The 57,671-nt window shown below is 48.6% G+C and carries 45 protein-coding genes and 1 pseudogene (2 of these 46 only partly in view); 10 read left to right on the plus strand and 36 right to left on the minus strand.

The genetic code is table 11. The annotated features are described in order from the left end of the window. The 3 genes in view from trbB to H142_RS0103150 are tightly spaced (at most 2 nt apart) and all read right to left on the minus strand, a layout consistent with a single transcriptional unit that may run on beyond the window. Window positions 1-818 carry the 5' portion of a P-type conjugative transfer ATPase TrbB gene (gene trbB / locus H142_RS0103140; RefSeq protein ID WP_017930646.1) on the minus strand. It extends 184 nt beyond the left edge of the window, so the window shows 818 of its 1,002 coding nt (coding positions 1-818); the start codon lies at window positions 816-818; the stop codon falls past the left edge of the window. Next, window positions 805-1,317, minus strand: a complete 513-nt coding sequence (locus tag H142_RS0103145; protein ID WP_017930647.1) for a hypothetical protein — start codon at window positions 1,315-1,317, stop codon at window positions 805-807. Before H142_RS0103145 ends, trbB begins: the two co-directional genes overlap by 14 nt. A gap of 2 nt (window positions 1,318-1,319) precedes the next feature. Continuing rightward, window positions 1,320-3,353, minus strand: coding sequence for a conjugal transfer protein TraG (locus H142_RS0103150; RefSeq protein WP_017930648.1), 2,034 nt, complete (start codon window positions 3,351-3,353; stop codon window positions 1,320-1,322). 604 nt (window positions 3,354-3,957) lie between these two features. On the opposite strand from H142_RS0103150, the gene H142_RS16055 reads away from it, so the two are divergent. Together H142_RS16055 and H142_RS0103165 are read left to right on the plus strand one after the other, a co-directional pair. Continuing rightward, the gene (locus H142_RS16055) at window positions 3,958-4,266 is read left to right on the plus strand and encodes a thermonuclease family protein (RefSeq protein WP_169331794.1); all 309 of its coding nucleotides are present in this window, start codon (window positions 3,958-3,960) and stop codon (window positions 4,264-4,266) included. 496 nt (window positions 4,267-4,762) lie between these two features. Continuing rightward, on the plus strand, window positions 4,763-5,440 hold the full coding sequence (locus tag H142_RS0103165) for a hypothetical protein (protein WP_017930651.1): 678 nt from the start codon (window positions 4,763-4,765) through the stop codon (window positions 5,438-5,440). Between the two features lie 168 nt (window positions 5,441-5,608). Here the strand turns inward: H142_RS0103165 and H142_RS16630 are convergent, their stop codons facing one another. The 13 genes and pseudogenes from H142_RS16630 to H142_RS0103220 form a co-directional block, all read right to left on the minus strand. Next, window positions 5,609-6,133, minus strand: a complete 525-nt coding sequence (locus H142_RS16630) for an MAPEG family protein (RefSeq protein ID WP_083898919.1) — start codon at window positions 6,131-6,133, stop codon at window positions 5,609-5,611. A 111-nt stretch (window positions 6,134-6,244) separates the two neighbouring features. Beyond that, window positions 6,245-6,952, minus strand: coding sequence for a hypothetical protein (locus H142_RS0103170; protein WP_156811864.1), 708 nt, complete (start codon window positions 6,950-6,952; stop codon window positions 6,245-6,247). 296 nt (window positions 6,953-7,248) lie between these two features. Continuing rightward, window positions 7,249-8,526 carry a hypothetical protein gene (locus H142_RS0103175; RefSeq protein WP_017930653.1) on the minus strand — a complete coding sequence of 426 codons (1,278 nt, stop codon included), beginning with the start codon at window positions 8,524-8,526 and terminating at the stop codon, window positions 7,249-7,251. 185 nt (window positions 8,527-8,711) lie between these two features. After that, window positions 8,712-10,814, minus strand: coding sequence for a toll/interleukin-1 receptor domain-containing protein (locus tag H142_RS0103180; RefSeq protein ID WP_324602978.1), 2,103 nt, complete (start codon window positions 10,812-10,814; stop codon window positions 8,712-8,714). A gap of 182 nt (window positions 10,815-10,996) precedes the next feature. Further along, window positions 10,997-11,524 (minus strand): hypothetical protein, encoded by a 528-nt coding sequence (locus H142_RS16990; protein WP_233341557.1) that lies wholly within the window; start codon window positions 11,522-11,524, stop codon window positions 10,997-10,999. Between the two features lie 3 nt (window positions 11,525-11,527). Continuing rightward, window positions 11,528-11,824, minus strand: a pseudogene (locus H142_RS17235) (ORF6N domain-containing protein); the annotation flags it as partial. Further along, a complete protein-coding gene (locus H142_RS0103190; protein WP_156811865.1) occupies window positions 11,811-12,443 on the minus strand; it encodes a hypothetical protein in 633 nt (210 codons plus the stop codon). The pseudogene H142_RS17235 and the gene H142_RS0103190, both read right to left, overlap by 14 nt. 54 nt (window positions 12,444-12,497) lie before the next feature. Beyond that, window positions 12,498-14,252, minus strand: a complete 1,755-nt coding sequence (locus H142_RS14125) for a DUF3363 domain-containing protein (RefSeq protein ID WP_017930657.1) — start codon at window positions 14,250-14,252, stop codon at window positions 12,498-12,500. A gap of 361 nt (window positions 14,253-14,613) precedes the next feature. Beyond that, on the minus strand, window positions 14,614-15,159 hold the full coding sequence (locus H142_RS0103200; protein WP_017930659.1) for a S26 family signal peptidase: 546 nt from the start codon (window positions 15,157-15,159) through the stop codon (window positions 14,614-14,616). Continuing rightward, window positions 15,152-15,598: a DUF2840 domain-containing protein gene (locus tag H142_RS16065; protein ID WP_017930660.1), complete on the minus strand. Its 447-nt coding sequence runs from the start codon at window positions 15,596-15,598 to the stop codon at window positions 15,152-15,154. Before H142_RS16065 ends, H142_RS0103200 begins: the two co-directional genes overlap by 8 nt. Continuing rightward, complete coding sequence (locus H142_RS0103210) at window positions 15,591-15,815, minus strand: helix-turn-helix domain-containing protein (protein ID WP_017930661.1); 225 nt, start codon at window positions 15,813-15,815, stop codon at window positions 15,591-15,593. The genes H142_RS16065 and H142_RS0103210 overlap by 8 nt, the downstream gene beginning before the upstream one ends. Before the next feature lie 155 nt (window positions 15,816-15,970). Beyond that, the gene (locus H142_RS0103215) at window positions 15,971-16,693 is read right to left on the minus strand and encodes a hypothetical protein (protein WP_017930662.1); all 723 of its coding nucleotides are present in this window, start codon (window positions 16,691-16,693) and stop codon (window positions 15,971-15,973) included. A 197-nt stretch (window positions 16,694-16,890) separates the two neighbouring features. Next, window positions 16,891-17,217, minus strand: coding sequence for a DUF736 domain-containing protein (locus tag H142_RS0103220; protein ID WP_017930663.1), 327 nt, complete (start codon window positions 17,215-17,217; stop codon window positions 16,891-16,893). Window positions 17,218-17,618: 401 nt separating this feature from the next. Here H142_RS0103220 and H142_RS0103230 point away from each other — a divergent pair, with 401 nt between their 5' ends. Continuing rightward, window positions 17,619-17,954: a hypothetical protein gene (locus H142_RS0103230; RefSeq protein ID WP_156811866.1), complete on the plus strand. Its 336-nt coding sequence runs from the start codon at window positions 17,619-17,621 to the stop codon at window positions 17,952-17,954. 3 nt (window positions 17,955-17,957) lie between these two features. Then, entirely contained in the window at window positions 17,958-18,485 is a 528-nt protein-coding gene (locus tag H142_RS0103235; RefSeq protein ID WP_017930666.1) for a hypothetical protein, read from the plus strand. 73 nt (window positions 18,486-18,558) lie between these two features. Here the strand turns inward: H142_RS0103235 and H142_RS14135 are convergent, their stop codons facing one another. The 4 genes from H142_RS14135 to H142_RS0103260 form a co-directional block, all read right to left on the minus strand. After that, the gene (locus H142_RS14135; protein ID WP_017930667.1) at window positions 18,559-20,352 is read right to left on the minus strand and encodes a ParB/RepB/Spo0J family partition protein; all 1,794 of its coding nucleotides are present in this window, start codon (window positions 20,350-20,352) and stop codon (window positions 18,559-18,561) included. Then, window positions 20,349-20,588 carry a hypothetical protein gene (locus H142_RS0103245; RefSeq protein WP_017930668.1) on the minus strand — a complete coding sequence of 80 codons (240 nt, stop codon included), beginning with the start codon at window positions 20,586-20,588 and terminating at the stop codon, window positions 20,349-20,351. The genes H142_RS14135 and H142_RS0103245 overlap by 4 nt, the downstream gene beginning before the upstream one ends. After that, complete coding sequence (locus H142_RS0103250; RefSeq protein WP_017930669.1) at window positions 20,585-21,055, minus strand: hypothetical protein; 471 nt, start codon at window positions 21,053-21,055, stop codon at window positions 20,585-20,587. The genes H142_RS0103245 and H142_RS0103250 overlap by 4 nt, the downstream gene beginning before the upstream one ends. A 199-nt stretch (window positions 21,056-21,254) precedes the next feature. After that, on the minus strand, window positions 21,255-21,848 hold the full coding sequence (locus H142_RS0103260) for an antirestriction protein ArdA (protein ID WP_017930671.1): 594 nt from the start codon (window positions 21,846-21,848) through the stop codon (window positions 21,255-21,257). Window positions 21,849-22,438: 590 nt separating this feature from the next. Here H142_RS0103260 and H142_RS0103270 point away from each other — a divergent pair. Beyond that, the gene (locus tag H142_RS0103270; protein WP_169331795.1) at window positions 22,439-23,239 is read left to right on the plus strand and encodes a formylglycine-generating enzyme family protein; all 801 of its coding nucleotides are present in this window, start codon (window positions 22,439-22,441) and stop codon (window positions 23,237-23,239) included. Window positions 23,240-23,320: 81 nt separating this feature from the next. Here the strand turns inward: H142_RS0103270 and H142_RS0103275 are convergent, their stop codons facing one another. From H142_RS0103275 to H142_RS0103350, 16 genes are all read right to left on the minus strand, one after another. Continuing rightward, the gene (locus H142_RS0103275; RefSeq protein WP_017930674.1) at window positions 23,321-26,080 is read right to left on the minus strand and encodes a phosphoenolpyruvate carboxylase; all 2,760 of its coding nucleotides are present in this window, start codon (window positions 26,078-26,080) and stop codon (window positions 23,321-23,323) included. Window positions 26,081-26,225: 145 nt separating this feature from the next. Continuing rightward, window positions 26,226-27,776 carry a sulfatase family protein gene (locus H142_RS0103280; RefSeq protein WP_156811868.1) on the minus strand — a complete coding sequence of 517 codons (1,551 nt, stop codon included), beginning with the start codon at window positions 27,774-27,776 and terminating at the stop codon, window positions 26,226-26,228. A gap of 11 nt (window positions 27,777-27,787) precedes the next feature. Further along, a complete protein-coding gene (locus tag H142_RS0103285; RefSeq protein WP_233341559.1) occupies window positions 27,788-29,674 on the minus strand; it encodes an alpha-1,3-galactosidase-related protein in 1,887 nt (628 codons plus the stop codon). A gap of 104 nt (window positions 29,675-29,778) precedes the next feature. After that, window positions 29,779-30,708 (minus strand): sialate O-acetylesterase, encoded by a 930-nt coding sequence (locus H142_RS0103290; RefSeq protein WP_017930677.1) that lies wholly within the window; start codon window positions 30,706-30,708, stop codon window positions 29,779-29,781. Between the two features lie 16 nt (window positions 30,709-30,724). Further along, window positions 30,725-31,618 (minus strand): aldose 1-epimerase, encoded by an 894-nt coding sequence (locus H142_RS0103295; protein WP_017930678.1) that lies wholly within the window; start codon window positions 31,616-31,618, stop codon window positions 30,725-30,727. Further along, on the minus strand, window positions 31,618-34,149 hold the full coding sequence (locus H142_RS0103300; RefSeq protein ID WP_017930679.1) for a glycoside hydrolase family 2 TIM barrel-domain containing protein: 2,532 nt from the start codon (window positions 34,147-34,149) through the stop codon (window positions 31,618-31,620). Before H142_RS0103300 ends, H142_RS0103295 begins: the two co-directional genes overlap by 1 nt. Beyond that, window positions 34,149-35,678 carry an arylsulfatase gene (locus tag H142_RS0103305; protein ID WP_026147753.1) on the minus strand — a complete coding sequence of 510 codons (1,530 nt, stop codon included), beginning with the start codon at window positions 35,676-35,678 and terminating at the stop codon, window positions 34,149-34,151. Before H142_RS0103305 ends, H142_RS0103300 begins: the two co-directional genes overlap by 1 nt. A gap of 132 nt (window positions 35,679-35,810) precedes the next feature. Next, entirely contained in the window at window positions 35,811-38,972 is a 3,162-nt protein-coding gene (locus tag H142_RS0103310; protein WP_017930681.1) for a TonB-dependent receptor, read from the minus strand. A gap of 236 nt (window positions 38,973-39,208) precedes the next feature. Next, window positions 39,209-40,120 (minus strand): SMP-30/gluconolactonase/LRE family protein, encoded by a 912-nt coding sequence (locus H142_RS0103315; protein WP_026147754.1) that lies wholly within the window; start codon window positions 40,118-40,120, stop codon window positions 39,209-39,211. A 15-nt stretch (window positions 40,121-40,135) separates the two neighbouring features. Further along, window positions 40,136-41,707 (minus strand): sulfatase family protein, encoded by a 1,572-nt coding sequence (locus H142_RS0103320; RefSeq protein ID WP_017930683.1) that lies wholly within the window; start codon window positions 41,705-41,707, stop codon window positions 40,136-40,138. A 168-nt stretch (window positions 41,708-41,875) separates the two neighbouring features. Beyond that, window positions 41,876-42,577 carry a FadR/GntR family transcriptional regulator gene (locus H142_RS0103325; protein WP_017930684.1) on the minus strand — a complete coding sequence of 234 codons (702 nt, stop codon included), beginning with the start codon at window positions 42,575-42,577 and terminating at the stop codon, window positions 41,876-41,878. Window positions 42,578-42,662: 85 nt separating this feature from the next. After that, a complete protein-coding gene (locus H142_RS14140) occupies window positions 42,663-44,000 on the minus strand; it encodes a glycosyl hydrolase family 28-related protein (RefSeq protein ID WP_156811870.1) in 1,338 nt (445 codons plus the stop codon). Window positions 44,001-44,063: 63 nt separating this feature from the next. Beyond that, window positions 44,064-45,629, minus strand: a complete 1,566-nt coding sequence (locus tag H142_RS0103335; RefSeq protein WP_026147756.1) for a sodium/sugar symporter — start codon at window positions 45,627-45,629, stop codon at window positions 44,064-44,066. Window positions 45,630-45,659: 30 nt separating this feature from the next. Beyond that, window positions 45,660-46,271, minus strand: a complete 612-nt coding sequence (locus H142_RS0103340; protein ID WP_017930687.1) for a 2-dehydro-3-deoxy-6-phosphogalactonate aldolase — start codon at window positions 46,269-46,271, stop codon at window positions 45,660-45,662. Then, on the minus strand, window positions 46,268-47,230 hold the full coding sequence (locus tag H142_RS16070) for a 2-dehydro-3-deoxygalactonokinase (RefSeq protein WP_017930688.1): 963 nt from the start codon (window positions 47,228-47,230) through the stop codon (window positions 46,268-46,270). Before H142_RS16070 ends, H142_RS0103340 begins: the two co-directional genes overlap by 4 nt. After that, window positions 47,230-48,966 carry an IlvD/Edd family dehydratase gene (locus H142_RS0103350; protein ID WP_017930689.1) on the minus strand — a complete coding sequence of 579 codons (1,737 nt, stop codon included), beginning with the start codon at window positions 48,964-48,966 and terminating at the stop codon, window positions 47,230-47,232. Before H142_RS0103350 ends, H142_RS16070 begins: the two co-directional genes overlap by 1 nt. Before the next feature lie 271 nt (window positions 48,967-49,237). Here H142_RS0103350 and H142_RS0103355 point away from each other — a divergent pair, with 271 nt between their 5' ends. The 5 genes from H142_RS0103355 to H142_RS0103380 all read left to right on the plus strand — a co-directional run. Then, window positions 49,238-49,996 carry an SDR family NAD(P)-dependent oxidoreductase gene (locus H142_RS0103355; protein WP_017930690.1) on the plus strand — a complete coding sequence of 253 codons (759 nt, stop codon included), beginning with the start codon at window positions 49,238-49,240 and terminating at the stop codon, window positions 49,994-49,996. Between the two features lie 46 nt (window positions 49,997-50,042). Continuing rightward, on the plus strand, window positions 50,043-51,050 hold the full coding sequence (gene gap / locus H142_RS0103360) for a type I glyceraldehyde-3-phosphate dehydrogenase (protein ID WP_017930691.1): 1,008 nt from the start codon (window positions 50,043-50,045) through the stop codon (window positions 51,048-51,050). Window positions 51,051-51,061: 11 nt separating this feature from the next. Beyond that, window positions 51,062-53,731 carry an MtrB/PioB family outer membrane beta-barrel protein gene (locus tag H142_RS0103370; protein WP_156811871.1) on the plus strand — a complete coding sequence of 890 codons (2,670 nt, stop codon included), beginning with the start codon at window positions 51,062-51,064 and terminating at the stop codon, window positions 53,729-53,731. Between the two features lie 109 nt (window positions 53,732-53,840). After that, window positions 53,841-55,253: a sulfatase-like hydrolase/transferase gene (locus H142_RS14150; protein WP_051048538.1), complete on the plus strand. Its 1,413-nt coding sequence runs from the start codon at window positions 53,841-53,843 to the stop codon at window positions 55,251-55,253. 39 nt (window positions 55,254-55,292) lie between these two features. Beyond that, window positions 55,293-57,671, plus strand: the 5' portion of a protein-coding gene (locus H142_RS0103380) for a sugar-binding domain-containing protein (protein WP_017930695.1). 222 nt of this gene lie beyond the right edge of the window; 2,379 of the gene's 2,601 nt are visible here — the first part of the coding sequence; its start codon is at window positions 55,293-55,295; its stop codon lies off the right edge, out of view.

The following is a 57,671-nucleotide window of genomic DNA, read 5'->3' on the forward strand; positions in this document are numbered from 1 at the left end:
GCCGCTTCCAAGGTTAGCTGCTCTATTCTGAGCAGCCCGGCCTCAGCGGAATTAGCGTGGACTGTGGCTATCCCGCCGGGATGGCCTGTGTTCCAAACCTTGAGCATGTCGAGGGCTTCTGGGCCGCGGACCTCGCCGACAATCACGCGGTCTGGCCTAAGACGGAGCGTTGACCGCACAAGGCGTGCCAGCGTGACATTGAGCCCGTGGGTTCTAAGCGCTACAACATCGTCAGCCTCGCATTGCAGCTCGCGCGTATCTTCCAAGATAACGACGCGGTCATTGGTCTGCGCCACTTCAAAGAGCAGCGCATTGGCGAGCGTTGTTTTACCGCTGGACGTTCCGCCCACAATTAAGATGTTTTTACGGTCAATCACCGCTTCGCCCAGCGCGACCGATTGATCCGGCGTCATTGTCCCTGCCTCGACATAGTCCCCGAGCGTAAACACGGCGACGGCCTTTTTACGGATAGCGAAACTCGGCGCGGCAACGACGGGCGGCAGAATGCCCTCAAAGCGTTCCCCGCCGCCGCCCTCGTGGCTTGGAAGCTCCGCGCTCACAATTGGATTTGAGGGCGTCACGTCCTGATTAATGTGACTGCCAACAAGCCTGACAATACGTTCAGCTGCTTGCGGCGTGACGGCGGTTTCTGACTTGGTGCAGCCCTGCCCGAGACGGTCAAACCAAAGCGCTCCGTCAGGGTTGACCATAATCTCGATGATGTCTGGATCGTCCAAAGCAGCGGTCATTATTGGCCCCATGGCGGAGCGTAGCATGTCGAGCGTGCGGGCAGCGGTGACGGGGTTATTCGGCGGCATCGACAACCTCCGCCCCGTCATTGACGGCAATAGTCTGGTGTTTCTTCATCCGCGAAATTTCTTCGCGGGTGAAAAAATCATTGTCCGTCGTCAGCACGTCTTTGAGAGCGTTTTTAAATGTATATCCCCCGCCCTTCATTTGATCGGCAAGACGGTCGACAAAGACATTGAAATGCTGCGTCCCCTCAGACGCTCTTGATCCCCGGTCGGCGTCGTTCACGCGGGGCATAACGGTTAGAAAATAGCGCATGAAAAGCGTGAACCCTTCCGTGAGCACGCGTAGGTCCTGGGAATGGCGCAAATCATGCCGGGTCATGAGATCGAGGCGGCGCAGAAACGCCTCATCGCGCACATCATCCTCATTGCTGCGAAAATAATGCGTCAGAGCTTTATCGACTATTTGCGCCTGAGAATGCCGGCTCTGCCGCGTGAGCAATGTGAGGCGGTTATGGTTATACGGCGAGATACGGGCGCGAATACGGGGTTTGACACTGGGCATCGTTATATTCCTAACTCTGGGTCTATGGCGGTGTTCATGGCGTGGGCGCGCTGCAGGGGATTGAGAATTTGCGGTAGGTGACCGATCTGCAAGACCGCGAGTTCTGCCGGGCTTAATTCGGTGCCTATCTCGTTTTCGCGTTCCGCTTCTGGCCCGCTTTTGCTTGGGACGCCTGGCAATTCAGGCGTGCGCTCTTTTCCGGCCCTGACACTCGTATTCTTGAGCGCTTTCTTCTCCGCCGCTGTAATAAGGCGGCCATCCACAAACCGTGTCATGGGGGCGCCGTTCTCTGTCCAGTCTGTTGCCGCGCTGTTAGGGGAAAACGGGTACGGACCTTCTGGAGAAAGCAAGGGCGGGGGAATGACGCGGCCTGTGAAATTCTTATCAGTGTAATATTTGAGTTTCTTGGTTTTGATGGGCGAGAAGCCGGAGAGAAGAATAATCTCCTCGTCTTGAGGCAATTGCATGACCTCACCCGGCGTTATGAGCTGGCGCGCCGTTTCTTGGCGCGAAACCATGACATGCGAGAGCCAAGGCGCGAGGCGGTGACCGGCATAGTTCCGCATGGCCCGCATCTCTGTTGTGCTGCCGACCGCGTCGGAAATCCGCTTTGCGGTCCGATCATCATTAGTGGCAAAGACAACGCGGACATGGCAATTATCGAGAATGGAGTTATTGGGGCCATAAGCCTTCTCAATCTGGTTGAGAGACTGGGCAATGAGAAAAGCCCGCAGGCCGTAACCCGCCATGAACGCTAGCGCGCTTTCAAAGAAATCAAGACGGCCTAACGCCGGAAATTCGTCAAGCATGAAGAGCACGCGGCGACGTTTTTGAACCACGCCAACATCGAGGCTTTCCGTGAGGCGGCGGCCAATTTGGTTTAGGATCAGCCGAATGAGAGGCTTCGTGCGCGAGATGTCTGATGGGGGCACGACCAGATATAGTGAAACCGGCTTCTCTCCATTGACCAAATCATCAATCCGCCAGTCACAGTCAGAGGTCACTTTGGCGACCGTGGGGTCACGGTAGAGCGCGAGAAAGCTGATCGCCGTTGACAATACGCCTGAACGCTCATTATCGGATTTATTGAGAAGCTCGCGGGCGGCTTGCGCAACAACGGGATGAGCCTTGGCGAAGTCTTGATTTCCAAGATGATTGGTTTTCATCATCACATAGAGCGTGTCTTCAAACGGGCGGTTCGGATCAGAGAGAAAAGTTGCGACTTGGGCGAGCGTTTTTTCGGGCTCAGCGTAGAGAACATGTAAGATAGCGCCGACGAGCAATGAATGGGCTGTCTTTTCCCAGTGATTGCGGCGCTCAAGAATACCTTCTGGGTCTACCAAAATGTCGGCAATATTTTGGACGTCGCGGACTTCACATTCGTCCCTGCGGACTTCGAGCAAGGGATTGTACCGCGCGCTGGCCGGGTTCGTCGGATCAAACAATAACACGTTTGAGAATTTTGAACGCCATCCGGATGTGAGTTTCCAGTTCTCGCCTTTAATGTCGTGAATGATGGCGCTGTCGGTCCAAGACAGTAATGTGGGAACGACTAGGCCAACACCCTTCCCTGACCGTGTCGGCGCAATGGTAATGACATGCTCTGCCCCGTCATGCCGGATATAATCTTTCTTCTCCCGGCCCAAGAACACGCCGTGATCTTCAAAGAGACCAGCGGACTTCATTTGCCTATGGCTCGCCCAGCGTGATGACCCAAATGTATTGAGCTTGTCGTTTTGCCGTCCGCGCCAAACGGAACCGATAATAGCAAATACAATTCCTATGAAACCACCGGCGGTCGCGATTTGACCGCCCTTGGCAAAGACGTGCGGGGCATAGGCATCGAATGAATACCACCACGGAAATAACATCCACGGCGCGTAGACGCCATGTTCGCCAATAACAAACCAGGGCGCTCCGAGGTAAGCATCATAGTCAAACTGAAAGGCGACCCACTGCGTTGCATACCATGTGGTCAGAATGATCGTGGTGAACACGATAATGATCTGACCGATGAGTATGGATTGTGGCGACATAGCCTAAGTTCCTTTTGCTGTTGGAACTCAAGCTGGCTTAACCGAACTATATTTGACAATGGGGTGTTTGACAGGGTTTGACAGGCCAAACCGAGTGAAACCTAGCGAATACGAGTCAACACGAGTGAAACCGGTTGAACCTAGGTGAAAAAGGCCGAATGGAGGCCAATGCGAGTGAAAACGGGCCAATCCGAGTCAACGCGGGTGAAACCGAATGAATACGAGTGAAATCTAGTGAAAGCGAGTGAATACGAGTCAAACCGAGTGAAAATAAGATACAATTCCTAAATTGGCTGGCTTTATGATCAGAGGGGTATCCGGTAACAGGTATCCCGCCATTATCTGAAACAGGTCGGCGCGACATGATATACTCGCAAGAAATCATCCCCAAGTTCTGATACTTTGATAGAATTGATAGTGTCTTCACATTTTAAAGTGTAGTTCCTTGGCTATGAAACATACTCTGCTCACCTTTGCCTTAATTACTCCATTTTTGTTTGTCAGCTGTGCTCTAGCGGAAGATTCGACAAGTGCAAAAGATCCGTCCTCGCTGTCCTTTAAATCAATATATTGGTCTGACGGCGATAGCGGCAGATTAGATGGTTTGAAATTTCGTCTTGCCAATATTGACGCCCCTGAAACCGGCAGCTTGAAACAACGCGGCGGCGCGAAATGTGAAGCCGAGCGCGAGATTGGCTATGAAGCCAAAGCGTTTTTGGTGGAGTTTACACGCGGTAAGGAAATCAAGATCGTCCGTGATTACGGTGAAGACCGTTATGACCGCCTCGTTGTTGATTTGACGGCAAATGACGTTGATGTGGCGAAAGCTGGCATTGATGCTGGCCAATTGTTGGCTTGGCCTCACAAAAAAGGACGCGCTCTAGCACCTAAGCCGGATTGGTGCGCTCGTTGACAACCAATGAACTTGCTTCCTCCCCTGAACTCGCGGCCGAATTAAATGCTCTTGAATACGATCACGGGATGAGTGCAGAGCTGATTGGATCCCTGAAAGTATCCAAAGAAGAAGCGCGCGCCCATATTAGCTTTTTCTAGCGGATGATGTTTGTAACTAACGGGGGAGTGATGACCGGTGGGCTCGCCCTGTTAGGATTTGGCGTCCAACAGCTTACGGGTGGGATTTCTGCAGTAGGCGTTATTTGCTTGGTAGCGGGGCTATTGTTATTTTTGAGTTCACCTCTGTGTTTGCAAGCATGACGCGGGCTATAAGTGAAACCGAAGCAGCGGCGCAAAAATTTGACCCAATTTAACCGCCTTCGTAAAGGAAGTTTACCCCCAAACCAGATCTTAGTTCAGAGGCTTAGTTGGAGCGATTTTAAGACGCTCGGTTATGGCCTATCGGGGGGTGAAGTGTAAATATGTTTTAAGAGATATGAGCTAATCAAGATTACATGATTTCCAGAAACATAAATGAACCGATTATTCTCAGTTCAAAGCCTAATAAAATCCGTTTTTACTTTTCTCTGCTTTTGCCAATTTTGATGATAGGGTTAGGCCTCCATGAGTTTATCGAGGATGGGCAAGTCTTGTTTTTTCTTGCTGGCATAGCCTTGTTCACCGCAAGTTGGTTTTTTAGGTTCAAAAATGAAACTTACATAACTCATAAAGCTGTTTATCAGCGCGTAAGTTCCAAGAAGTACGAAACTTTTCGACTCTCCGATTTAAGCTATGCCTGTTTTGAAGACGACGTAGTATATTGTATTTTTGGAGAGCAAGGCGACGAATGTTATTCAATTTCAAATGACGCGAACAATTTTGAGGAAATTAGAGCGCACCTGGAGCAGCTAAGCCAAAAACATCTTCCATATCATAGATACGAATTTGCTTTACGTTCAGAGATGTCTTTTGCTGATAAGCTAGGTTGTTTAGATTGTGCGAGCATATTCGGGTTTTCGGGTGTCATCAATTGGACAACTGAAAGGACCAGGTGGTCATTTTTTAGCCGACAATTGCCTGAAATTGCGGTATGCCCATCTTGCAAAAAAGAAGGGCGCGTCATTGTTTCACGGACAGGGCTGGTAACGCCGCACGGACTCAAATCTATGAATCGCCTTTATAAAAACTCCTAGGTTGTTTTTATAGCCCATGTAACGTCGGTTTTAACCGATTGTAGAAATCAGCGAGCGGCCTTCTTTGAGCGTTTATGGCCTCTGAGAAAACGTAGCTCGATCCCCCAAACCAGACATTAGCCCAGAGGCTTACGTTAGGCGATTTAAAGCCACTCGGTTTTGGCGGCGTCAGGGATTAAACAGAATGATTAAAGTAGCGACTATCAGCATTATAACCGTAGGATGAAATGTGGATGCAAAACCTATCGCACGAAATAACGGCGACTTTTTATACCCAATCCAAAATAGCACTCGGGCGATTAAGAACCAACCACCTAATATAGGCAAGATAGAAGCAGCTTCTTTTGGAGCAGAGGCTGCCAAACAAATTGATGCCAGCGTAAAAATAATTACTTGCTCTGTTGTGTTTCGAATGTATCTCAAGGTGATATCTAATGGCGTGCCATTTATTGGTGCAGATCCATCAATATTTTGTTCAAAATGACGTGTTCGTGCAGCCCATGCTATACCTGCAACAAGTGAAAAACTTGGAGGAATAAGTGTAATCGCTATAACTTGGTATAATGAATAAGTAGAGAACCAATCTTGCGAAAATGACAACCAAAACCCAAATCCAATAAATGCCGCACTCAAGATCCAAGCGGTGAAAATCCCCTTGAGAACTTTGATTTTATCACTTGATGTATTCGCCATAGGTACTTTTATAACACTAAGTTTGTGATTTCCAATGTCCTGAAATTGGAATTAGTAGAAGTTCTGGGCTACTTACATTAGGCGATTTTAGGACGCTCTGGTTTATGTTTGCTATCCGTTATTGGACGTCGTTGAACGACCAAGGATGAATTGAAGGATAATTGAGCATAAGAAGTAGGCTACAATTAGACAGAATACCCCAAACATGGCGAGTATTCGTAACAAGGCTGCAACGGGGCTAAGTGTAATTAATGCTGCATCATCAGTAAACCGCACGTCCTTTAGCGCTAGTCTGGCAATCATACCTGTCTTTCCAGAGCGCTTGAGGTTATAAATTGGTATAGTTTCAAAAAACTTCTTTGTTCCTGAAAGAATCAGTCCCTCAAGGACTTTTTCATCCGTTAGTAAAATCCTAGCATCTGTTGGGTTCTTCTCCTCAAGGCTTTTACGCTTACGCCGTAATACGTTTCGCGCTGCGTCCCTTAACTCACTTAACTCCGATTTGGTTTCGTTATCTGTTAGAAATCCACCTTCAATCAACTCTATTTCATCAAGATATAACCGAGGAATGCGATAAGTTATGCCTGTTGAAAACTTACCATCAAACTGACCAGAATAACCGTGGCCTTCTAACGTCATTTCGCTTTTGATATGAGCGCTATTATCCGCCTTAAAATCAATCGAAATGGACTTTGGGGAAATATTAACGCCGAAGCGATGATAGTTGTCAGATACTAAATAATCATCGATTGCCGATTGGGCCTCAGTTTCACTCACACTTATTTCAATGTCTGTTGCAAATAAGAAAATAGCGGCCATTAGGAGTAAAATGGTAGCCGAGATTATAAGTGCAGCCTTCTTGAACATATATTCAAACTAAAGAGGATATGCCTACGGAGCAAGAGACTTGAGCGAACGGCTTATTTTGAGCGATTTAAGCCTCTCCCAGACGTCCGCAATGCCCCCTTTGTTGAAGTCGCAACGATCCCCAAACCAGACATTAGCCCAGAGGCTTACGTTGGGCGATTTTAGGACGCTCAGTTTTTGATTAACTCTGTGATGAAAAATGAACTTGTGGTCACGAAATTGATAAACTTCTGAAGGCGCTAAATTTCTCAATAGGTGCCGCTTCCAATTGCTGAGAGCTGCACTTCGAAGCAGTGCTGACCCGGTTCATTGAAAGACCGCTGTAGTTCAGGTAAACTTCTTGGCCAATCTGCCAATGCGCTACTGCTATATACTAATGCCAACGGATGCTTCCATGCATTCTGAAATTCCGCACAAACTCGAACTTTTCCGTCGTCAATGGATGTATAAGTGGCGACCGGAGTATTATTAGTGGGGTGATAATAGCTTGGTGCCCACCCGCAACTATATCTTCGGGCAACAGAAGGATTGGACACGATTGTTTGGATTGCATCATCTATACTCGCAGGTGGCGCGCCTTTAATTGAATGCGCACATCTCGCAAGCCTAAGAATATTAACGACATCACCGATCGCGCGTTTATCTTTAATGACTTCATCCCGTTGTTTCTCCGGAACGCTCTCTTCACCAAATGGTTCGTTCGTTGTAAATGTAGGAATAGTCGCAGGAGGATCAGGGAAGAGCATTTTTATCAGGTAGCAAAATTTTCCGGCATTCGGACGCTTTTGCGCCAACACAGAAAATCGCGCATCCGTTTTTGGATCAAAAATTCGAGCTGGCTCGCGGGATGGGTCATACGTCCCTGCAAACTCCGCACATAACTTCACGGTCGAACTGTCTAATTTCGAGAACTGTAGAGTTTGGTCGGGTTGCCATAAGAAACTAAGCGCGGGACTACAAGAAGGGTCGGCTCTGTTTTGAGCGCTAAGCTCCCGAGCGTGTTGTATATCTCTTGGAATGTCTCCTGCTACCCCAAACGCACACTCAATCGCTGTAGCTCTGGCGTCCATTTCTCTGTACAATAATGCATCGTGTCGAATGACACCCTCAGTCATTTCTAGATTCATATCATAGCAGTGTCGGCCTTTTACGGGACGCGGAGTAGTCAATTCTTCATCCAACTCCCAACTCACATCAAAATATGGATGAGCCGTTTTTTGACCCCCAGAACGTTTTTCAAAATCGCCACAAAGGCTTATCGTGGACGGACCAAGACGTTCATAGGATACTCCAATTTCATCTTGCTCGGGTCTCCCGAGTATTTTTAGCAACTCCTTTAGGGAATCAGGAATTTGACCCGTTTCATCAAGAGCTTTTTGCGCATCAAGAGCAATATATTGCATTGTTGTGAGTAGCCGATCATCAGGAGTGCCGTCACGCAGCATCAGATGGCTTGTATTCAGGAATAAACTGACAAGCCCTACCAGCAGGATAAGTGCAGTGGTTATAATCAAAGGTCGTTTCATGGCGAGCAGTTTCAAGGGCTATATCGATTAAGACCTCATATAATGGCTCTTTATAATAATTAAACCAGTGTCCTTTTTTGAGCGGTTATGGACTCTGAGAAAATGTAGCAAAATCCCCATTGCAGACATTAGCTTAAGTACAATCACTCTCATTTACACGAATATCCTACTATTAATATAGCTTCTTATTTCGAGAATATTCGGTTTAATTCTTCTTTGGAGTAATGGAGAGCGCATATGTCATAGCCATAAGGTGATTGCACCCAAGCTTGCGTATTATGGCCCGTTCGGGCATTTATATAACGAGAATATTGGCTGCACAGATCTTCATTAACTTTACTACTTAAAACTCCCCCTAAAAATGTAACTTGTGTTTCTAGGGGAACACAAGCTTTTATCGAACTTCCAACATGAGTTTTGTAATCCTTCTCAGAGCAAATACCATCAGCATAACATTGAGATAACAGGCCAGAATTCAAACACGTTGAAACGCCGTGAACATCTGCCCCCTCATGAAACAAATAATTAGAATCTTTTTCGACACTAATTTTAAAAGAGTATGTTACGCCCATTTGTTTATCGGTGTTTATAAATATTGAGGGTGGATTTGCTATTCTTGGATCAAAACTTATTCCCAGTTTCTCTTGCGCTGTTTTTTTGTTGTTAATACGAAAATCTGTTTTTTCTAGCCTTGCCCTGTTGCCCTCTACATACTCTACATAATCACCAATCAAATAGTTATATAAGTCGATTGCTTTACTGCTTCTAACGGCTTTGTCCCAAGCTTCCTTATCAGACTCCAGCATTCTTTCGTAAAAAGTTTCTGAAAGCGGATTGTAATCAGACTGATATTCTCGTTTGGATTTATCCATTCGATCAATCAACGCTTGAGAATATTTATCACTCACCATTTTTGAATATTGTTTTAGCGATAAATCTTTAAACGCATTACAAATTTCGAAGCTAGTTGAATTTTTTGTCAAAGATAATTCTTTTAAAATTGGAGATTTTTTCAAGAACATGTCAATTGCTAGATTAGTATAAGGCCCAGAAATTCCATCAATAAAATCGTCATAATACCCATATTCTGACATCTTTTTTTGTACGCAAACAACGTCATCGTAATCTTTACGAAACCTTCTATAAACTGAAGCCCTATTGGTTTTGATAACGCTTCCTTTTTCGAGAGTAATGTAGCGGGTAACGCCGTCAATTTCGCCAGCAATTTTTACGTAATCATTTTTATCAATATTTGGTGGTAAATCCGCCATTGTGACAAATATTGAAATATTATCAGGTATTGATGATAAAAATACCCGAGATTCATTTTCGGAAAGAATCGTGACACCATTGACTTTTCCGAACCAGCTATTTTCGGGGACGCGCCAGCCTTTGTATCTCGCATCTGAACTGGTGGCATCGAGAACTTTTTTTGGCGACACGCTCGTTGGTAATACCTTGTCCGTTTTCGATTGGCTTTCTTTCTTTTTTTCTAGTGCTTCACGTTCTACCGGCTTTGGGTCTGACGGATTAGATTCGACATTTTCCGCTTCAGTTGAACTATTCAGCTTCTCAATTAATTTGGGTGTATTCAGGTATAGCGCGATTAAAGCACCGGGCACAATTAAGACCCAAAAGAGTAACCGTTTTAACGACCCGGTTTTTTTGTTTTGATGTTCGGAAATTCTGTTGTGAGCCACGACTGAGAGGGGCGTATTGTGACCATATTTTTCTAGGAAGTTTTCATATGAAGACTTATCATACTTCTTACTTTCAATTTTCTTCCACGCTTGGATTTGATTAGGTGGTCCCGCTTCTAATTCTAAATTTTCTGTCTCTGTTGGTTCATGTTCGCCCGGGCTTTCGCTGCCCACTTTTTTTTCTATTGCTTGTATGATGTCGTCTGGTAGCGAGAATTTTGGAGCATCAAAAGCCGGCTTTATGTCTAAGGTCTGTGTTTGTTTAAAACCAAGAGGAATTTCATCGATTTCGATATCATACGATGTCGATATTAATTTCTTTAACTTTAGAGCGAGTGTCGCCTCGTCCCTGACAAAATGGCTGTCAACGGCTTTTGATGTCCATAAAACGATAACAGTCTTTGCATTCTCAATAACTGAAGTTATTTCGGATTGAAAATCATCACCAGGCAGCAGGTCTACATCCCACCATACAGAATAGCCCATATCCAATAGCGCTTTGGATAGCGTTTCGGCTAAACGCCTATCCTCGTTTTGATATGATAAAAAAACGTCAATCAAGAATAAAACCCCATCCCAGTGGAACAAATGTAGAATATAAAAGAGATTCGTTGTTTATTCCAGACTGCAACCTGCATTGTCCACAACTGAATATTCAGTACAGTCCATTGATTACGATGTCGTTTTCCTTTTGCTTTAAGTCAATTCTGATGTCTCCTTTGCCCCCACAGTACGCATTAGGACAAAATTTGCGATGCCCGTATGAGAGTTCATGATTTATCGAATCCAGCGTGATCTAGACTTCCAAAACCCTCATCAAAAACCTCAATCCAATCATCGCGCTCCAATTGCTGTGCCATTTCACGTAAGTCTCGAATGAACTCCAACCGGGCACGATAATTTTGCAAGATAAGGGTATCGGTTTCGACATTGAGTTTACGCGTTTCTGCATAGAGTTTTTCGGCTTCAGCTAGTATTTTTGTAACCTCGGCGGATATCTTCTCATTGTTTTTAGCGGGGCCCTCCAGAACGGCTTTAATGTGGTCCAGTGATTTCGTCGCAATAGTGCCGAGCTCTTCCCGTACCGTGTGCCCCTCGGACGTTGGCAGCTTCACATCAAGCAATTGCTCCATCTGCTTGTAGATTTTTTGCTGCAATGATCGCCTATGCTTAAATTTGTTCTCGCCGGAGATGACTGGATTGGCGGGGATAGTTCCGCGCCTATAATCAACGAAGGTATCAATGATGACTTTTGATAGCCGGACTGCGCTTTCGGACTTCATGCCCATCGACATCATGGCAACTCCATGTTCCGTGTATGCCCACGGCAGAACTCTCGCCCCGCCTCTCCCAGTGTTTGAAGTCACATTTTGTGACCTCAAAACCTTTACTTCTTCATTTGTAAGCTGAAAGGCGTAATCTATGGTGAACCTATCCGCATTACGCGAGCGGTACTGATTTACGGCTTTCGTAGTCGTTTCGTAGAATTGTGCCAGGTCATTCGCCAAAATGACAGGCTTCCCTCGGACCAACACAATAACCTGTTTGATACTATCGGATTGATCCGGGCTCCCAATATTTGCCTTACTTGAACTCATCGGTATGCACCCATCCTTTATCGCTCAAAACCAAATCATCGCTATCTTCTGATACCCCTGCGATTGCGGCAGGCCCGAGAGCAAGCCGCGGCGCTAATTCAGGCATGATCGCCCACTCAGGGACTTCGGCTAATCGGTAGCGATATTTGACATGGCTTGTCGCCGCGCTGCTCTGCACGACAGGCGCGGTAAAATTCATGATCTCAACAATGTCCCGGCGTCCGTAACAAAGCTGCAACATGTCTTTGTCAGGCCCCCTGTTTAGCGCCTTAGGCTGGATAGCGGCCTCCCCGGCTTTTGTGAGCCGAAAACCCTTTGCGGGAACCTGTTCCGTCTTGCTAAAATTCTTCAGCTCAAGCGTCGTGTCGTGCACGCTCATAATTCCGGCTCTTGCCAGCGCTAAGAACGGCTTTAAGTCTCGCGCATTGCGTTTCGCCCCGAGGACCTTGCCATCGTCTGCCACCTCCACGACAAACAAAAAGGTCTGCCCAGCCTCCATTTTGCCAATTGGAAAGCACTCATGGTATTTAGTGTAATGTGCGTTCAGGACTTGGATGAAGTTTTCATTCGTGGCTTCATTATCAGGCGCGCCGCACGCCGCCAGTAAAAGCGCTATCATGCCGACCGCTCTGCATATATTCCGATTCATTATCGTTCCTCCATTACGTAGCATTCAAGAAATCTCCCGCCCCTTTGTGAGCGTCCAGGAAATACTGTGCCCGCTAATATCCCCTGTGACAGAGCGGCCTGGATTGCGCTCCAGCGTCTCGCGCCACGGCACGAGGGTAAAATCTTTTGACCGCTCGATAACACCGTAACGCCCGCTCGGCCGGTTAACCGCTTTGACATATGTTCCGGAGATTTTGCCGCTGGCTGGCATCTCTGCGAACGGCTTACCCATATCGCTTGATATGTCACTCGCGGCGTCCGCCACATCGCGGGCTTCTAGGGTTTGTAAATGCTCGGACGTGATAGGCTCGCTGAGCGCGCTGATGACCGCCTCATCCAATAGGAATTTACGGCGCAGGGTTTTGGCGGTTTCTACGTCTTGGCCGAACCCCTCAGGCGCGTCAGACCCGCTTGGAAGCACTAACTGCTCATCCAGCCATGTCCGGCCCATCATTTCGGCTAGTTTTTTAAGCGGGCTGCCGCTCACTATGCGAACGTCCACTGGACCCGCCAAGGCTTTTGACTTTTCAAAGCGCGCGGCCCGTTTCAAATAGTCTGGCGGCACAGTCCAGGTTCCGTCCTTTTCGCGCTCGGCATGGCCCGCGCGCCGCATGGCTTCAAGCCGTCTTATATGAGCTTCGATGAACTGAGGCCGCGCTTCTTTATCCGTCTCCATATGCGCGGCCACGCTGTAACGCCCGCCGCTTCTGTGAGCGATGGTATCGATCGTATAATCGGACGGCCTGGGCGTGATCGATTTTGGTTTTGCCTGAACAGTCATCCCCGGCGCAACGCCCTCGATATTAGACGCCCCGCCTGTATCCACATAAAGCGCCTCGCCACTAGTGCAATCGAGCACCATATAGCTGCGGTCACTCACATCATCGCGGAGGCCGGTTTTCACCACCCTGCCAGTCACGGTCTGCGCCTTGGCATCAAAGGGATCGTAAATTTCATCGCTGTGAACTTGGCGGGTAAGTTTAGCCTCCGTCATGGCGCGCTGATACGTCCGGATAATATCGCCGCGCTCGCCCATGCGCCGCAAGGTGCGCTCAAACCCCTCATCTAGCTTCCAAATGCGCCGCCCGGTTTTCTCTACCAGCCCCATTTCTCCAAGCCGTTTGAGCCGTCCCATATCCAGACGCCAAATGGCCTCTGACCCGGCGTCCGGCCCTGCCGACAAATCAAGGACGTTATCTTTGGCTTGGGTCACAAAACTCTTGTCCAATAATGTGAACCGCTTTTCAGGAACCATAGCGGCCAATTTCATGGCGGCGTCCATTTGCCGAATATAGCCGAGCTCTTTTGTTACGAGTTCGGCAGCAAGTTCCCGCATCCCCCGCGAGATATAAGCCCGCGGGATGACGAGATCTTTCCCGTCCGCCGTCTTGCCTCTTAAAACAATATGGGTATGCGGCACCGAAGTGTCGTAATGATCAGCGGCGACCCATTCTAGCCGCGTTTCAAGATCGCTCTCCATGTGGCGCATAAAATCACGGGTGAACCCGGTGAGGCTGAGCATGTCCTTACTGTCCTCGGGCGAGACGATAATTTTGAAGTAATGACGGTCGTCTTTCAGGGTCTCTGCAAAGCCTGATTTATCCGGGGATATGCCGTCGTCGCCATAGAGAATGCCCTTGCTCTCATCCCGCCCAGCGCCGTCTCTCTCAATATAGTCCAGGTGATGATTAAGACTGGCAGTTTGCGCGGCGCCGTTTTTGACTAGGCTGACTTTCACAACAATGCGCCTGACAAACATTTCTTCAGCTCTTGGCGCGAACCTCGAGCGGCTTCCGCCCCCGCGCTTTTTGGACGAACTCCTTGCCGCGTGCCTGACGCGCCCGGCCAGACTTAAGAACTGTCCAGTGCCATTCGGCGCAAAAATTTTTCCAAGCTTCACATTGAAGGGATCATCGCCGCGCCCGCTCATTGACCTGTAATCCTGCTAAATCTGCGAATTTTCGCAGGTGGCCCGCCCGTAATCCCCGCTGCTATAGGGGTTCTTAAGCAACAGCCTGGGTCACCACTCAAAACGGTGGCCCCTAAAAAACGATGTGCAGACAATGGCTTAGGGCTGACAGGCCCAGCCCTTTTATCTTGCAATATCCACCAATCTAACCTCACCCCCCTAATTCCCCCATTTTACCGGACTTAGCGGATATTGATGTCCCGAGATATTCCACTTCTCCGAGGATATTCTCGAGCGTAACAGGCCCAAAATAACGGCTATCAAACCCGGTCTGCACATCCGGCGAGACAAGAAAATATTCGCCCAATTTTAAGGTAATACACCCCGACTGAGCCGGCATGTCGCGCCCCAAAGCATCCTGCGACTGCCGGGAGATATCAGCATGCTTTGGGACGCTCACCCCGTTTTTATGATAGCAAATCTCATCCCCTTCGACGGCCCAAACCGTCTTTATGAGGGGGTAATCATAGGGCAAATATCCGCGCTCATCGGCCAGTTTGCGCGCCCATTCCGGCGCGTAAGCCGCGACCTGAGAATTAAGACCGGGCATATTATTCTTGCGCAATCTATAAAACCCAATGGGCGCACTGGGACTAGGATTGTAGAGCAAAAAAGGTTTAGGCGGAAAAGCAATTTGAGCTGTTGTCACGACAATTGCGCCCGTAATAATCATGGCAATAAGCGAATTTCTAAGCATTGTTCTGTGCCAAATATTGACTTATCTGGGGCGGGTCATCCCTGCAAATTTCCGTATGATGATACTGCCGCCAATAGCTGGCCGGGACGACGGCGAGGTCACTACCCACTCGCTTTTCCAGCTTCGTCAAACGCGCCAGCAAGCGGCGCGTGGCCTTCGTGCCGCGTGATCGCAGCAGCAGTTCAGCGCCGGGATAGACGCCAGGCATTTCAGTCAGTCGCCCCGTTTTTTGGGTTTCACAAATATATAGATTCCAGAGAATTGTACCGTGATCGTTGCGCGTCCACCGCACCATTCCAAATGTCGCAAAAGGCCGAAAGCTGTGTATTTTAATTCCGCTTGGACGCTCAATTATTGTTTGGCCACCGCCAAACCTGAGCCGGTGATTGCAAACACCGCGAACAAAATGCTCGGTGACTATGGTGCAAGCATCAGACATTTTGGGAGGCTTTTTTACCGCGCGGCTGCGTTTCTTCTTCGCGGCGCAATGACCACTGCTTCAATTCATCCCGGTGATAGACGACTTTGCGCCCATGTTTTCTGTATTTTGGCCCCTGCCCGTTCCATCTCATATTCTGCAGTGTGTTTTGTTTCAGATGAAGAAATTTTGCAGCCTCCTTAACATCCACAAATGGGCATTTCAAAACACGGCCCATGTCCACCTCCCAGTCAGTTTCTGTCTTTGCAGGGGCCTGATATCCCTGCCATTAAGTGATTCGGGGCATATTTTTACGGGGTTGTATATGGTTAAACTTGCACCCTCAAAAATAACCGCTCATCTAAAATAAGCTCATTTGGAGTGTGAACGGGCTTATCTAGTCTGGTTTAAAATCTTTAAAAATTGCCCGCGTAACTGGGATTCGGCACGCAAATAATGATTGCGAACAATGGTTCGCGCATACTCAAATTTATCGGGATTTTTAATCAAGTATTTTTTCCCAAAATGGGCCTCTATGGCGTCTTTCCATGACCCGCCAGAGCTGCGAATATCGTAAACCAGCGCCGCGCTTCGGTGCAAATCGGCCCGTTTTGGCGTGTGAATATTCGTGCGGGCGGGCAGTGATCCATCAAGAATTCCAAAGATTAGAGCGGCGGTTTTAAGCCGCTTTTCACGGCCCTTGGCATGATTAAACTCAAGCCCGATATAGACATCCTCACTTCCTAAATCCAAATCATCACAATGCAGCTGAAACCAAAACCCTGCGCCTAGAAACCGGGCATGATAAGAGCCGTCTGCGCCCTTAAAATAGGAGCGTTTGGCTGGATAATCCGACAGCTTGATGGGCCTCGCTTCAGGCCGAACGGATGCTACCTCAAGAACATGGAACCTCACCGCGGAACTAAAATGATCAGGGTGCCAAAACACATTGGCATCAACAGCGGAAAGCTCCGGGTTTGCCGGAAATAAAAGCCCGTATTTTTCAAATTCTGGGTAGAGTTTGAGCGCTGTTAATTGCACGGCGTCATCTGATAATTGGGCGGCCAGCAAGTCTATAGGCGCTGTTTTTGCGTAAAGTTTCTTATAAGACTCCACGCGCCGCACGACCTCCCAGGAAGAGGATGGAAACGTATTCCACGGTGAAATTTTATAAGGCAAAACACTCCTTTACACCAAAAACTAGCATCAAAACAGTGCCTCTACCATGATAATCTGCAAGATATGCGCCATGGATATAACCACAAAAAACCCGCCCGATAGTGCATCGGGCGGGGGTATTTAAGAGAAACCGCTTAGGCGCGGGGGTTCCAGACCATCGCGAATTTCTTCTCTTTAGTGCCTTTGACCCGGCCCAGATTAGCATAGACCCTGCGGTCGCTGATATTGGGGTGTTCAAAGGTCAGGGAGATATAATCTTTCCCTGAGGTTTCACCGACGCGGTTCCAGCCTGCGCCGACTTCGTTTAAACGCTCTCCGAAGATCCGGTAATCCGGCTCCTGGGACTTCGGCGTTTTGGACTCATTGGCGACGATTTTGATGCGTTCATTGACGCCCATCGCTAACAGGCCTTCGAAGTTTCCGGTGTCAGTTTTTGTGATATATCCGATTGCTTTGGACATAGTTTAGTCTCCATTTGTTTGCCGCGTCGGGGCCAATCCCCTTGCTGACAACCAAATGGAAGCGGGCGGCCCGCCGCCTATCACGCCTTCAATAGAATCAAATCATAAAGCAGGCCGAACGCGCACTGCGCGTTCGCACCCGTAAGAGACGCTAATTTGTGTCGCGATGAATTGGGCCTTCTCTTTTTAGGCCCAAGAGGAAATTAGTGTGTCTGGAGCGGTTGAAAGGCGGCGAGCCGCCTGCTCATTTAAGGGTGACAGCAAGGGGATTGGGCGCGGCGCATCTGACAAATGGAACCGACGATTAAAACTACATGCCCAAAGGGATTGGATGTATTACGCGGACTGACACCGGCAACTTTGACGCTTTTTTTCGCTATGGGCGGCCATGATCGCCTCAAATGCCTCTCCGGCGCGTCCGAAACTTCCTGATGTCCCAAGAGCTGGATTTCTATATCTTTAGAGGGGGTTTGAATGATGACGGCAAAGGCTGGGGCCGTGCCTGCGGCACATCAGGGAAAGACGGTATCTCCCGAGCCTTTGAGCGCCTCAATATCTGCGGCCGCAGGGTCTATGCCCATCTGGGCCGTATCAAAGGTATAAAAGTGCCGATATTGGCTATGGCCTTGAACCCGCTGCGCCTAAGCTGTTTCTCTTACATGCCGGCCCGCCTGATACACAATCGGGCGGGTTTATTTGCGGCTATCTCTATTGCTCTCATTCTCAAACGCGCTTAGTCAATGATCGCGCGTAGCAAAATCTGCGCGTGGGGATCGTCAACCCCTCTGAAAACCGTAGACGGCCTGCCCGGCGCGTCTTGGGACATCAATGCACATTCGGCTCTGGCCGGATGGTGCGTAATGTCCAATGGTCTTTGCCTGAAAAGGTGCGGCCTAAATACCGCGCACAGAGTCCTACGGTTCTCTGTTTTGACGACATCCGGCTTTTCGGATGCGTTTAAACGAACCGGAGGCCTTATGGTAAGCCAAGCTGATTATAGTCAGACACTCTATTTAAGTCTGCTACCGAGCGGCGGCATAACGCTCGACAAAGACTACTGCGAGGCCGGAACCGATACGCCCGCGCTTGACCCCGATATCGTGCTGGCCCCAATTTCCATGCTGCAGTTAACTCAAATCGCCGCCGATACTATTCTCAAACTTCCCGACCAAAACGACCCAAATGAACTTGAGAATCTCCTTGCAAGCATAGATAAATGCTTGGAAATGGTCAAATCCGCTATAAAAAAGCGGGAGTCCAAACCCTAAAAGCCGCCCCGCGATTGCGAGGCGGCTAAATGTTCGGCAAGTTTGGAGACTATTGCACCGAACACCGCTTAATTCAGGCGGCTTTGTCTGTCTCCTTTTTCTCGTCTGTCACCATCACTTTTGATAAGGAAGCGCACTCACTTGCGGGCGGGCATGTCGCCTTGTCGATGTAATGGGTAGCCGGAACCTGCATCCATTTAGGACGCCAGTCGGGACGAGCTTCGCGGGAGCCTTTAACGTCCAGACAGTCCCGTATAATGGCCTTTTGCACCTTACCTGTTTCGGTCAAATTGGCGTCAGCCGCCCGCTTTCCGGCAATATCTTTAACCATCGCATTGATAACGGCCTTATCGCGCAAGATGTCAAAAAACGCATCATCAGGCTCCCAAAGCGCGGTCATGTCCACTGGCACAGCATAGGTGACTGCTTCAATGATGTCCGCGTCCTTGGTCAAGCTTTCGCACATAGCGAGGGCCATCACGCGCATGACCGCCGCGTCACCGAGTTCTAAGAGCCGCGCAAAAATCTGCGCTACGCTGCCTTCTGCCAAATGCTTGGACGGGCTGTAAGGGTGGTCAAAAGGTTTAACTCCCAACAATTCATAAACCGCCTTACGCTCGGCCTCGAAAATTACCGCGCCTTTGCTATTGGCAATGCTTATCGTAGTGGCCTCTTTGCGCGATTTGGTTGGCTGCGGGGCTACGCTCCACAGATATGACCCTGCAAACATATGGGCCACCGTCAATCGAAGTGCGGCCTTGGGGTGGCCTAGCAATGAGGCCCGTATCGCCGCATGACGATGCAAAGCGACATACTCTTTCAGTGGGCCGGACATTTCTGGCTTTGAGGATTTGGACTTGGAACTCCCCTCGCCGTTATCAACACCGAGAATGGCGTCTATTTTCTTGATGTCAGATTTGGGCATAAAGCCGATATTAGGCGTAACGGTTCCGTCATGGCCTGTGGCAATGTATATTTTCCCGCCCTGCTCTTGGCTGCGCTGTCCGTGCTCATAGCGGTCAAACCGCGTTCCGCGTTCTAAGACGACAATTTCAGTCCATCCCTGCTCTTTCCACTCACTCACGGCAGTGGCAATGGCGGCGTTTTGCAAAGGCCAGAAGGCATCAGGGTCGGCAAAATAATCCGTCTCGCCAAAGAGGTCGGTTATAATTGTCCCGTCAAAATCCGCCACATTGAATAGAGCGCATTCCGTGCTAATTTGCGCTCCGCCTGTTAGCCATTCTTTGAGATTATGACCTTGGGGGGCGTAAGTTTCTCCGTGAAACAGTTCAAGCCATTTGGCTTGTTGGTCAGGCGTCGCCAAGGTCAAGGCTTCCAAAGTAGGTTGCCGAATTTTGTCGTCGTCAAATAAAGACAGAATTTCAGGTAAAAGGTTGGCAAGTGCCAAAACCCGCCTGACCGACTTAGCAGGTATAGCAAAAACCTGCGCAATTTCGTCCACATCTTTGCCGCTATCGGCGAGGCCTTTATAAGCCCCAAATTGCTCCAACATTGTCGCCGGAACCCGCGCAATATTTTCCAAGAGTGAGGCCTCCCGCGCTGATTTCGCGTTGCCGCTCTCCATTACTATGCAAGGCGCGATTTGTGCCGCTCCTGTCTCCTTGGCTTTCTTTTTGAGCGCGAATAAACGGCGGCGTCCGGCGATTACGCCCCATCCCTTGCCTTCTTTACGAACAAGCATGGATTGATTGATACCTTTATCCAATACGCTCGGATAAATATCATCAATATTAGGCGAGTTTTTGCCGTACCTCATATTTAGCTTGCTGACGTGCATATCAGCAATCGGCAGCATTTTAACCTCACAGGCGAGGCTTTTGGTTTTTCTAGTTTTTACTTTCGTCATTTGGAAGTCTCCAATTTTGCGATGAGGTCACAAAGGTCTATCTGCGAACGAGCCACCTCATCAAAAAGGCCGATGTCGCAAGATTTCTGAGGCGCATTCAGGTTCGGACCTAAAGAAGGGCCAGCAACCATCGGATGCGTTGTTCGGGCTGTCAGTTTTTCGCGCATTGTCACGGGGCAAACGCCATCAATCAGGGTCTGCTCTCCCACCTCTGTGGGTTCGGGTTTAAAGGTCACGCGCTGGCCTCGGAGAGTATTTTGAGTTGCCGCGTCTGTTCGGCCTTGGCCACGATTATCGCCTCGCCGAGCAAGTCATTAGCGGCCTCGGTCAGATAGGCATTGTCGCTATTCGGAAAATTCGCCTCAATGCCCCATAGACTCGCGGCGTGGTCGGTTAGGCTTATGTCGCCGATGGTCACCGATAAGATAACGCCGCAAAAAAACCACTCGCCCGCTGTCCAAGCCGCCATGGTAGCTTCGGCCTTCCCTTGAGCTTTGGCAAAACGATCCCGAAAACCATTTCCTGGGCCGATGAATCCCGCGTCATCTTTATACAGGCTCGGCCAAAATCCGTCTTGCCGCTCGTCGGGCGCGTCCGCGCAATCATCATGAGCTATGCGGGCGGTCACGGTAAAGGCTCCGACCTCGCAAGACAGGCTATCGCCAAGACAGACAAAGCCCTCGAATTTTTCCGCGAAGGTCATTGCGCCCTGCGCATTTCAAAACCTTCGGTGCTGCATAGTCCAATGAGGCGGCTGACCTCGTTGACATTCAAGTCGTCGCCGATTTGGCAATATATTGACGCCTGACGGAGGGCTTTCCCGTTGCGGGTCTTGACCACATGCAACCACCGATAAGGGCCGCGTCCATCTTCTCTGGGTTTAACTTGGTAACAGGCCATGACTACCACGCCCCAAAAATGTGGACTTGCTCAAAGCCTGTCTCAATTATGAAAATATCGCCCGAATTTTCCCAATCTCGACTCATGCTTTTATAGTCGATATAAAATTCAAGACTCTCTGGGATTTTGGGGCCGCAATCCTCGGTGCACTCGCGCGCGTAATCTTCGAGGGTTTCATATTGGCCGTGATAATGCTCTAGGGCTTTACGGGCATCGTTCAAGTCAGAGCCGTAATGCTCTAAGAGTTTGCCGCCTAATTCTTCGTGTTCTTCAATAAACTTGGCGATTGCCGCAACGCTCTCGAAAGACTCCCATTCGGAAAGGCTCGCGCCTTCAAAACCTTCATAGTCGTGGATTGCCCATTCCTCGGCGTCAGGCTCCGGCGAGTCGGCAAGCATGGCTTTTGTTTCATCCCAGATATGAGACTCGCCAAGCGCGGCGTCTATCCATCTACCGTGCAGGTGGCCGCAATTATAAGCGGCAAGGCAAGCGACATAAATTCGGATGGTGGAAACCGTAGGTTTGTGAAAATTTGGCAAATAGCCAAATGGCACGAAAGGGGCCGGAATCGGGGTCTGGGATTGGCGCGGGGTCATCGGTTTGTCTCCAATGCCGCCCCAAGAATTGGGCGCGCCGCGCCCAGCACTTGGACGCGAACGCGTTCCCCCCGCAGGGGGGCGGGGGGAGCGGCAAGGAGGCCAGACAGGCGAAGGGTAAAAAGACCGGGCGCAAGGGCTTTGGTAGGACGGCTAAAACGCATTCAAAACGACATGGCACCAAGGCCCTTGCGGCTGGGCTGCCCTTCGGCAGACTGGTCGTCCGCTCCCCCTGTCCCCCGAGGATGGGAACTCACCTTCAATGCCGGCGCGCCCGCGCGCCGCTTACCGCCGCAGCGTGAGCAGCGGAGCGCCAGCCGAACGTCAGTGAGGGAAGGATCAAAGCCCGAAAGGTGGAGACTTGGCTTGCCAAGGCTCCATTCACGCGAGCTCGGCACTGCGCCTTCGCAGGGAGGCGTCCTAATGTTGATGATAAAGTGCGTAGGTATGCATGAAACAAACCTGTCTTAGTTAGACTTGCTCATGGATATTATATAAGAAGACCTATGAAGTACTTATACATTGTCGCTCTTAGTATCTGCATAGCTAACTGTTCTCCTCAGAAGACCCCAGCTACCACAAAAACTTGTTTGGGCAAAATTTCCACGACAGTACAAATAGAAGGCGCTCGGACAATCATTGGCAGCAATATGTTTTACCCCGAAGAAAGGGAAAGGTCGGTTCAGTTCAGCAGTTTCGACATCGACACGACGGAAGTAACCAATCAGATGTTTACCAAATTTGTGTCAGAGACTGGATACGTAACAACGGCCGAAAAACCACAAGCCGGATTCAATACAGCTGGCGGGGCCGTATTTAAACAACCGACTGCCAAAAATCTAAATTGGTGGCAATTTGTTGAAGGCGCGAACTGGCGTGCTCCCGAAGGGCCAGGATCCTCTATTAAGGACAGAGGCTTTGAACCAGTTGTGCAAGTATCTTTTGAAGATGCCCAAGCCTATGCCAAGTGGAAGGGTCGCGATCTACCGAGTGAAGGACAATGGGAATTTGCAGCCCGTGCTAATGATACCACGGAATTCGTCTGGGGCGACGAACGCGCACCCGAGGGACAAGAGATGGCAAATAGTTGGCAAGGCGCTTTTCCTATACAGAACACTCTAAAAGATGGTTATCAATTGCGGGCACCTGTTGGATGTTATCCGCCGAATGACTACGGGTTATACGACATGATCGGAAATGTCTGGGAATGGACAAAAACCCCGTATAGCCCACAAGACCAAAATCCAGTATATGCCATAAAGGGAGGTTCATTCTTGTGCGCTCCAAATTTTTGCGCGCGATATAGAGCCCCTGCCAGGCAACCCCAAGAAGGTGATTTTTCGACTAATCACATTGGTTTTAGAACTGTTAGCAAAGAGGTTTCAAATTAGATATGCGTGTTGCTTCGCAATACTTCTGTATAACGAGTGCTAATTTACCAACTTATAAGAAGACAGACAGGGCAATCTAATTCACCCAAATGCATCATAGCTATGGGTGATTGCAATTGAAATTTGCCGAACAAGCGCCGCTCCGCGCGTCATCGGCTTGATGACGGTCTCGGCAATATGCGGGAACCCTCCCATCTTCGACGATTGGACGTCCGACTTTTCAATGAGTTGATCGACCCAATCATTAGATTGCTTTTGTGATGGATAAGCACTTTGCAAATCATGCACAATTGAATCGATTTGGAAGCTTTGTAAACGTTGCAAGATATCCAGTTGAGACACGCCGTTCTCATTATAAGCAGGGAGTTCTGTCGCCAATATCAACATTTTCATGATCACGGCGAGGCGCAAAGCATGGAGAATTTTGAGGTTCTGGTCATCATCTGATCGCTCGACGCCCATGACACGGGCACTCTCAAACATATCGATCCGAAGACTGTTGGCCAGATCGGTTATTTGGGATCGCCATTCAGACGTTTTGAGAGTTTCCGATACTTGGAGGCATTTTTCGGACAATGCGGGCTCATTCCCTGACAAGGCCCGGCTGATCCAAAATCCCGGATCAAACAAGCGGCCATAGCCCGTCAAAATCGAAATGTTCGCGCGTTTAGATGCGGTGGTAGCCAGCGTGAAAAGAGACCGCGCCCGGTCCGAATTTTCCATCAATGACGAAAACTTCTCAGGGTCAATTCCGGCTGCGCGGCCAAGTCCGTAGAAGACATTTGCGGGCGTTCCGAATTGCTGCAAGATCGCATTGTGGGGAATGGCGCGAATCTGCCTCGGGTCAAAAGTTTCGGTTTTGCCGTCACTCGACGCACGTTTCACCGCCCGCGACCCTGTTGGAACTAATAGATTTTGACCAAATCCGCCCAACAGATTCACATAATCAGGATTATTATAAAGCGCTTCTTGCTCAGCTGAAAGCGTACGGAACACGTCCCAAGAGAAATCTCTATCTGTATAGAAGGGGTCGTCCTGCGCCTTGGAGCGATCAGCATGTCTTGCGGCAATAATTGAGGCCACACTTGCATGTGCCAAGGCGTCGGTTTGGAACCACAGAAATCCATCTCCGCCCTGAAAACTGGTTTCATGACAGAGCGGCACGTGCGCGTCTTCATACTGACTGACCGCCCAAGGACTCATCACATAATCAATGCGGTCTTTCAGGTCTCCGGGATGTCCGCCGCGCCCCATGCCCTCGCCGTGGGTGTTGAAGACAATGGCTGTGACATCCGTCAGGCCGCGCTTGCCCAGCGCAGACGCTAGGTGAGATTGTAAGCGCTCAATAGCTAGGGTCGCCGGGAGCTGGCCCATAAAGCGGCCCGCATCCGAAAACCCGGTTTGGATCGCGAAGACGCCGCGGCGTTCCACATAGTCCCGATACACAGGATTATCGAGCATCTTACTTATAATACGCCCGCCATTATTTAGCGCTTCTGCTGTTTCAAACAAAGGCGAAATATCCAGATGATCTTGCAAACCATACAGCCGCGCGAGGTATAACATGCCAAGCGGAATAAGACTATCTTCGCACTCAGCAATTAACATGCGGATCGGCGTTTCTTCGTCGATATATTTGTGGATTTGCGCGACCAGCATCATCTGTTGGTGAGCCGTGTTTTTCTCAAGCTCCAACGCCGCAAAATTGACTTGCAGCGGCTTCACTTTACGGGTCATTTCTGATGCCCGCTGCAAAAGCGTGCGCGTATCACTGCCCGTATCGCGAATGCCAAAGGCTGCGCGCACGCCGTTGATAACATGGCGAGAATTCAAGCGGAAATGAATCCGAGCTGTGCCAAGACCGAACGTACGTATGCTTGAGCGCAAGACAAGCAAATCCCGCTGGACGCTCTGCGATCCAGCTTCTTTGATCGCCTGTTCTATGAGCGGATACAGGGATTTAGTTGACCGAATACGGCGCTCTGAATCCCGGGTCAGATTATTGGCCGCAGCAATCAGGCTCTCCGGATCATGCATATCCTCTTTGAAGAGCGTTAAGTCCCTCTCCGTGCTTTCGCAGGCGTGAGTTAGGCGTTTTTTTAGCTCGGCTAATGCGGCGGTAGGTTCAGTTTTAATCGCTTCGATTGACTTACGGTATCGGCAAAGTTGCTCATACTTTTCGGAAAGACGAAGGCGAATGGCATCTGCCCAGCCAATATCCGTCCGACCATCAATGTCGTACCCGACCCAGCTATAGACTTTCGCCAAACAGGGCGTGAGTTCGGCCCACTGATCTGGAAATTTTTCGGCGGCGACGTCCAGAACAACGGCATTCACTTTCGCAAGAGCCTGTTGAATTCTCAGGATCGCCGATTGTGTATCGACATGTTCTTCCTGCAGTGTTGGAGCGCTCTTTTGCAAGAACGGAAGTGTTTTTAGGTGCTCTGTCTGCTTCCCGCATTCGCCAGACCCCGCCGTGGCAATCTCGCCAAGCGTGTCGCGAACTTCGGATGAAAGAGAAAATGTCGGGTGAGCCGTTAAGACGATGCCTTGCCCGGCCGACTCGGCCCAAGATTTGAACGCGTCAAATCCCGCTTCAGCTTTTGAGACAGCATGCACCCGAATAATATCATTGATATCAGGTTCTGGACGAACGCCGGCACGGTAATGCAAACGCCGGGCCCGGCGAATTGCACTTTCATCCGAGATGGATTTTACAAGGGATTCAATATCTCTGAACGCAATGCTGCGCTCTTCAACAGCTTTTGAAATATCATAGGCCAGCAGCTTAACTGGATTGGACTGCGGATCGCTATCGATCCGGCTTTCATGATGTTTCAAATCACTGGATAGAGTTTCGAGCCATTCAGCTTCTGTTTTGCGGCGGGCGATATCAGATCCTTATAAAAATTTGGCCATGACCATCGGGATAATAGGCGAATTAGGGACTTTGATTTATTGAAATGGAAGTATTTCATTACGGCTATTATCGGATTCCGGCAACCATGAGCTTTTCTAGTTCGGCTTGCAGGATCTTGACCTTAGAGGCATTTTCCGGCGCAATATTTTCCGTTTCTCCGGGGTCAACGGATAAATCGTAAAGCTGCGGTTCAAAGGAAAGTCCCGACTCGACGCCTTTGCGAGCGAGAAACTTAGGGTTCTTTTTGCCCTTCGGCGCTGGGGCGATATATTTTAAGTTCCCCTTTCGAAGAGCCACTGCCGCAACAGCCTCATAAAATAATGTGTCGCGCGCTTTGTCGGTCAGGCCCAGCAAAGCAGGAAGAATATTTTGGCTATCCACAGCCTCGCCCGCGACGAGATCGTGCCCCTGTATTGCCGCCAGTGAAGCATATAGGTCTGTTTGAGATATAAGGGCCCCGCTGACGCGGCTATCAATCATCCCCGGCCAATAGGCTATTGTGGGAACACGTGTACCGGCCTCATAAATACTATATTTAGCGCCACGGTACGGACCGCCGGGGTTGTGATTGCCCAGTTTCTCGACCGCACCATCTTCGTATCCATCATTCAGAATCGGACCGTTATCACTCGTAAAAATAATCAGTGTTTCATTAGCAATACCAAGAACTTCCAGCTCATTGATAATTTGCCCTGTCATCCAATCCATCTGGACAATTGCATCACCGCGCCACCCCATATCGCTTTGACCTTTAAATCTTGGGTGAGGCAAACGCGGGACATGGATGTCGTGGAAGCTGTAAAATAGAAAGAACGGATTATCCTTATTCTTTCGAATAAATTCGACGCTTTTTTCGGTAAAGACATCAGGAAATTCTTCATCAACCCAGAGAGCCTTCTCGCCGCCCCCCATATAGCCAATACGCGAAATTCCATTAACGATTGTTTTGCTGTGCCCAGGGTCAGCAGCATAGCGTAACAAGTCAGGGTTTTCTTGGCCTGTCTGGCGCTCTCCGACTTTATTGCGGTAGTCGACAACAATAGGGTCATTGCTATCGGCATCGACAACTTTATGCCCCTCCAGATAAACAGTAGGGACACGATCTCCTGTTGCTGGCATAAGGAAAGAATAATCAAATCCAATTTCCAACGGGCCTGGTTTAACGCTGTCGTTCCAATCGACATTCCCATCACCTAGCCCCAAATGCCATTTCCCCACGACACCCGTTGTGTACCCAACTTTTTGGAGCATAGACGGCAAGGTCGGTTTACCAGGCTGTATGAGGGCCGGAGCATCACCCGGTAAAACACGAGCATTGTTGCGGAAAGCATATTCGCCCGTCAATAGTGAGTAGCGTGACGGCGTACACGTCGCGGCGGATGAATGAGCGTCAGTAAACCGAACGCCGCCATTGGCCATTTTATCTACATTCGGCGTTCTTACGCCAATAGCGCCGTAACTCCCGAGGTCTCCGTAACCCAAATCATCAATGTAAATGATAATGATGTTGGGCTTCGCTAAGTCGGATATTTGCCGCCTTTCAGTCGTCTGATTTTGACAAGAAACCAACGCTGAACACAGCAATACTGAAAAACATACCCCTAATGCTTTATACATAACCAGTCTCATCATTCAGATGCTGTAAAACCGGAATTATTCTCAACTACAACATTCTCGCTATCCCCTGAGACTGTTACTTTCAATGGCCAGTCGAAGCCAGTAGCTACATTATCTTTAACAATGACGTCCTTAGAGTAGTTGATGTCTATGGCAGGAAAGCTGCTCACCGGAGGATAATCGTCTAAAAACTCTAATTTATTTCCTATGATTTCGAGGCCTTCCACGGACAAAGATTTTACAAGCAAACCATTGAAACCGCGAAGCGTGTTGTTATTAAATTTGACATTATGGTGATAATGTCCCTCTCCAATACGTTGCTGCTGTGTGAACAAGGGTGATGCGAGCAGTGGGTAAGCCGCCCCGCCCAAAAAGCCGCTATTGACGAATGTGTTACCTTGAATCGTAACGTCTTCTACCGCCCCGGACTCGTACCAAAATTTGTTGTCACCCTCGAGCAAAATACCGTGCATTTGGGAACTGAAATAATTATTCTCAACAAGCACCTTCCCTTTAGTTGTGACCAACATACTACGTGCCCGGTTTTCACGGACAGTATTGTTTCTGAACGTTAAACTGGGATTCCATGTTAGGTTTTCCAATGATAGCGGGCCTTCAGGTAAGTCTTCGGGAACGCTGTCCAAGGTCAGAAGAAAGCGCTTTTCGTTAATCGGCGTAAAGGACTTAATCTCTGTTTCATGAAACGGCAGAACGGTTTCGCGTGACAAGATAGCGACCTTGTCTCCAGCCTCGCCAAATACAAAACCCATCTGTTGAAAATGGCTAATAGACGCTAGAAATTTGTTATCACCGAGGTATTCATCAATATTCACGTACGCGCCGTGCACATTGATCGCATCATCAAGCATGTGCTCCATTGTACTATTCTCAACTAAAATCTCGCCCTTGCACCCGATAAAGTGCGTAGCGTCGGCCCGGGTTGCGACAGTTCGGCCTTCAGCTGACGTAAGTTTGTATCCGTCTAAATGAATATTCTCCGTCCGCTCAACAATCAAGCCCATGCCGCCGGCCGTATGAACGGTGACATTTTCAATTTTCACATCTTTTGAGTTTGTAACATGGATACCCGGAACAAGGCGGCTGGTGGGGTGAACACCGTAGACAACCAACACGCTACCAACTGGCGGTGCAGTCTTATTGATTTTATCAAACCGGACACGACCATTTCCTAAATCAGTTACCTTCACGGACTTGCCATTTAAAACATAGTCACGAGTATTGAAAATTGGCGCGCGCGTTTTGGAATCAATGACAATATTGGACCCTATAGGATCCATCTGCCCTAGCCGGTCAAATAGGATTTTTCCGCCTTTAACTTCGTAGGGAGACATAGCAGCGTCAATCTCGGCGACAAATGACTTTTGCTCAGGGTTACTTTTAACAATTTTCAGTTCCGCATGAAACGGACGAATAAAATCAATTGAAAAGTCTTTTAGCGTAACGCCGTCTGTGCTCTCAACCGTGACCGGAACAACCCTGCCATGGAACATGAATAGTGACCCGTTCCCGTCTATGGTGATGTTTTTCGTATTGTAGATTGGGAAGCCCATTCGCTTCAGGCCGTTATCATGGTTAGCCACGTAGCGGTATTTTTCGACAGCATATTTTGGATAAAAATCATACTGCCCTTTGGGAAAGTTGAGCGTTACGTTTTCTGCTCCTTCAAGACTCGCTAACAATTCATTGACCTTGATAGTCACATCTTCGCCCGGAACAATACCGCGGTCAGCGACATTGATAACACTACCGGAAAGAGAGGACGTCCCAGACGTTTGTTGATGTGTATTTTGCGACGCATCCGACGACATAGCGTCTTGATACGGAGAACATGCCACTAAAGCGGTAGAGACCAGGCATAATAGGAGAAATTTTTTCATAAGTGACACTTCCGCAGTAATGACCTGATACAAATTGTATAGTATTATTTATACTATAATTAAAGTCACCACATCAAGTAAATTAACTAAATCATTACCGGACGTTATTCAAACGCCGACAACTCTTTCAGTTTCTCTGCAAATGCGTGCCCCCAACGCAACTGACCTTCCGTATTGTAATGGACATTATCGCTGTGTTTTGGAAAGTCTGGCCACGTACGATCTGTTGTTGTGCGGATGATTTTGACGTTAATGTCGCCCTCCGCCACAGTCACCATGGCCGCGCGAACCATGTCCGGACCCTTTTTAAACCGGCCATAAGTCGAATTTATCTGACCAATAACGAATGGCAAATCAGGCTCATCCAAATCAGATCTAAATCTCATAATAAGCGCCTTTAAGTTTGCTTCGTAAGTTCGCGCCGCCGCTTCTTTACCGCCATCATTTTCACCTTGAAGCCATAAAACTGCGGCTACCTCATAATCTTCTCCCCTTGCCTTCAACCCGCTCAGCGCCTCTTGGGCCTGCTGCATGTGCATTGCGTAATAAGGCGTGGATTGCTTTTGAGGCCCCTTCTCCACTGCTGCCGCTTTTTCTGCGCTCCAGTCCGGATTCCACGCCCCGTAAAGGGATGTCCCGCCGCGCGTTGTCTTGATAAATAAAAATTCCTGCTCAGGATAGCGTTCTGCAAGTTCAACGGCCAAACCGACTTCAGGGCCAAAGGATTTTTCAAATCCATATTTCTCCAACTTAAACTTACTCAGCGTGTAACGAATGTGTGAAGCAACATTCCCGGCATTTCTGATCTGTATGCGGTCATCAATAGCTTCCAGTTTAACGCGTGTTTCAGTTGGAATCTCATCGAAGTTCCCTGCCCCTTCCATATTGGACTGACCCGCCATCAAAATGATTTGCAGCGGACGGACTGCACTTTGCGGCATAGGCTGTTCGGCCTTTGTTTGGCAGTTCGCAAACATGGTGGCGGTGAAAATTAGTAAGGATAACTGTACCCAATTTTTAATCATATTTTTCATATTAAACTCCTGAGTTTTACTCAACTTCAATTTTCATCCAGATTGAAAATGTCTCTCTAGGTGCTAGAATTTCATAATCCTGCGGCGGAACACCAAACATATTACTGCGTCCAGATGTCGGCTCAATAGCAACGAAATCACCGCCTGGTTGATAGAAGACATGTAAGTGCTTTGCTTTGTGAGAGGCTGTTATCGATACTGTAGGACAACCTGGCTCGGTAAGAATTGCGCGGTCAAGCCAATTGTAATGGGACGTGTCCAAAAATTCTGTGTCCACAAGATCAGCGCCGACCGTAAAATCTTTACGGGTCGACCCAGACACTTTCTGCACAGCATGTTGCCGATCATTATTGCCCCAATACCCGTCATATTGGGCCTTAAGACGCGTGCTAGATGTCATCGGAAAATAAGGGTGAAAACCCAATGCAGCAGGCATATGCGTTTCAGATCTGTTCGTAACAGAAAGTTCTGTGAATAGGCCATTGTTCTCAAGTTTGAATTTTTGATGCGCCTCGAACGCCCATGGCCACAATCCAGACTCATACTCCAATTTCAGTACCGCTTCGGACTCCCCTTGCATTTCAATCGACCACGACCTTTTCCACCCAAAACCATGGATGAAATCTGATGTGCCCGGCAAGTTAGGTGCGAGTTCCACTGAACGTCCCTCGAACGTAAACTTTCCATCTGGAATACGGTTCACAACAGGAACCATAGGGAAACTCGCCATTTGAACAATATCTGTCTCTTGCTTCGACCCGGAGCGTAAGATGTCCTGCTTCCGCCACCTTAGCGATTGAATAGCCCCGCCTAGCGCTGGCCGAATGACGAGCTCGGTATCCCCTCTCATGAGAACAAATGTGTCCAATTCATTCGCTGTAGTGTTCACCCTGTTCGCATTTTCAACCATCAATCTACAGTTATCACGTCAACGACCAAGACTTTGGTTTTCAACCCCAGTGACGCGATCTCAACTTCAATAGATCGATTATCGCCATTGGATTGCACGAGGGCCATCAATTTTCCATGGAATGCCTTGCGGTTATCATCTTTGGTTGATTGCAATTCCAGTACGTCACCGTTTTCAATTCCGATTAACCGCCCGCCGCCCGACACGTACACAAACACACGATTGTCAGCGTGAGGATTATAGGTGCCGTCTTTGTCCACGAGGTTTATCTCTAGATGAACAAGTGAACGGCCATCTGCAGGCAACATTGTACGGTCAGGAAGGAGAGCGACCCTACTGACTTCCCCGGCCGTATTGCGGATTATTTCTTCGCGCTCGCCGTTATCTCCCGTAGCAATAACTTTTATCTGGCCCGGTTGATATGGCACATGCCAGACTATTTGCATGTCATCCGTCATCTCCTGCTTGCCTGCGGATTTACCGTTCACGAAGAGTTCCGCGGCGTCTAGATTTGTATAGGACACAACCGGCATTGTGACGCCCTCTTTGTCCGGGTGTGTCCAGTGAGGGTCGACCCAAACCATTGGGTCTTTTGCCCATTGGCTCTTGTAAAGGTGATAGGCACCTTTGCGCAGGCCTGCGAGGTCGATGACCCCAAAGTTCATTGTCCGCTCAGGCCAATATTTCGCTTCGCCCATATAATCGAAAGCTGTCCAACGGAAGGACCCAATCATGTATGGTAAGTCACGGACGGCCTTAATCTCTTCGCGGATAGGCATACGAACCAAATTATTATCAAATGAGGACGCGTAACTCTTCGTCACATTTGGCCAGACTTCTTCTTCCGTAAAATCTGGAACGTCATGGACGCCTTTTTTGACGTGCGCACGCCACTTCATAATAGGCGAGCGTTTAGGGTTGCGCATTTCCCACGGGGCAGGATTGTCGCGTGTCCGGTATTCTGTTTTCGATTTATAGACATCGCGCGTATGCAGCGTGTGGGTCATTTCCGTACCAACCATGATTTGGTCAGGATGTTCGGTATGATGCTTTTCAAGCGCTTTCATATATTCGCCGTGGCCATTAAAACCCGCAATGTCAGCATGTGGTAGGTAATAACCGCGAGCCTGAACAGTAGGACGAGTGGAATCCAAAGCTTTGACTGTATCTACCAGTTTCTTTTGTGTTTCGGCGGTCGGGTCCCTCACCTCATTTCCAATGCTCCACATGATGATGCTGGGATGATTTCTGTCGCGCCGGATCAACGCCATCAGATCTTCTTCCCACCAGTCATCAAAGTACAGACCGTAATCAAACACAGATTTTTCAGTTTCCCATCCGTCAAAAGCTTCGTTCATCACGAGAAACCCCATTTCATCTGCGAGGTCGTAAAATTCCGGCGCGAAAGGGTTATGCGCCGTGCGTACAGCATTCACTCCCGCCTCTTTCAGAAGCTCAAAACGCCTCCGCCAGACATCAATGGGCACAGCTGACCCGACCGGACCGCCGTCATGATGCATGCACATGCCATGAATGAGAGTCGTAACGCCATTGAGAATAAAGCCTCTATCAACTGTAAATTCAATAGAGCGAAATGCAGTCCGAGTTTCATAACGGTCTAAGACCTTATCGCCTTTAGAAAGCTCGAATACCACTGTGTAAAGCTCGGGGGTTTCTGGGGACCAAAGTTTCGGCGACTTGATAACAATGCTTTGATCAAGTGCAAAAACTTCGCCCGGCTTGAGGGTCACATCGCCAATTGTATCTGCGACCATGTCGCCCTTGGCATCCAACAATGAGAGCTTCCCCTTGCCAGTTAGAGTTTTGCCCGTTTCATTTTTAATTTCGTGTGTGGCTAAAAGTGTTGCGCTCTGCGCTGTTACTTCGGCGGCCCTAACATAAGACCCGTTGTGAATAACGTGTACCGTCTCTGTTACCTCCAACCAGACATCGCGGTAAATACCAGAGCCCGTATACCACCGGCCGCTTGGCATTTTGGAATGGTCCACGCGCACAGCAACTGCGTTTACGCCGGGCTTTAGAAAGTCTGTTACGTCGATATTTACGCCGATATACCCATAGGGTTGATGGGCAAGCTTTTCTCCATTTACATAAATACTACCATTCATGTAGATGCCGTCGAATGTCAAATTAACGCGTTTGCCCTCCCACGCCGGATTCCAGTTCAATGATTTGCGGTACCAGCCAATGCCGCCTGGCAAGAATGCCCCGGCGCGTCCCGCTGGGTTTGCTTCACGGTATTCCCCTTCAATACTCCAGTCATGTGGTAGGTCGAGTTTGCGCCAATCTATGTCAGAAAAATCTGGCGTTTGTGCCCCCTCAACATCACCGAGATGAAAGGACCAATCCTGAGTAAGACGTGAGCGTGACCGGTTATCAGATAGATATTCACCAGATGCATAGGTCGAGCGAGTTAGAGCCTCAGATGGAGCCGTCTTAGTATCACCACAACCCGCCGCTGCGAGAAGAGCAGCGCATACTAAATTTCTGAGAACAATAGGCGCGTTCATCACTCAAAATTCCAACGCGGGTTTGTTGCCCGATGTCGGGCGCTCATAATGGCCGCAATTTCCTTCACAATCTCAGGATGAAGTGCCGCGATATCAGTCGTTTCATATTTATCAGCATTTAAATCAAATAGCATAATCGGCATTTGATCAAAGGGTGTTTTGCCTCTTTCCGCAAAAGGCCGAACGCCTTTCCAATCCCCGAGCCGCACAGCCTGCGCCGCGCCGTCGCCGCCTTTCTCGTGGAATTCCCAATACATGAAGTTATGCTGTCTTTGCGCCTCATCCCGGCCTAAAAGTGTCGGCAAGAATGAAATGCCATCTATGTCTTTAGGCGGATCAACACCTGCCAATGCAGCTGCGGTTGGGAAAGTGTCCCACATTGCAGAGACATGATTAGACCGACTTCCAGCGCTAATTACGCCGGGCCAGTACGCCACAAAAGGCGCACGGATACCGCCTTCCGTTAGAGAGCGCTTATAACCGCGAAAGCCCGCACTTGCGTTAAAAAAATCTATGTCCGCTCGCGAAGAAGATTCGATTGCAGGACCATTATCACTCGTGAAAACAATCAGGGTTTTTTCCGCAATGCCTAATTGTTTAGTCAGCGCGACTATCTCGCCGACTTGGCGGTCTAATAACGATATCATAGCCGCTCGCGCCGCCTTGGGACGCGGGTGCGGTGAGTAGTAGCCACCTGAGAACGGCGTCTCGTCAAATTCATAGGGCTCTAGTTCTTCATCAGGAATTTGCAGAGCGGCATGCGGAATAAGCGAGGCATAATACAGAAAAAATGGCTCGTCCGCATTCTTACGAATGAAATCCAGCGCTTTGTCTTGCATGTAATAAGCGGCGTAATCCTGTCCAACAAAATCTTTATAAGAATCTTCGATAGGGCGGTTTTTGATGTCGACATGTTTGAGGCTCGCGGGTTTGCCATGCATAGAAATGCCGCCATTATCAAAAAACTGCTTTTCTCCATTCTCCCATAGATATTCTGGGTAGTAATTATGAGCCAAAGTTTGATCTATAAAGCCGTAAAAGTAATCCATACCCTGTAGGTTCGGCGCGCCCTCGTCATTATACGAACCCAAGCCCCATTTCCCGACCGTTCCGGTCGTATAACCAGCGGATTGCAGTACACTTCCAAGTGTTGGCGTACCTTTTTTTAGATATGCGTCTGTTTTAGCGCCGCCATTTCCGCGAACCTGAGTATGCCCTGTGTGCTTGCCTTCAATTAGGGTTGAACGAGACGGCGCGCAAACAGGCGCACCAGAATAATGCTGCGTAAAAAGCATGCCGTTTTGTGCCAGCTTATCGATATTTGGAGTCTTGATAAGTTTCTGACCGTTAGCCCCGATATCGCCATAGCCGAGATCATCAGCGAGTATGTAAATGATATTTGGTTTTTCGGGGAATCTGTCTGTGTCTGCAACTGAACCGATATTACTTCGCGTACCAGTACCGTTACACGCGGCTATAATTGCGCAAACCATTACAACCAAACAGAAAGTGTTCCTCTGTGAAGTCATAACCCGTCCTTATATCCAGGGCGAAAATGTTATTAGTAACCGAAAGGCTTGTGTAAAAATTTGTGTGCGGAACACTGAGTGTTCCGCACGTCATCAAAGTCGGTAAATCCGGCCAGGAGTCTACTTAGGTCGTTAGAATGTCATCCGAACGCCAGCACGATAAATCCGGCCAGTATTCACTAACCTAAAGGTACGGTCTTTATTCCCGCCAAACTCGAACGGCTCAGCCGGCAGGTCACCATTACCCGTCGTAACATATTGACGTGTAACCGTATCCAGTAGGTTTTGCGCCTGGAAATTCAATGAGAACATTTTGTTTATCTTGAATGTACCAGAAGCGTCTAGCGTATCGAAACCCTCTGTCCACACAGCATTATTATTCCGTGTGCTGCGATCGACCAAATAGTCTGTGCGGTAATTATAGGCAAGACGCATTAGGAGACGATCATCTTCATAGAATCCCGTCAAGTTTAACGTATGCTCGGAGGTCTCAGGCAGGGGCGTTTCCGGGAAGAAGAAATTCGTAATTTCATCTTCTTCTTCATCCGCCCTACTGTCCGAATAGGTATAGTTTGCCAAGACGCCTACATGGCTCAGAGCACCTGGAAGATATTCAAAGTTATGCTGAAAAGCGACCTCTACGCCTCTCACATATCCGCCTGTGCCGTTTCGTGATTGACTAACGAGAACTTCATCACAAAATCCTTCGCCCACAGGCGTTTCCAAAACTTGCTCTCTGTTCGGCATACACCCTGCTTGGTTAGCACCGCCAGAAAACGGAAGAAAAACAGAGTCAAATGATGCAACAAAATCAATTTGGCCTTCAGGTAAAACCGATCCGTCAGCGTTGAAATACTCCCCCCTCAAATCACGATAGTAAGACGCAAAAGACCCAGTTTCTGCAAAATCTTTGAGCGTCTTGTCGAAGAGTGCCACTGAGAAAAGCGAGTTGCTATCGAAATACCACTCATAAGATATGTCAAAGTTCTGTGATTTAAACGGTGTCAGACTGGGAGCGCCGATAGTGGCTCGAGATGACGTGTTAAATATATCTTCAGTCAAACTGAAACCTGACCTCAGGTCATTTATGCGAGGACGGGCAATCGTTTGTGATGCTGCAAATCGCAACATCATATCATCACGCACCAGCCAATTCACGTTTATGCTCGGTAAGACATTCGTGTATTTGTTGGTTCCTAAAGTTTGCGTATCAGGCGAGTCATTAGGTGTATTTTGGCCTAGCTGAGCAAGCACGGCGGCCTCTGAGCCGAAAAATGCCACGTTATCGTCATTGGCAAAATTGAAGGAGTTATAGTTGAAGCCGGAGAAGCCCCGGGATTCTAGCTCGGTTTGCACAACGCGCACCCCGAGGTCTCCGAATATATCGCCACCAAAAAATTCGAAGTTACCTTGCACATAGCCACCCCAGACATCCTGCGTAATATCTAGGGATGTTCTTAGGTTGCGTCTAATCTGGGGTACAAAACCCAAGTCATTGAGTTGTGAAATAACTAACCCACCGTCTAAACCTACGAAATTTGCGCCGGGCGGATTAGCATCAATTCCTAGGGTTGCACCAAAATTATCAGGAACAACACCTGGAATTGCGAAATCCGCAAATGTTGAGCCGTTATCTCTTAAGATGTTTCCCGTAGCTGCAGCGTTAAAGCCAACTGACGAATCATCGTACTGTTTATTACGGCTCGACCATTTTAAACCAGCCTCAAAGCTCGTAAACGGCCCAAATTCTTGATTCCATTCCGTATCAAAATATATGGACTTTGCTTCGTCAGACCCTGTTTGTTCAGAAATGTTGGCCGTATTGTAGGAGAAAGTTGTCGGGTCATTGATATAGTCATTAGGAATGACAAAACTGCAAACGACAGGAGTTGTTTCGCAATCATAGCCGAGCGTAACTCCGGTATCGCGATTTCGCGCATTCCGAAACCGTGTAAATTGACGCTGCGGAGTCGTTAGATCTGTTTTAGAGTGCCCAGCTTGCAATGAGAAATCAAAATCACCAAATGTTTTCTCAACCAAGCCAGAAATTGTAAGCGTATCCTGCTCTGTCTCATGCCTCACGTCAGCATATTGCAAAACATCTTCACGGTTGTTGTTTCGTGCACCTGACGCTGTGTGGATGTTCCGGACCAATACAAATGTATTCGGGTCAAAAACAAGATGATCCTGCAAGTCCGCGTTAGACGTATCCCGGTTACCAATATTGCTTACGGCACTAAATTCGTTCTGACGCCGATCCGTATCACGAGACGCATAAGTCACGTCTAGCTTAACGTTCAAATCATCTGTCGGTTTGTATTGTACCGTCCCCGTGAGGGTCCGTCGATCAGTTGTGACTTGATTATTCGTTAGCCTGACCTGCTGCGGCATGTGCGCAATAATATCTCTTAGACCATTGCCATCGCCGTAATCAAACTGTGTGATGAACTCACCTGTATCTGCATTGATTGCACCGCCACGAAACCTTGAAGCATTGTAAGGCCGATAGCCTTGCCCCACATCATACTGGTCACGACGGGCTGTTGACGTTTCGTCAACAGCAACAATTGACACACCAAGCGTGTTATCCAAGAATTTCTGAGATAGCGAAGCACTGAATTTATGGTCCTGAGCTAAATCCGACAGGCTTGGCACTGATTTATTGCCAACAAAGCTATTATATCGGCCTTGAATTTCGATTACACGGCGATTTTTTCTGGAATCCAAGGGGCTAAAACTATTTAATACAATAGACGCGCCCAAGCTCCCTTCATCCAGAGACGCACTTGGCGTTTTTATGACTTCGATAGATGACAGTACATCTGATGAAAATTGAGACAAATCTACTGCGCTACCTTCGCCACCATTAGTTAACGGAACACCGTTCAGTGTGATATTATTCAGAGCCGCTGGCGCGCCGCGAGCGACAATGGTAGTGCCTTCGCCGCTCTCGCCGCGATTAATCGAAACACCGGTAATACGCTGAAGCGCTTCAGCGATATTTTGGTCAGTAGATTTACCGATATCCTCGGCTTTAATGGCATCTGAAATATTACCCGATGCTCTTTTTGCATCCAGCGCATCCTTAATCGACTGACGGAAACCCGTTACGACAATCTCATCAATCGGCTCACCCGCCGAATTCGTCGGTGGCGGCGTCGTATCAGGGGCTTGCGCTATAGCAAGTTGAGGCAATGCCGTAACTATCGCAAACGTTGCTACGCCGCGTAGAGCTCTGGACATAAAAGGCCTCGTTGAGATTGATTTATTATGTATGGTTTCGGAGCTTTTCATGGCTCTCCCCTTTGACAACACGCAATTTAAATTGGCTTATAGCATTTGTTAGTATTTATACTATAAATAAGACTGAACTGATAAGTCAACCTGCAAGCCCAAAAACTTGGTCTTAATTGCAACCTAATTTTAAAGTGGTGCGTATTTATCACACATGGTGACATACTTGGAGCATCTATCGTGCAGACAGTTTCACCTGCTGCCTAGTTCAATACATGCGAGCTAAAGGCCTAATTCTACATATTTTTTATGAAGCGGTCGGGAGCGCCCCCCCTAACATTGGTCTTATAAATAAAAACGTGACCTGATTGCGGAAAAGATTCCATTTCAGGAACGGAAAGCCCTTCATGAGCAGATGTAACAATAAGATGATCTAGGTTGGGCCCTCCAAAAACTGGGATAGTTGGATGGGGCACTGGCATTTTTAGCTTCGCAACCTCAATCCCATTAGGATCATAGCAGGCAACACGCCGCCCCCCCCAAAGAGCTGACCAGTAATTTCCAAGACTATCTGTCACTGCCCCGTCTGGTGCGCCTCCAATCGTTTCTGTAAAAACTTCAAATTCACCGCACTTTCCTGTTTCTTTATCGAAATCAGCTTGAAACACAGTACTTTTTGTTGAGTCTGACACGTAAATACGGGCGGCATCAGGACTCCACGTAAGGCCGTTACTGATCTTAAGACCAGGATGAACAAATGACACCGTGCCATCACCTGCCATTCGGTAGAGCCCTGTTTGGTTCACACCACCAGCGACATCCGCGCATTCCAACATAGAACCAGCCCAAAAGGCTCCATCAGGACCCACGCGCCCATCATTCAGCCTCCGGCCACATCCTTTTTCCAGTTCTTTCGGTTGGTACACCCAATCAATACGTCCGCTTTCAGGTTCAAAATAGGCGAATCCCGTCTCGAAAGCCGCAACAAACACTGCATCGTTACCGGCAACACACCCAAACGCCCCTAAACGTTCAGGCAGTAGAAATTCACGGGGTGTTTCCGCGCCCCACGCCAAGCAATACAAGGCTTTTTCCTGTATATCAGTCCACCAAATTGTCTGATCAGAGGGTCGCCAAAGAACGCCCTCCCCCAGCGTATTGCCGACAGGAATGACCTGCTCAAGTTCATAAGAAAAATTCTCCGGCATAGTCATTCCTGCGATCTACGGGGTTGGGATACCATCCGGACGCCAAACACCTTCATTCGCCTCCAGCTCGGCAATCTGAGGCCGCCTCTTTTTCATACCTTTTTTTGATATTGCGATTGCAACAGCCGGGTCCTCCGGCACCCGGCCCATATCGCCCGTTTCTTCCTGCCAATCTGCTAAACGTCCTCGCATGTCCGCAAGCACGCCGGTATAAGCGGGGTCGTTCGCAAGATTTTTTACATTGTGCGGATCTTTGACCACATCGAACAATTCCTCTTCAGGCTTACGGTCAGCAAAAAACAGCGACGGTATCGGCCCTAGCATCCCCGCATTGTATAACCGGAACATCAAACGATATGGCGCGTATTCAGTTTCTTTGTACGCGTTGAATTGTGTGTAGGGCCGGTCAGGGTAAAAGTTTTTTATGTAGCGAAATTTATCGCTGCGCACAGTTCGCATATAGTCAGACGTTTCGTCCGCTCGGTCGCGTGCTGCATACACGTAATCTTGGACCTGGGCTTCGCCACCCAGAAATGGTCTGCCTTGCATACCATCAGCATTGTAAGCCCCGCCTAGAGCCAAAGTCGTGGCTGTGATGTCGATGCCCGAAACAAGCTGCTTAGACCGACTGCCACGCTTAAATCCATATGGCAACTCTACGCCTTCAGGGACATAAATAATCAGGGGAATATGCAGACCAGAGTCATAAAGCCATTGCTTCCCGCGAACCATGGCGCGACCGTGATCAGATAGAACAATCACAATCGTGTTGTCGGTCAAACCCTCTTCTTTCAGGCGCTCGAGAACAATACCCGTCTTCAAATCGAACGCCATAACGGCATTGAGATAATCCGCCCAATCTTCTCGCACGATAGGGTGGTCCGGATAGTAAGGCGGGATATCAACTTTCTCAGGCTCAGCTGGGTGATCGATCTTGTTAATAGCATCTTCCCAATCACGACCCCGGTGGGTTTCTGCAAATTGCACATGTGCAAAAAACGGCTGATTGTCTTTCAAATCTGCAATATTGTTACTGTCATAAGGTTCACCCTCATAGGTGAAATTCCAATCGGTTTTAGCGCGAGGGTTCAGCCATGTATTTGCAGCCTCATCTTTTGAAACCTTTGTCAGCAAGGCGGTGAAATATCCAGCTTTCCTAAAGTGATCCGTTAACAGTGCTACGTTGACAGGCAGTGGCCGCTTATCGCCTTTTAATGTTCTGTGCTGATGGGCGCCGATCGAGGTTTGGTACATCCCCGTATAGAGAGCTGAACGGCTAATCGAGCAAATGGGCGCTGTTGTGAAAGCCTGTTCAAAAACCATGCCGTCCTTAGCGAGCGCGTCAATAACGGGGGACTTAACCTGCGGCGTTCCATAAGCCCCGAGCTCGGGTCCCATGTCTTCTGACATGACCCAGAGGATATTGGGCTGTTCGGAAATTTGACTCTTCACATCTCCCTCACTGCTCGCTTGGCAGGCCGCAATTAAGAGTGTCGCAAAGGCAAGCCAAATACGCCGAAGATTATGCTTTGAGAACCATGGCACGCCAATAACCATTTCCGAATGATTGAACCTAGTCATCAACATATTTTCCCCTGACGCGCCTAATTTATTTTGGAGTCATGAATACTCGACCGCATTCATTCTTCATATTTATACTATAATTAGTAAGCTATCAAGGGATAGACCGTGTACCATGTTTTAAAGTGTAGCCTTTACAGACAGAAACTAAACCCAAGGGTTTCCAGTTACGCGTTAAAGCAGTTTGTCGTCAGGGTAAGTCGCCTCAACGAGATCAAGCGCTGCAGAAATATGCCCGTGTATTAATTTACGGGCGCGCGTAGCTTTCCCAGACTTGATAGCCGTAAAAATGTCTTCATGATCCGTCACACTAGCCATCTGAACGCCTTTAATCTGGTTCGTGACCCTAATTGTCATACGAAGGGCCGTATCTACCAAAGGCGACATTTGAGCAAAAAAGCGGTTCCCGCTCGCTTTTAGTATGCTGGCATGGAACATACAGTCAGCAGATAATGCATCTCCACCGCCCGTCGCCGCGCGCTTCATCAAGTCCAAAGCCTTTTCAACTTCCGACGTATCAGCCTTATTAAGCGCTGCCATTTCCGCTGCCGCTGGCTCGATAGCCAAGCGCATATTTAAAAAATCTTTGACCAATTTGACTGACATGCCTCTCTCCAAGAGCCAGGTCATAACATCAGGGTCCATGAGGTTCCAATCTTCCTCGTCCTGCACAATGGTTCCGCGCCGCGGCCAAGCCTTTACCAAACCCTTTGCAGCAAGCATCTTCATCGCTTCCCGAGTTACCGTTCGGCTAACTTTATGCATTGCAGCTATTTCAGCTTCAGCAGGTAAGTTAGTGCCAATAACATAATCGCCCCGGACGATACTCCCACCAAGCTCATCCAAAAGTGCGCGCGTTATTCCCCCAGATGACATAGTTCTATCCTTACTAATCTAATGCGTGACGCAATATTACCGTCCCTGTTCCATATGTACATTAATATTATAAATATACACAGTTTTATTTTATCCTTGGGGAAGGCGTTAGGGCAATATCAGGCGTGCCCGAAAACCCTTCTGATGTGACGTTCAAAACCCCTATCGGAAAATTCGCAATATTGAGAACGGGCGCAATTGATGGGCCCCGATGACTAGACCCATCTTCACTCTCATTAGAAATTTTACTCAGCAAACTCTCCGGCATATATTTAAAATGCTTACGTTTGAGTTGTGCATTTTCACCAAACTTTGCGTGAATATTCGATACGCGCGTTCCCTGCGCAAAAGTACCCGCTTCAAGATTCGGATTACTGTATTTTTTAGCGACGTAGCCATTGCCGATGCGCACTGCGAAGCCACACCCCTCTGACTTTACGCCCTCAACAGCGACAACGCCGTTATGCATGGCGTGAGGTGATATCATAAACGCGGCATTGCCGTCTTTGCAGGATATATTTCTGCCGATTACATTTGCAAGACCGCCAAATTGGTCGTCGTTCACTCCCTTTGCGCCCGTTTCCATTCGAAGGACGGCACCTCCTACGCCGTGAAGGTTTTCAAAGAAAACGTTTTGCGCCGCTTGGGTTTGGACTATTCCATAGCCGTAAGCGGCCCCTGTCTGAGTGAAGTCAGACACATATCCATTGATTGGAAATCCGCGTGCAGAGTCCTTCTTGGCAGATGGTCCCATGGTAATTGCAGAGAACTTTGTAAGAGCATCTTTGACATGAACATTTGATATTTGAAAATTATCTACATTGCCCAAGCTAAAAACGGCGATACCTGGGGCGTAGGCGTGCAACTCAACAACAAAAACACCGCCCTTTCCGACAATGCTGACATTTTCGATTTTACCAGAACGCTTGCCGAAATCAAAAATGGTTATTGAAGATAGCTTTGCTTCCTTTTTATTTTTGCCGCCTTTTGAAAATGATTTAACGGGCCGAATAATTGTACCCGCTTCAATTTCAATATGGGTATTCGATTTAATTTTTATACCAGAAAATACATATTCTGCTTTTGGAATAAAAATCGACCCTCCGCCCGCTTTAGAAAGTTTATTGAGAGCTTTCTGTAATCTCGCACTATCATCAGAGGCCCCATCTGCGATAGCGCCAAAATCCTTCATAAAATCAAAGCTTTTCCCAGCGTTTTGAGGCGCCGAATAAAAGCCGGTCTTACCCGGAGGCATTGTCAGGGTCATGCTATGGGGCCCAGCTTGCGCTGGCCATTTATCAGAAACGACCTTTTCTTGAGGAATTGGCTTGGCCTGTTCCTTAGAAGCCGCTTGGCAGCTCACAAGTAAGGAAAGAGCAAGGGATGACAGTATTACTCTTGTATAATGTCTTGAATGGCTCACGAAAATTACCCCTTTGTATAAATAAAAATGGGTGCCGCATGAGCATCCATTTCCCAATATTGATTACCACCAAGTTGCGTAAATTGCGATTAACATCAGAGTGATAATCACAGCCGCAATATTAAATCCACGCGAGGTTTTGAAGTCGATGCCTTTCAGATCTACGGCCATGCCCGCCCCTGAAGGTTTTTGCAGCAATGACACTGCAGCACCAATTGCTACGCAGAGAAGGAAGACAACCCCGACGCGGTCCATGAACGGCATGTCTGGGAATATCATCGGCCATATAGCGGAGAGCGCAATCGACGAAATCACGGCGGCAAGGCCACCCATTTCTGTTGCCCGCTTCCAGAACATGCCCAAGACAAATATAGCGACAATTCCTGGTGTAAAGAAACCAGTCCAATCTTGAATCTTTTGGAAGACCTGATCAGCGCTGCCAAGCAGAGGTGTTGCCAAGAATAGAGCCATAACTAAAGCCACGAAACTCGCCACTCTCCCGGTGTTCACCAATTGGTGTTCAGTCGCGTTAGGAGCAATTAGAGGCTTCACTAAATCCATAGTAAAGATTGTCGAGATCGAGTTAATCATAGAGCCTAAGGAAGAGACAATCGCCGCCACAAGAGCTGCAAAAATCAAACCCCGAATACCCGTCGGTGCTAACTTCAGCATCTCAGGATAGGCTTGGTCCGGCTTGGCAATATCTGGTGCGAGCATTACAGCCGCAATGCCAGGAATGACCACAATAAACGGAATTAACATCTTCAGGAAGGCTGCAAACAACAGGCCTTTTTGAGCTTCGCCAAGGTTCTTTGCACCTAACGCGCGCTGAATGATATATTGGTTGAAACCCCAGTATGAGATATTCATAACCCACATACCGCCCAGCAATACGCCGATACCCGGAAGGTTTTTGTACTCCGGATTATCGCGTGACAGGATCATATCAAACTTGCCTGGAAGCTCACCCATTAGATGACTAAACCCAGCAATTGCACCACCATCGGGGCTAAGTTTATCCAATGCGATATATGTGATCAAGAAGCCGCCAAATATAAGCAAGACAACTTGAATGATATCCGTAAAGGCAACCGCTTTAAGACCCCCGTAAAGCGAGTATGCTGCCGAGAATGCACCCAACGCCAACATAGCATGAAACATACTAAGACCCGTCAGTGAGTTCACTGCCGTAGCGCCGAGCCACATGATCGTTGTCAGGTTTACGACGACGTAAAGCACCAACCAAAAAACACTCATGGTGTATTTAACAGACGGACCAAACCGGGACTCAAGGAATTGCGGCATGGTATAAATCTTGCGCTCCAGAAAGATGGGCAAGGCGAACTTCGCGACAAGGACCAAAGTAATGGCTGCCATCCACTCGTAAGAGGCAATGGCTAAACCAACCGCAAAGCCCGAACCGGACATACCGATAATTTGTTCGGCGGAAATATTAGCGGCAATCAAAGATGCGCCAATGGCCCACCACGGCAAAGACTTACCGGCTAGAAAATAATCTTCCGTATCTTTTTCGTGTCCTACTTTGTCGCGGGAGACCCACAGGGCCACGCCCAACAAGCCGACTGCATAAACGAACAGCACTCCGTAATCTAAATTTGTTAGTCCCATCATTTTCCCCTACTTGGTCTTCGTTTTTATTTATTGTTGTAGGCCTTTAACCAAGGCTTTAGCTTTATTTGCCGCTATTTCAGGCGTGTCGCCGGGCATATATATTGAGGACCCCGCGCCGACGCCCGCCGCTCCGCCGCTGATCCATGCCCCAACATTAGCCGCATCAACACCGCCAACGATCACAACGTCCAAATCTGGCGGCAAAACAGCCTGAATATCCTTCAAATATGGAAGCCCCAGTCGCCCGCCCGGAAATAATTTAATGCATTTCACACCGGCCTTGTAGGCGGCAAAAGCTTCAGACGGTGTATATACCCCAGGTGCAGCAATGAGTTTATGCTGCAGCGCCGCCTCAACGACTTCTGGATCGAAATTCGGTGTCACCATCAACTTTGCCCCCGTATCCGCCAGCGCCGTGACCTGAGCCGGTTGCAGTACGGTTCCCGCGCCGAGCAATATTTTATTACCAAAATGATCGACAAGTTTCTTGATACTTACAAATGGATCCGGTGAGTTTAGCGGCACCTCAATAATCTCGACACCTTCGCTAACAAGGGCCTCACAGATGTCTATCGCTTCTTCAGGCTTTATACCGCGCAAGATAGCAATAATCGGATTTTTAAACCCTAACAAACTCATTGTGCAAACTCCAGTGGATGTGCATGAACTTTCGATTGGAACACACTAAACAGACCCTTTGCCCCTATTTCTGCCGCGTTAATGGTTTCTGCGGATACACCCCAATGGGACAAACCCTGCTTGTAACGCTCAGTTAAATATGAAGCACCAATTAATGGAACAGGATTGCGTTTCATAGCGTCCAACCCGAAACACTTTATAGCCGCATTGACGTCCGCTCCAATTAACAAACCAGACAGATAATCCGTAGCATCTGCATCGGTGAACCGACCCACAACAGTGTTCGCACGTGTTGTGAACAATAAATTCATCAGATTCTCCGGCTGAGCCGATATGTCTTTTACGGCACGAAAAAATGCGACTGAAGACTTAACAGACTTCTGATAATGCGGCTTGGCTAAAACACCATTCGCTGCGATTACTTGATAAACCTCACCCACGACGGATGTGAAAAACGAGGTGATACGCGCGTCCTTTACCTGAACCCACTTAGCATGTGTACCAGGAATGCAGAGAACCGAATTCTTCATTTGTTCATCTGTAGCGCTGGCCGTCCATGAAAGCAGTTCTGTTTCTTCGCCGCGCATTACATCAGGATGACCAAAGGGGTTTTCACAGGAAAGACCCGGAACAATCGAGATTGGCATGCCGCGTTTAGTGAAATCTAATGTACTTGCCGAAACGTCCCGAATATCGAGCGGGCATTTAAGATATGGCACATCAACCCAGCCTAAAGTAGAGCCAACCATGCCGCTAAGCTGAACGGTCAGGACCTCGTGCTGCGACGTCCACGGATCAATAATCGAGAACAAGACATCTTCAGGACTTCGTCCACTAAGTCTGGAAATCCCCGGCCCCACCTTTTCCGCTTTAACCGCGCCTGATACGGAGTTTACAAGTGACAAGGTCAAATTGGTTGTGCCCCACATTCCAGCAATGATATATGTATCATCAGCCACTAATGAGACTCTCTTTTAACGTCGCTGCCGCTACCGCCTTTTAGGAAATCGAGGTCACACCCCGTATCGGCTTGTTCGACAGTTGTTTGATACAAGCGAACATACCCACGGCTTTCTGGAGTAAAATTATCCATTGCCGGGTTTGTCCGCTTCTCTAATTCTTCTGGAGTGACATCGACATTAATAGTCCGGGCTTTCGCATCTAGTTTTACAATATCGCCCGTCCTGACCAGTCCTAATGGACCACCAGCAGTCGCCTCAGGACACACGTGTAAAACAACAGTTCCGAAGGCTGTACCGCTCATTCTGGCGTCAGAAACCCGCACCATATCCTCGACGCCCTGCGCGAGTAGTTTTTGCGGTAAAGCCATATTGCCGACTTCAGGCATTCCCGGGTAACCTCTTGGGCCACAACCGCGTAGCACAAGAACCGTATCCTTGGTGACATCAAGGTCAGGATCATCAATCCGCGCTTTGTAATCTTCAATATCCTCAAAGACTAGGGCCGGGCCAGTATGCTGTAAAAGCTCAGGAGACGCTGCACTTGGCTTCATAATCGCGCCGTCAGGACAGATATTTCCGCGAAGAACAATCGTCCCTGCGTCTTTTTTAACGGGGTCTTCCAGGGTACAAATTACATCTCCCATGTAGATTTCCGCGCGGTCACTGATCTCTTTTATTGATCGACCTGAAACGGTAGGCGCATCACCGTGAAGATGTTCACCTAGCCGGGAAAACACACCCGGGACCCCTCCGGCATAATGAAATTCTTCCATCAAATATTTCCCTGAGGGCTGAACATTCGTCAAAAGCGGAATACCCTGAGTTAATGCATCAAAATCATCTAGCGTCAGATCAATACCCAGACGGCCTGCTACAGCGAGTAAATGGATAACTGTGTTGGTTGAACCGCCAATGGCCGCATGTACTTTAATTGCGTTTTCAAAAGCCTCGCGCGTAAGGAAATGCGAAAGGCACAAATCTTCTTTAACCAAGCGCACAATCTCCCTACCCGCTTGATGAGAAATACGTTGCCGCTCGGCAACAACCCCAGGAGCCGTCCCATTCATAGGCAGCGCAACCCCCAAGGCTTCAGCGACTGAGGCGAATGAAGAGGCAGACCCCATAGTCATACACACTCCGCGTGAGCGTGACATTCCAGTTTCGGCAGCCATAAACTCTTCTTGAGTCATACGGCCGGCTTTAACCTCGGCATCAAACTTCCATACATCTGTTCCCGAGCCAATATCGCGCCCTCGGAATTTTCCATTTAACATAGGCCCTGAAGAAACAATCATCGTTGGCAAGTCTACGCTAGCCGCGCCCATTAACTGCCCCGGGGAAGTCTTGTCACACCCCCCCATCAAGACCACTCCGTCAATTGGGTTCGCGCGAATAGACTCTTCAACATCCATCGCCAGTAAATTTCTAAACAGCATTGCCGTTGGCCGCATTTGGGTTTCACCAAGTGAACTGACTGGAAACTCTAAAGGCAGACCACCCATTTCCCACACGCCGCGCTTTACGAATTCTGCAAGTTCGCGCAGGTGAGAATTGCACGGCGTAATCTCAGACCATGTATTGCAAATGCCGATGACCGGACGTCCGTCAAATACGTCTTCAGGGAATCCTTGCGCCTTCATCCAAGACCGATGAATAAATCCATCCTTATCATTTTTCCCGTACGCGCCTTGACTGCGTCTGACTTTAGGGATTTTGTCTGAGCCCAAGACCATTCTCCTATTCCTCTCGTCATTAAAACACTGACGAGGGCTTTCTGCAAAGGAGTTGAATACTGACAATGCCAGCAACATTCCATACACTGTGTTTATTTATAATATAAATAGCATGATTAAGGATGTCGTCAACCAATGATTGAGGTTTACATTGAAATTAATATATAGTATTTATAGTATCTATTATGACGCGCTTATATTTTATTCCCGCCGCAAGTAGTTTAGCGGTAGGCATTAAGAATATCTATCTGAAAGAACTGGGGGAACAGTAATGACAAGTTCAAATAAAGATAAAGTTGCTATTATTACAGGGGCGGCTGGCGGTATAGGTCGATCGCTATGTAAATCATTTAGAGAAGCTGGATATTTCGTTGTCGGCACGGTTCGCACAATGCCAGAAGATACTAAAGATTATGACGCGGTTATTCAGCTCGGCCTTAATGAATTGGTCAATGATCCGGAGCGACGAATCCAATTTGAAGAATCGGTTCGCAATGCCATTGGCAATCGCCCTGTAAAGGTCCTGATAAATAATGCGGCAATCCAAATTTTGGGCAAAACTGCGGATTTAAAAGTGTCCGACATGCAAATCAGCTTCAATGTGAACGTCCTAGCCCCCTTCATGCTAGCGCAAATATTTCAAGATGATTTATCTAAAAATTCAGGCAGCATTCTAAATATTGGAACCGTCCATGCACGGGCCACAAAGTCCGAATTCGTAGCTTATGCGACCAGCAAGACAGCGATGCACGGCCTAACACGGGCTCTCGCTGTTGACCTTGGCGGACAGATTCGCGTCAACACACTCGCACCTGCAGCGACGGCGACACCAATGCTAAGGGCCGGTTTTATTGGAAACGAAAGTGCACTTAACGACCTTGAAGCGTGCCATCCCATCGGGAGGATTGCCGACGTTCAAGAAATTTCGGATACGGCTCTTTTCCTATGTTCGGATCAGGCCAGCTTCATCACTGGATCAACAATATATGCAGATGGCGGGATTCTTTCTCGCCTTCATGACCCCGCTTAAATTGACGGACCAGATCATACCCACATCGAAATTCTAGGACTTTATTATGCCCCTTCGAATCGCAATTAATGGATTTGGCCGAATTGGCCGCATGGTTCTCAGAGCCATTGCTGAAAATGAACATACAGATATGCAGGTCGTGGCGATCAATGACTTGGCCGATGCAAAACGTCTCGCTCACCTATTAAAATATGATAGTATTCATGGTCCTTTCCCTGGAACCATCGCATCCTCAGAGACTTCAATCGACGTAAATGGTTCCAAAATTGCGATGTACGCAGAACGCAATCCTGAGGATATTCCTTGGGGTGACCACAGTGTAGATATTGTAATGGAATGCACAGGGTTTTTCTTAACCAAAGACCTCTGCGGGAAACACATAATGGCGGGGGCCAAGCGCGTCCTCATGTCAGCGCCAGCTAAGGACAACACAAAAACGATTGTGTATGGTGTCAATGACAATGTGATAGATGCGACAGACATCTTCCTCTCCAATGCCTCCTGCACGACAAATGCTCTAGCGCCTCTCCTTTCAGTCTTAAATGAAAATTACGGCATTAAGAGCGGCATGATGACAACTATACACGCCTATACTGGCGATCAACCGACACATGATGCCGTTCACAAAGACCCCTACCGCGGGCGAGCGGCAGCCCTATCGATGGTGCCGACGACCACAGGTGCCGCCAGGGCGATTGAGAAAGTAATACCGGACCTATCGGGTAAGCTTGAAGGCGTCGCCGTGCGCGTGCCCGTGCCTAACGTTTCAATGGTTGACCTAACGGTGATTACCGAAAAAGAAACGAATGCAGAAGACATCGATAAGAAATTTAAAACAGCTAGCGAGTCATCCCTTAAAGGGATTTTAGGCTACATTGATGAACCTCTCGTATCAGTGGACATGAATCACAATCCTAACTCATCCAGCTTCATTCGCGAGCACGCCTATGTCAGCCATGCAAATCTTGTTAGGGTTATGGCTTGGTATGATAATGAATGGGGCTTCTCAAACCGCATGATCGATACTGCCCGCGCGATGGGCCGTTTCTTGTAAGATAGAATACTATGCACCGTAGTGGTTTTTCGATTTATCCTCTGAACATTCTATTTGGCAAATTTTGCCGCTTCACTCTGGGTACTATGCTTTGCGCTGCGCCAATAGCTGCAAATGCTCAAACCTCACCTGCTCAGCCCATCACTTCAACAATAAAACCAAAACCGATAACACCAAAAGCACCGCCTCCCAAAGCATCCTTTGAGGAGCCCCCAAATGCGGGCTTTGACATTTATGACTTCCCAGATGAAATCGTTGTAGTCGGCGTTAAGCAAGGTGGGTTTACTGAAACAAGCACAGTATTGCCAGATATCGTATTTGGCATACGGGATATCCTTGCATTCGGGGCTGGCGACATAGGAGAGTTGCTAGATGCCATAAGGGCAGAGACATTCTCAAATTCTGACGAACCGCCCCTATTACTTCTCAATGGACGGCCCGTGACAAGCATGAAGGCAATCAAACGCTTTCCGACAGAGGCCGTACGGCGTGTCGAGGTTTTACCCCCCAACACAGCCGTTAAGTTTACATCGGACCCGTCACGGCGCGTTCTCAATTTTATCTTAAGATCGCGCTTTCACGCAGCAACAGGCAAGGCCACAGCCAAGACGACGACAGAAGGAGGCGGGACATCAGGAACTGCCGAATTCGATACACTTAAAATAAAAAATAGAGTCCGCATTTCATTGAATGCAGCCTATGAAAAAACAGAAAATTTAAAACAAGCGCAACGGAATATCCCTGCACGGAATATACAAAATCCGTTTTCTTTAGGCGGTACGATTACCGCACTCAACCAATCCGGTGAGATTGATCCCACCTTATCTGCATTAGGAAACCAGCCCATAACGATTGCGCGTGTACCGGATGCGGCTCGCCTCGGCCCGCTCGAACTTGAAGACTTTTTAAGTGGCGCCAACGAAAGCTCGGACATAGACCCGCAAGAGTTTCGCGACCTCAAACCTCAAACCGAATCCCTGACTCTCGGTGCCAGTCTTTTCAAACCAATTGGGGAACGATTATCTATATCGGGGTCAATAGATGCGGAGTTCTCTACATCGGAGTCTCAACGTGGGCTGGTCGGTTCTCAGCTCATATTACCGCCGGATAATCTGTTCTCACCGTTCGAACAATCCGTGTCACTTCATCGCTATGATGGCCCGATAAAACGGAGAAACGCCAAAGACGACATTGAGACGAATATCGGCATCTTTGGTGATTATTCGGATTGGCGCTGGTCACTTGAAGGGCGGCATTCAAATGTTACAAATGCCCGCACAGCAAGTCGGGATAATGGAGTGGCAGGCCTGCAAGATCGTCTCTATCAAAATGACTCAGCGCTCAATCCGTTTGGCCCGTTTCCTATATTGATTAACACCCGAAGCAATCGGTCCGAAGAAACCCTGTTATTGAAAGCAGGAATCAGCGGAAAAGTTGCCGCCATGCCTGCTGGCGATGTAACAGGGTCCGTCAGATTCGAATATGTTGATGCCGTTTTAAACTCAGTCGAAATCGATAGTGATAGGCATCTGGAAAATATGTTTTCGCGTAAAGCTGCCCAAGCTAGTACAGAAATGAGCATTCCGTTGACCGGGAACCGCGGCAGGCCGAAGGCCGCCGGAAAGCTGTCTTGGCGGCTAAGCGGAGCTGTTCGCGGGCTAGATGGATTTGGAACTTTAACGAGGTATGGCACCGGCTTGAACTGGAACGCTTCGGATAAATTACGTCTAGAGGGCTCACTTGATTACCAAGATCGCGCCCCGAAGCTGACACAGCTTGGAAACCCCGTTATCAGAGATTCCAATATTCGTGTCACAGATTTTGAGGCCGGAAGATCCGTGTTTATAGACCGGGTAAGCGGTGGGAATCCGGACCTAGATTCCGAGCGAAGACGGACGCTAAAGATATCTGCAAAGTATCGTATGAACAAGGGCTTTTCATTTAACACGCGCTATCAAGCCCGCACGACCGACAATGCGATTTCTTCATTCCCCTTCTTAACCCCGCAAGTCGCGGAAGCCTTTCCTGAACGGTTACAGCGGAGCGAAACGGGCACCCTGATAAGCCTTGATGCTCGCCCTCTTAACGCGCACCGTACGCAGCAAGCCTCTGTGCGCAGTGGGTTTAACTGGAAAAAACGGTTCACGAAGCGTGAAGGCACGAAATGGCCGCGCGATCAAATATCTCTCTCCGTTTACCACACGTGGCGCTTGGAGGATAAATTCCAGTTTCTTCAAGATGGGCCGGTTTTCGACTTACTACACGGAGCGGCATTGCGTCGGCAAGGCGGTGAACCTAAGCACGAAATCAGCGCCCGTATTAATGTACGGCGCAAGAATTATGGCGGAACACTCTATGGAACCTATGAAACTGGGACCAGGATTGACGTTGGCTCCCTACCCGGCAATCAAGGCCGCAATGGAGATCTGAATATCAATACTCTCTCGAAAGCCAATTTGCGGGTATTTTATGAGCTTGGACGCAAACCTAATGGCCGAAAAGTAAAGCGCACGGACTGGCGCCGAGATCTCCGCATAACCTTGGACGTCACCAATATAACGAATAGCAAGCAATCAGCTGTGAACGGCCAAGGTAATATTCCATTTGGGTACGAAGAGGATGCATTGGATCCGTTAGGCCGAGCTATTATGCTTTCATTACGCAAAGTGTACTTCAAATAACGAGACTTAAATAAATGCCTCTGGCAATGGACAAAACCATATAATCATATATATACTACAAATAAAGATAACCGAGTTAACCAACGTTAGATAAATTTGGGAACCAGTCTTGAACTTTTTTAAGTCAAATACGTCAGTTAATACGGTAGTATCAGCGCTTATTTCCGTCTTCCTGCTGGGATGTAGCGGCGGGAGTGAAAAAGCAGGCCCGCAGATACAGCCGCAGCATAGTTCGAACAAGCCCAATATCGTTTTGCTTTTCGTTGACGACCTGGCTTGGATGGATATTCGCGATCGTTCAGGGTTTATTGAAACACCCAATATTGACCGGCTTTCAAAAGAGGGCATTAGCTTTGAGCGCGCCTACTCCCCCGCACCCGTCTGCAGTCCGAGCCGCGTAGGGCTAATTACGGGTGAGTATCCCGCGAAGTACGATTTTTTCCGCCACGTCGGCTCCGGCGTAAAAACAGATTTTGACAAATACGGGAACGCACTTAAGGAGTTTTCTTACTGGAAGACCGACCCTGCAAAGATGCCCTCTAAGAACTGGTTGCCACTAGAAGCCACAACTATAGCAGAACGTTTAAAGCCTGCCGGATACAACACACATTTTGTCGGCAAATGGCATATCGGTCATGACCCTTTCCATCCGATACATCAGGGTTTTGATACTCAGCATGGCGTAACAAATAGCGGCCACCCTTCGAGTTACTATCCCCCATATTTTAAATATTCTGAAACTTACAAAGATGCGCCCGCAGATAAGTATCTGACTGACCGGGTTACTGACGACGCGGTAGAAGTCATTGCGAATGCCGTAAAGACGGACAAACCCTTTTTCCTAAATTTGTGGTGGTACGGCGTTCACCGTCCGACGGTGGGGCAAAAAGAACATATCGATAAATACCTCGCCAAAGGCGTCAGCCAAGTGCAGGCGGAATACGCCACTCAAGTCGAAGCTATCGACAATTCTGTTGGCCGAATTGAAGCGGCTTTAAAAGATGCGGGTGTGACCGATAACACCATCGTCGTCTTCACGTCTGATCAAGGCGGATATTTTGCTCGCCCGCCCCTTACGGGACGTAAAGGCGGCGGCCTCGCCTTGTTTGAAGGCGGCGCGCGCGTACCGCTGATTGTCAAATGGCCTGCCAAAGTTAAACCGGGCCAAAGAACAGATTTAACGGTCAGCCTTTTAGATGTCGCGCCCACCCTAATGAGCGCGGCGGGTGCCAATAAGGAAGGCTTGGACGGAGTTGAATTGATGACATCAGCGCGGACACCGATTACATCGCGCGAGCCGATAATTTTATACCGTCACTATGAAAATGAATACGCCGCCGTCATAGATGGGGCTTGGAAACTCATGGCTAAAGTCTCCGGTGATTATTCGCTCTATAATACACAGGACGACATCTCTGAGAAAAATGATGTCGCCGGCGACCATCCGGAGCGTGTTAAAACCATGACAAATATCTTAGAAAAATGGAAACGGGACGAAAACATCCGGCCAATTCCAGAATAAAATTGATTGAGCAATGAAACACAGACTGACAGGCAAGTTATGAAACCCTATCACACCGGATTGACCTTATCATTGACCACTGCTTTGCTCTGCTTAGGCCTTGCCGGATGTGGAAACTCCGTCTCCGCGGAACCTGCGCAATCTGTTATTCCGTCCGTCGCGAAAGATGCTCCAGCTTGGGTTACAGGCGGCGATAAAGAACTTAAAGAAATACCGCTTGAGACCATTGACGGCTATACGGACGGTCAACGCCGATTGTTCAATTCCGGCTGGTTATTTGCCAAAGGCGATCAGAACGTTGCCGAGGCCATCAATCACCCGCATGAGCGCTGGTGGGAAGCTGTTACCTTGCCCCATGACTGGGCCATTAAAGGCCCGTTTAGCCGGGAGCACAATGCACGCACCGGAGGCCTACCTACAGCGGGTACAGGCTGGTATCGCAAGCATTTCACGCTCCCACAAAGCGCGCTTAGCAAAAGTGTAAAAATTGAATTTGACGGCGCGATGGAGCACAGTTCTGTTTGGGTCAATGGCGAATTTGTCGGCTATCGTCCTTATGGCTATATCGGGTTTAGCTATGATGTTTCGGAGTTTTTAAAAGCCGGTGACAATGTCATCGCTGTCAAATTAGAGCCAAAAGATCTAGGCTCGCGGTGGTATGCAGGCGCAGGGCTGTTCCGCGACGTCTTTATTGAGATTGATGCTGAGGCGCATTTGTCTCCTGAAGACGGGTATATGCGCACTGATTTGACGGACCCAAATAATCCGGTCGTCAATATGTCAGTAGTGCTAAATACTGAATTATCCAGCGCGGAAGTCGAAGTCGAAATCAAAGATGCCAACGGCAAGGTTGTCGCGAGCAAGCGCGCTGATGTAAGTAATGAAAACGCGAACAACGTTCTCATGCAATTGGAAGTTCCCGGCGCAAAACTATGGTCAACAGAAACGCCTTATCTTTACACCGTTGAGCGCCGCCTCATCCAAAATGGCAATATCACGGATAAGTTTTCAAGCCGTTTAGGTTTTCGCGAATTTGAGTTCCACAAAAGCGATGGCTTTTTTCTGAACGGTAAACGCGTCGAGATTAACGGCGTTTGCTTGCATCATGACAATGGGCCGCTCGGTGCGGTTGCCAATCGCCGGGCCATACAGCGCAAATTAGAAATCATGAAAGAGATGGGCGTGAACGCAGTTCGCACCTCCCACAACCCGCCCTCACCTCATCTGGTCGACCTCGCGGACGAAATGGGTATCTTGCTTCAACTCGAAGCTTTTGATGTTTGGAAGATGCCAAAAAATGGCACCGAAAATAGCTACGGCTTGGCGTTTGAAAACTGGTATGAGCGCGACCTGACGGACATGATTAAGCAGTTTCGCGGACATGCCTCAGTCTTCAATTGGAGCATTGGCAATGAAGTACTCGAACAAAGCGAAGTTGAAATTGGCATGCCACTTACCCAGAACATGGCAAAAATAATCCACGAACTCGATCCGACGTTGCCTGTGACGGCGGGCCTAAGTAAATACCCCTTCCCGTTTGATAACGGCATCGCCGATGAACTCGACTTAATCGGCGTGAACTATATGCCCGCTCTCTATGACGAGCTTCGCGCTCGCAATGAAAATTGGCCCATTGTCAGCACAGAGTCGTCCTCAGTCGTGAGTTCCCGCGGCGTTTATCATTTCCCCGTCGAGTTTTACAAGAAGCACCCAAGCCTTCAGGTCACAAGCTACGACATTGTTTCTCCGCGTAATGGCTACCCGCCTGATTGGGAATTTCTGGGACTAGACAAACATAAAGACGTGATGGGCGAATTTGTCTGGACGGGCTTTGATTACCTCGGCGAACCGACGCCTTATAGCGGACGCGACCATGCAACTGGTGGCTATTGGAACAAAGACTGGCCGTCGCGCAGTTCTTATTTTGGCATTGTTGATTTAGTCGGCTTGAAAAAAGATCGTTTCTATCTTTACCAGAGCCGTTGGAAAAAAGACGCCCCTATGGTTCACATTCTACCGCATTGGAACTGGGAAGGCCGTGAGGGAGACACCATACCCGTCATGGCCTATTCCAATGGCGAAGATGTTGAGCTGTTTTTGAACGGGAATTCTTTGGGCCGTAAAACTATGGGCAAAGACACCGTGACTTTGCCCCTTAACAATCGCCACTCACCAAAGATAAAGCAGTTTGAGTCGCCTTACCGCTTAAGCTGGGATGTCAAATATGCGCCCGGGACCCTCTCGGCAGTGTCCTATAAGGATGGAAAAATACATGCAAAAACTGAGATCAAAACGGCTGGCCCCGCGTTTAAGATGACCCTTGAAGCAGACCGCTCTGTGATTAAAGCTGACGGACAGGACCTGTCATATATCACGGTTACAATTACGGATAAGCAAGGGCACATCGTACCTTATGCA

The sequence above is a fragment of the Robiginitomaculum antarcticum DSM 21748 genome (assembly GCF_000365025.1).
GTDB lineage: Bacteria > Pseudomonadota > Alphaproteobacteria > Caulobacterales > Maricaulaceae > Robiginitomaculum > Robiginitomaculum antarcticum.

Excerpts from the sequence above, each read along its gene's own strand:
- H142_RS0103340 (WP_017930687.1), bottom strand. The coding sequence starts at position 46,271 with ATGAGTTTGTTAGGGTTTAAAAATCCGATTATTGCTATCTTGCGCGGT.
- H142_RS16065 (WP_017930660.1), bottom strand. The coding sequence starts at position 15,598 with ATGTCTGATGCTTGCACCATAGTCACCGAGCATTTTGTTCGCGGTGTT.
- H142_RS16990 (WP_233341557.1), bottom strand. The coding sequence starts at position 11,524 with ATGATGTCGATGGGCATGAAGTCCGAAAGCGCAGTCCGGCTATCAAAA.
- H142_RS0103305 (WP_026147753.1), bottom strand. The coding sequence starts at position 35,678 with ATGACTTCACAGAGGAACACTTTCTGTTTGGTTGTAATGGTTTGCGCA.
- H142_RS14135 (WP_017930667.1), bottom strand. The coding sequence starts at position 20,352 with ATGACGAAAGTAAAAACTAGAAAAACCAAAAGCCTCGCCTGTGAGGTT.
- H142_RS0103230 (WP_156811866.1), top strand. The coding sequence starts at position 17,619 with ATGCCTCTCCGGCGCGTCCGAAACTTCCTGATGTCCCAAGAGCTGGAT.
- H142_RS0103335 (WP_026147756.1), bottom strand. The coding sequence starts at position 45,629 with ATGGGACTAACAAATTTAGATTACGGAGTGCTGTTCGTTTATGCAGTC.
- H142_RS0103310 (WP_017930681.1), bottom strand. The coding sequence starts at position 38,972 with ATGAAAAGCTCCGAAACCATACATAATAAATCAATCTCAACGAGGCCT.
- H142_RS14125 (WP_017930657.1), bottom strand. The coding sequence starts at position 14,252 with ATGTTTGTCAGGCGCATTGTTGTGAAAGTCAGCCTAGTCAAAAACGGC.
- H142_RS16630 (WP_083898919.1), bottom strand. The coding sequence starts at position 6,133 with ATGGCGAATACATCAAGTGATAAAATCAAAGTTCTCAAGGGGATTTTC.
- H142_RS0103200 (WP_017930659.1), bottom strand. The coding sequence starts at position 15,159 with ATGCTTAGAAATTCGCTTATTGCCATGATTATTACGGGCGCAATTGTC.
- H142_RS0103145 (WP_017930647.1), bottom strand. The coding sequence starts at position 1,317 with ATGCCCAGTGTCAAACCCCGTATTCGCGCCCGTATCTCGCCGTATAAC.
- H142_RS0103150 (WP_017930648.1), bottom strand. The coding sequence starts at position 3,353 with ATGTCGCCACAATCCATACTCATCGGTCAGATCATTATCGTGTTCACC.
- H142_RS0103170 (WP_156811864.1), bottom strand. The coding sequence starts at position 6,952 with ATGGCCGCTATTTTCTTATTTGCAACAGACATTGAAATAAGTGTGAGT.
- H142_RS0103350 (WP_017930689.1), bottom strand. The coding sequence starts at position 48,966 with ATGGTCTTGGGCTCAGACAAAATCCCTAAAGTCAGACGCAGTCAAGGC.
- H142_RS0103175 (WP_017930653.1), bottom strand. The coding sequence starts at position 8,526 with ATGAAACGACCTTTGATTATAACCACTGCACTTATCCTGCTGGTAGGG.
- H142_RS0103315 (WP_026147754.1), bottom strand. The coding sequence starts at position 40,120 with ATGCCGGAGAATTTTTCTTATGAACTTGAGCAGGTCATTCCTGTCGGC.
- H142_RS0103295 (WP_017930678.1), bottom strand. The coding sequence starts at position 31,618 with ATGGTTGAAAATGCGAACAGGGTGAACACTACAGCGAATGAATTGGAC.
- H142_RS0103235 (WP_017930666.1), top strand. The coding sequence starts at position 17,958 with ATGATCGCGCGTAGCAAAATCTGCGCGTGGGGATCGTCAACCCCTCTG.
- H142_RS0103300 (WP_017930679.1), bottom strand. The coding sequence starts at position 34,149 with ATGAACGCGCCTATTGTTCTCAGAAATTTAGTATGCGCTGCTCTTCTC.
- gap (WP_017930691.1), top strand. The coding sequence starts at position 50,043 with ATGCCCCTTCGAATCGCAATTAATGGATTTGGCCGAATTGGCCGCATG.
- H142_RS0103325 (WP_017930684.1), bottom strand. The coding sequence starts at position 42,577 with ATGTCATCTGGGGGAATAACGCGCGCACTTTTGGATGAGCTTGGTGGG.
- H142_RS0103190 (WP_156811865.1), bottom strand. The coding sequence starts at position 12,443 with ATGATAGCGCTTTTACTGGCGGCGTGCGGCGCGCCTGATAATGAAGCC.
- H142_RS0103355 (WP_017930690.1), top strand. The coding sequence starts at position 49,238 with ATGACAAGTTCAAATAAAGATAAAGTTGCTATTATTACAGGGGCGGCT.
- H142_RS0103220 (WP_017930663.1), bottom strand. The coding sequence starts at position 17,217 with ATGTCCAAAGCAATCGGATATATCACAAAAACTGACACCGGAAACTTC.
- H142_RS0103250 (WP_017930669.1), bottom strand. The coding sequence starts at position 21,055 with ATGACCTTCGCGGAAAAATTCGAGGGCTTTGTCTGTCTTGGCGATAGC.
- H142_RS0103285 (WP_233341559.1), bottom strand. The coding sequence starts at position 29,674 with ATGAAAAAATTTCTCCTATTATGCCTGGTCTCTACCGCTTTAGTGGCA.
- H142_RS0103210 (WP_017930661.1), bottom strand. The coding sequence starts at position 15,815 with ATGGGCCGTGTTTTGAAATGCCCATTTGTGGATGTTAAGGAGGCTGCA.
- H142_RS0103320 (WP_017930683.1), bottom strand. The coding sequence starts at position 41,707 with ATGTTGATGACTAGGTTCAATCATTCGGAAATGGTTATTGGCGTGCCA.
- H142_RS0103260 (WP_017930671.1), bottom strand. The coding sequence starts at position 21,848 with ATGACCCCGCGCCAATCCCAGACCCCGATTCCGGCCCCTTTCGTGCCA.
- H142_RS0103165 (WP_017930651.1), top strand. The coding sequence starts at position 4,763 with ATGATTTCCAGAAACATAAATGAACCGATTATTCTCAGTTCAAAGCCT.
- H142_RS0103280 (WP_156811868.1), bottom strand. The coding sequence starts at position 27,776 with ATGTATAAAGCATTAGGGGTATGTTTTTCAGTATTGCTGTGTTCAGCG.
- H142_RS0103370 (WP_156811871.1), top strand. The coding sequence starts at position 51,062 with ATGCACCGTAGTGGTTTTTCGATTTATCCTCTGAACATTCTATTTGGC.
- H142_RS0103290 (WP_017930677.1), bottom strand. The coding sequence starts at position 30,708 with ATGAAAAATATGATTAAAAATTGGGTACAGTTATCCTTACTAATTTTC.